The organism is Rothia mucilaginosa (genome assembly GCF_964211445.1).
Taxonomy (GTDB): domain Bacteria; phylum Actinomycetota; class Actinomycetes; order Actinomycetales; family Micrococcaceae; genus Rothia; species Rothia mucilaginosa_E.
Genome location: NZ_CAXOQT010000005.1, coordinates 1 through 57671, shown reverse-complemented (window position 1 = coordinate 57671; position 57671 = coordinate 1). Strand labels below are relative to the sequence as shown.

The following is a 57671-nucleotide window of genomic DNA, read 5'->3' as shown; positions in this document are numbered from 1 at the left end:
TGAAGTGCGTTAGGATTAGAGCGGCCAGTCAAGGGTGATTGTCCGCACTTATAGACCGCAGATTGATGTGTGGTTCCTCCGTTGAGGGGCGCATATCTTTTGGGGCGGCACACAGACGACTATTTCGAAGGACAGAACGTGGCTATTAACCAGAGCGCACCCAGTAGCGCCCAGAAGAAGGCAGAGGCTCTGCCGTATGACATCAGTGTTTTTGAGATGTTCAGCATTGGTGTGGGTCCTTCGAGTTCGCATACGGTGGGTCCGATGCGTGCTTCGAATCGTTTTGTGGCGGAGCTGATTGATGAGGGTCTGCTGGATCGCGTGACGGGTGTGCATATTGACCTGTATGGTTCGTTGGCGGCTACTGGTGCCGGTCACGGCACGATGAGCGCGGCGTTGAAGGGTCTGTGCGGTTTTGTTCCGGAGACTATCAATATCGCTGATTCTGAGGCGATGATTGAGCGTAATAGCGTGGATGGTACGTTGCCGTTGGCGGGTTATCCGTCCTCTGCTTACGGTGTGACGGCTCCCGGTGGTGAGGAGCAGAAGGTGTACGGCCCGGTGGTGAATTACCGTGAGCTGGATATGACTCTGCGCCCTCTGACGGTTCTTCCGCGTCATACGAACGGTATGAAGATTGCGGCGTTTGAGGGTGAGCAGCTGCTGTTGGAGCGCACCTACTATTCGATTGGTGGTGGCTTCATCGTTGAGGGTGATGAGGAGGCAACCGGTGGCGCGTCGCTGATGAACCCTCCGTATCCGTTTGGTTCGGCTACTGAGCTGTTGGAGATGGCGAACGAGTCTGGACTGTCGATTGCGCAGTTGAAGATGGCGAATGAGTGTTCGCTGCGTTCTGAGCAGGAGGTCCGTGACGGCATCCTGCATATCTACCGTGTGATGAAGGAGTGCATTGGCTCTTCTCTGGCGCGTGTGGGTTATTTGCCTGGTCCGCTGAAGGTGCGTTGCCGTGCGGGTGCGTGGCACCGCGATTTGATGGTGGAGGATCCTTCGAAGTCTCCTGAGTTCGCTATTGACTGGGTGAACCTGATTGCTTTGGCGGTCAATGAGGAGAATGCTTTTGGTGGTCGTGTGGTGACTGCTCCGACGAATGGTGCTGCGGGTATTATTCCGGCGGTGCTGCATTACGCGATGAATTACACGCAGGGTATTCGCCATTGCGGTCAGGCTGCTCGCGATCAGGCTGTTGTTGATTTCTTCTTGGCGTCTTCTGCTGTGGGTGTGCTGTATAAGAAGCGCGCGTCGATTTCTGGTGCTGAGGTGGGCTGCCAGGGTGAGGTGGGTAGCGCCTCCTCGATGGCTGCAGCCGGTTTGGCGCAGGTGATGGGTGGTACCCCCGAGCAGGTCGAGAACGCTGCTGAGATTGCGATGGAGCACAACTTGGGCCTGACCTGTGACCCGGTGGGTGGTCTGGTGCAGATTCCGTGTATTGAGCGTAATGCGATGGCCGCGTCGAATGCTGTGACGGCGGCTCGTATGGCGTTGCGTGGCGATGGTACGCACCGTGTGTCGTTGGATCAGGTGATTGAGACGATGCGTCAGACCGGTCTGGATATGTCTCACCGTTATAAGGAGACGTCCATGGGCGGTTTGGCTGTGAATGTGGTGGAATGCTAGGTGCACGCCGTGGCAGGTTTGCACTCCTGATGAGGGTGTGGTAGACAGAAGGGATTTCTTCCTGTATCGTTAGTATTTACGCTTTCCCTAACCTTTGTGCCTTCATATAGCGGTGGGCACGGGCTGAAGGTGACGTTTTTCCGTCCGACTCTATAGCTTCGAGCACCGTTCTATTCGGGGGCTGAGGTTGTCATGTCGCCGGTAATGTCGCCGGGAGGCTGATTGCTAACAGACATGTCTGTGGAAGGATCCCCATTTTGGTCGCTTCGAGCACCTCTAACCATGACGCCGCTAACGGCGCAGAGAACGTCTCGCGCCGAATTTCATTCGCGAAGATTAACGAACCGCTGAAGGTTCCCAACCTGCTTGCTATCCAGACCGATAGCTTCGACCGCCTCGTAGGTAACGAGCGTTGGCTGGAGCGTCTGGAAAAGGCGCAGGCTGCTGGTGACACTTCTGTTCCCGCTCAGTCCGGTCTGGCTGAGATTTTTGAAGAAATCTCCCCGATTCGTGACTTCCAGGAGACTATGCAGCTCTCCTTCTCTGAGCCTGAGTTTGCTGACCCCAAGTACTCTGTTGAGGAGTGCAAGGACCGCGACGCAACCTACTCGGCTCCGCTGTACATTAAGGCTGAATTCATGAACCTCGCTACCGGCGAGGTCAAGCAGCAGACCCTGTTCATGGGTGACTTCCCCCTGATGACCGAGGCCGGTACCTTCGTTATTAACGGTACTGAGCGTGTGGTCGTTTCCCAGCTGGTGCGTTCCCCGGGCGCTTACTTCGAGAAGGCTCCGGACCGTACCTCCGATAAGGACATCTACTCGGCCCGCGTGATTCCCTCCCGCGGTGCATGGTTTGAGCTTGAGATTGACAAGCGCGACCAGGTGGGCGTCCGTCTGGACCGCAAGCGTAAGCAGTCCGTGACCGTTCTGCTGAAGGCCCTGGGCTGGACCGAGTCCAAGATTCTGGCTGAGTTCGGTCAGTACGACTCCATCCGCGCAACCCTCGAGAAGGACTCCGTCAAGGATCGCGACGAGGCTCTGCTGGACATCTACCGCAAGCTGCGCCCGGGTGAGCCCCCGACGGTTGAGGCTGCCCAGGCTCTGCTGGACAATATGTACTTCACCCCGCGCCGCTACGACCTGGCAAAGGTCGGCCGTTACAAGCTGAACCGTAAGCTCGGCGTGGACGTTCCCCTGGATTCCCCCGAAGCCTCCGTGCTCAGCCAGGACGACATCGCTCAGATGATTCGTTACCTCTGCGCTCTGCACGCAGGCGAGACCAGCATCCCCGGCGTCCGTGACGGTGAGGAAATCTCCCTGAAGGTCGACATCGACGATATCGACCACTTCGGTAACCGTCGTATCCGCACCGTGGGCGAGCTGATTGAGAACCAGATCCGTACCGGTCTGTCCCGTATGGAGCGCGTGGTTCGCGAGCGCATGACCACCCAGGACGTGGACGCTATCACCCCGCAGTCCCTGGTGAACATCCGCCCCGTTGTGGCAGCTATCAAGGAGTTCTTCGGTACTTCTCAGCTGTCCCAGTTCATGGACCAGAACAACCCGCTGGCGGGTCTGACCCACAAGCGTCGTCTGTCCGCACTGGGCCCGGGCGGTCTATCCCGAGACCGCGCAGGCATGGAAGTTCGAGACGTCCACCCCTCGCACTACGGTCGTATGTGCCCCATTGAAACCCCTGAAGGCCCGAACATTGGTCTGATTGGTTCGCTGGCAACCTACGGTCGCATCAACTCCTTCGGTTTCATCGAGACCCCCTACCGCGTGGTGACTGATGGCCGCGTGACCGATGAGGTCCGCTACCTGACTGCAGACGACGAGAAGTCTGTCGTTATTGCACAGGCAAACGCGCCGCTGAACCCGGACCGCACCTTCGCTGAGAACGAGGTTCTCTGCCGTGCAGGCGATGGTTCTGGCGAAGCTGTTCTGGTTGCTCCCGGTGCCGTTCAGTACATGGACGTCTCCCCGCGCCAGATGGTGTCCGTGGCTACCGCCCTGATTCCTTACCTGGAGCACGACGACGCTAACCGAGCACTGATGGGTGCTAACATGCAGCGTCAGGCTGTGCCCCTGCTGGAGTCTGAGGCTCCCGTGGTTGGTACCGGTATGGAGAAGTACGCAGCACTGGACTCCGGTGACTCCGTGCTCGCGAAGAAGCCCGGTGTGGTTTCCTCCGTGGACGCTAAGACCGTTATCGTCCGTAACGACGACGGCTCTGTCTCCACCTACCCGATCATGAAGTTCTCCCGTTCGAACCCGGGTAACTGCTACAACCAGCGCGTTGTGGTGAAGGAAGGCCAGCGCGTCGAATACCGCGACGTTATCGCTGACGGCCCCTCCACCGACGGCGGCGAGCTGGCACTGGGTAAGAACCTGCTCGTGGCATACATGCCGTGGGAAGGTCTGAACTACGAGGATGCGATCATCCTCTCCCAGCGCATGGTTTCTGAGGACGTGCTGACCTCGATCCACATTGAGGAGCACGAGATTGACGCCCGCGACACCAAGCTGGGCCCCGAGGAGATTACCCGCGATATCCCGAACGTGTCCGAGGATGTTCTCTCGGCTCTGGACGAGCGCGGCATCATCCACATCGGTGCCGAGGTTGAGGCTGGCGACATCCTCGTCGGTAAGGTCACCCCCAAGGGTGAGACCGAGCTGACCCCCGAGGAGCGCCTGCTGCGCGCAATCTTCGGTGAGAAGTCCCGCGAGGTTCGCGACACCTCCCTGAAGGTTCCTCACGGCGAGTCCGGTACCGTCATCGGTATCCGCATCTTCGACCGCGAGAACAACGATGAGGACGATCTGCCCCCGGGCGTGAACCAGCTGGTCCGCGTGTACGTGGCTCAGAAGCGTAAGATTACCGACGGTGACAAGCTTGCAGGCCGCCACGGTAACAAGGGTGTTATTTCCAAGATCCTGCCGATCGAGGATATGCCCTTCCTGGAAGACGGTACCCCCGTGGACGTTATCCTGAACCCGCTGGGCGTGCCCGGTCGTATGAACATTGGTCAGGTTCTGGAAGTCCACACCGGTTGGCTGGCTAAGCAGGGTTGGAAGATTGAGGGCGAGCCCGAGTGGCTCAAGCACATGCCGAACTTCCCGAAGGAATCCGGCCCGACCCGCCTGGCAACCCCGGTGTTCGACGGTGCCCACGAGGACGAGCTGTTCGACCTCATGGATCACTCGAACCCGAACCGCGATGGCGACCGCCTGATTAACCGTTCCGGTAAGGCACGTCTGATTGACGGCCGTTCCGGTGAGCCGTTCCCGGACCCGATTTCGGTTGGTTACCAGTACATCCTGAAGCTGCACCACCTGGTGGATGACAAGATTCACGCTCGTTCCACCGGTCCGTACTCGATGATTACCCAGCAGCCCCTGGGTGGTAAGGCGCAGTTCGGTGGTCAGCGCTTCGGTGAGATGGAAGTGTGGGCGCTGGAAGCATACGGCGCCGCATACACCCTGCAGGAAATCCTGACCGTCAAGTCCGATGACGTGGCGGGCCGTGTGAAGGTTTACGAGGCTATCGTGAAGGGCGAGAACATCCCTGAGCCGGGTATCCCCGAATCCTTCAAGGTTCTTATCAAGGAAATGCAGTCTCTGTGCCTGAACGTCGAGGTGCTCTCCACTGACGGCAAGATTATCGAGATGAGCGACTCGGAGGAAGAAGGCTTCCGGGCAGCAGAAGATATGGGCGTGAGCCTGACCCACGACGAGCCTAGCTCCGTCGACGAGGCATAAGCACCGCCTCCTTCTAGGGTGGGGAGCCCCGCATGCGCTCGCGTGCGTTGTGGGGTTCCCGCCCGCTAACCCAAGTCTTCAGAAACTTACAGAAAGAGATTAGGACCGATATGTCCAACGAATCTTCGCTTGGTTTGATGCGAATTGGCCTCGCCACCGCCGACGACATCCGTCGTTGGTCCTTCGGTGAGGTTAAGAAGCCCGAGACCATCAACTACCGTACCCTGAAGCCCGAGAAGGACGGCCTCTTCGACGAGCGTATCTTCGGCCCCACCAAGGACTGGGAGTGCTACTGCGGTAAGTACAAGCGCGTGCGCTTCAAGGGCATCGTGTGTGAGCGCTGTGGTGTTGAGGTGACCCGCTCTAAGGTACGTCGTGAGCGTATGGGCCACATTGAGCTGGCTGCTCCTGTCACCCACATTTGGTACTTCAAGGGTGTTCCTTCCCGCCTGGGTTACCTGCTGGATCTGGCTCCGAAGGACCTGGAGAAGGTCATTTACTTCGCTGCCTACATGATCACTAAGGTTGACGAGGAGGCTCGTCACGAGGATCTGCCCATGCTGCAGGCTGCTCACGACCGTGAGAAGCAGGAGCTTGAGGCTGCTCTGAACGCTGATGTGAACGCTATCAGCCGTGAGGTTGAGGCTGAGCTGGCTCGTATTGAGGCAGAGGGCGGCAAGGCTGCTGAGAAGCGTAAGCTGCGCGATAACGCTGAGCGTCAGCTCGCGTCGGTGCGTAAGCGCTACGAGCGTGAGGCTGAGCACCTGGATCGCGTGTGGGACCGCTTCAAGAACCTGAAGGTCGCTGACCTTGAGGGTGACGAGGCGCTGTACCGTTCCATGATTGATAAGTACGGCCTGTACTTTGAGGGTGCGATGGGCGCAGAGGCTATTAAGAAGCGTCTGGAGTCCTTCGACCTGGAGGCAGAGGCTGAGGCTCTCAAGGAGATTATTCAGACCGGTAAGGGTCAGAAGAAGACCCGCGCTCTGAAGCGTCTGAAGGTTGTTAACGCCTTCCTGACCACTAACAACTCTCCGCTGGGTATGGTCCTGGATGTCGTTCCGGTTATTCCGCCGGAACTGCGCCCGATGGTTCAGCTGGATGGTGGCCGTTTTGCGACCTCCGACCTGAACGACCTGTACCGTCGTGTGATTAACCGTAACAACCGTTTGAAGCGTCTGCTGGAGCTGGGTGCTCCGGAGATTATCGTGAACAACGAGAAGCGTATGCTGCAGGAAGCTGTGGACTCGCTCTTCGATAACGGTCGTCGCGGTCGCCCGGTGACCGGCCCCGGTAACCGCCCCCTGAAGTCTCTGTCTGACATGCTGAAGGGTAAGCAGGGTCGTTTCCGCCAGAACCTGCTCGGTAAGCGTGTTGACTACTCGGGTCGTTCCGTGATTGTGGTTGGTCCCCAGCTGCAGATGCACCAGTGTGGTCTGCCCAAGCAGATGGCTCTGGAGCTGTTCAAGCCCTTCGTTATGAAGCGTCTGGTGGAGCTGAGCCACGCTCAGAACATTAAGAGCGCTAAGCGTATGGTTGAGCGTTTCCGCCCGCAGGTTTGGGACGTTCTGGAAGAGGTTATTGCTGAGCACCCGGTTTTGCTGAACCGTGCACCTACTCTGCACCGCCTCGGTATTCAGGCGTTTGAGCCGAAGCTGGTTGAGGGTAAGGCTATTCAGCTGCACCCGCTGGTTTGCTCCGCGTTCAACGCTGACTTCGATGGTGACCAGATGGCAGTTCACCTGCCGCTGTCTCCCGAGGCTCAGGCTGAGGCTCGTATCCTCATGCTGTCCTCGAACAACATCCTGAAGCCGTCGGATGGCCGCCCTGTGGCTGTTCCTTCGCAGGATATGATCATTGGTCTGTACCACCTGACTACTCCTCGCGATGGTCAGAAGAACGAGGGTCACGCATTCTCCTCGGTGTCTGAGGCTCTGATGGCGATGGATCGTCACGAGATTGAGCTGTACACCAAGGTGAAGATTCGCCTTGATGGTGACCAGTTTGTTGCTCCTGAGGGCTGGGAAGCTCCCGAGGGTTACAAGCCTGGCGACCCTGTCCTGCTGGACTGCACCGTTGGTCAGGTTCTGTTCAACCAGGCTCTGCCGAAGGATTACCCCTGGTTCTCCGGCGTGGCAGATAAGAAGGGCCTGGGTAGCCTGATTAACGATCTGGCTGAGCGTTACCCGATGGATGTTGTGGCTCGTGCTCTGGATAACCTGAAGAACTCCGGTTTCTACTGGGCTTCTCGTTCGGGCGTGACCGTGGCTGTTTCCGATATTGCTACTCCCGCTGAGAAGCCGGCAATTATGGAGCGCTACGAGAAGCAGGCTGCTGCAATTCAGGACGACTTCGAGATCGGTACCATCGATGACGAAGAGCGTCGTCAGGAGCTGATTAAGGTTTGGACTGAGGCTACCGACGTGGTTGCTGAGGCTATGCGTGAGAACCTGAGCTCTCACGGTGGTCTGAACACCATTTACCGTATGGTGACCTCCGGTGCACGTGGTAACTGGATGCAGGTCCGTCAGATTGCGGGTATCCGCGGTCTGGTGTCGAACCCGAAGGGTGAGATTATGCCTCGCCCGATTAAGTCCTCGTACCGTGAGGGCCTGTCGGTTCTGGAGTACTTCATCGCGACCCACGGTGCACGTAAGGGTCTGGCGGATACCGCACTGCGTACCGCTAACTCGGGTTACCTGACTCGTCGTCTGGTGGACGTTTCGCAGGACGTTATCGTTCGCGAGCACGACTGTGGCACTCGCCGCGGTCTGGTTCTGCCTCTGATTGATGAGGATGGCGGTCTGCACCAGGATGTCGAGACTTCGATTCACGGTCGTACCCTTGCGGTTGACGTGAAGGACGAGGCTGGCAACGTTCTGACTGCTGCTGGTTCCGATGTCTCTGATGAGCTCATTGAGAAGCTCTTCAAGGCAGGCGTGAAGGATGTTCGCGTCCGTTCGGTTCTGACCTGTGAGTCCGCTATTGGTGTGTGTGCACTGTGCTACGGCCGTTCGATGGCTTCGAATGTGCTGGTGGACATTGGTGAGGCTGTTGGTATTATTGCGGCTCAGTCGATTGGTGAGCCCGGTACCCAGCTGACCATGCGTACCTTCCACACCGGTGGTGTGGCTTCGGCTGACGATATTACTCAGGGTCTGCCCCGTATTCAGGAGCTGTTCGAGGCTCGTACCCCCAAGGGTGTTGCCCCGATTTCTGAGGTGTCCGGTCGCGTGACCATTGAGGATACCGAGAAGTCCTACAAGATTGTGGTGACCCCGGACGATGGTTCCGAGCCCCAGTCCTACACTGTTCTGCGTCGTGCAGCTTCTAAGCTGCAGAACGGCGATCACGTTCAGGTTGGCGATCAGCTGGCTACCGGTTCTGTTGATCCGAAGGAGGTTCTGCGTATTCGTGGTCCTCGTGAGGCTCAGAAGCACCTGGTGAGCGAGGTTCAGGGCGTGTACAAGTCGCAGGGTGTGGAAATCCACGACAAGCATGTTGAGGTTATTGTTCGCCAGATGCTGCGTCGCGTGACCGTGATTGAGTCCGGTGATACCGATCTGCTGCCTGGTGAGCTGGTGGATAACATTGCTTTCCAGACTGCTAACCGCAAGGCACTGGCTGAGGGTAAGAAGCCCGCAGCTGGCCGTCCGGAAATGATGGGTATTACCAAGGCTTCGCTGGCTACCGAGTCCTGGCTGTCGGCGGCCTCCTTCCAGGAGACCACCCGCGTCCTGACTCAGGCTGCTATGGAGGCGAAGACTGACCCGCTGCTCGGCCTGAAGGAGAACGTGATCATCGGTAAGCTGGTTCCCGCCGGTACCGGTCTGGCACGTTACAACGATATTGAGGTTGAGCCCAGCGCTCAGGCTACCGCGGAGCGTATGCAGGCTCTGGACACTTTCGGCGGTTACCCGAGCGCATTCCAGATGGATAACGAGGTGTACACTTACGGCAACGGCGGCTTTATGGCTGTTTCGCTGGATGAGTACGGTCGTGGTCTGGACTAAGGCTTCTGCCCTGAGGGGCAGGTTGGGGGTTTAGACTCCTGACCTGGTCCCTGATAAAGAACGCGGATACTCGAGTTGTCTCGGGTATCCGCGTTCTTTGTTTAATGATTAGGGAGGCGGCTTTTCTTTTAAGCAGTGCTTTAGTGTTCTTTATCCTTCAGGGGAAGGTTGTAATATTTTCTGCCTAGTGGGCGAATTTATTTATCAAAAAATCATTGGAGTGCATTATTTTTCAAAGCGAGAAAATTTCTTGACTGGGTAAGAAATAAGATGATGCACAATTCTTGCGAGAATCCTTGTATTTCGCCGCAGGAGTGCAATATACAGAATGTTTGCTCGTTTTTCTTGCCAGTATAAAAAGAGTGAATATTCTATATTTGAACAATGCTAATTCAACTTGGAAAGCCCTTTGACTAGGTTCTATTCTTGAAGGCATGCATATCACTCCATTCTCTTCCGGACGGGTGGCAACTCGAGGCACCCGACTGTCTTCCGGAGTAGCACAGTCTCACGAATCTGAACAGAATTCTTCCTTGTCTGCAGGGGAGCAAAAGCGCTCCTCTGTTTTTTCGCGCTTTAAGGCGCCCGTGCATTCTCTCACTCGAATTGGTGCAGCATGCCTTATTGCGGCATCCGCAATTCTTCCCGCCGGCCAGATTGCGACGGCAGCTCCTGCCTCTCAGAGCTCCAGCGCTACCCCCTACCTGGTAGGTGCGGGTGCGGCGGATATTACCGGCGAGCCCGGTGAAGTCGGCTTCATGGGCTACGGCGACTCTTCCCAGAAGGGTAGTGGTGTGCATACTCGTCAGTACGCACGTGCTTTCATTGCTGTGGACCGCGCCTCGGGTAAGCGCAACCTCATCGTTGTGCTTGATACGCTGACCAGTTGGCAGTCGTTGCGTGATGAACTGGTGAAGCGCATCCGTGCAGAGTTTGGCTCCGCGTACGACGAGTCGAACATTATGATTACCGCGACTCACACCCACGCAACTCCGGGTGGTATTACGCACCAGAGTCTGTACAACATTACGACTCTGGGCTTCCATCAGGACACCTTCAATGCCCAGGTGAACGGTTCGCTGAAGGCAATCCGCCAGGCAACCAAGGATCTGGCTCCTGGTAACCTGACGATTTCTTCTTCGAAGCTGACCGGTGTTGGTGCTAACCGTTCCCGTGAGGCGTTTAATCTGGATTCTCCTCAGTTGCGTTCTAAGTTGCCCGGCGGTACCGATCCGACCAATATGACTCTGCGTTTGGAACGTAACGGCAAGACTCGTGCGGTGCTGAACTGGTTCGCGATTCACCCGACGTCTTTGACCTCGAAGAATACTCTGATTTCGAGCGATAACAAGGGGTATGCGGAATACCTGCTGGAGACTCAGGACCACGGTGTTGATCGCAATGTTCCCGGTAGTGGCGATGGTTTCGTGGCGGCGTTTGCAAATGCTAATGCTGGTGACGTTTCCCCGAATACTTGGTTGAAGCCCGGCCAGGGCCCGACCAATGACCAGTTCAAGAACGTGAAGATTCAAGGTGAGAAGCAGGCTAACGCCGTGCGTTCTCAGCTCAAGAGCTCGGGTACTCCGGTGGGTAAGGGTCTGGATTCGCGCATTTCGTACTTCAACTTCTCGGGTATGAACGTGGATGCCAAGTACACCGGTAGTGGCCATAATGAGCGCACCTGCCAGGGCTTCCTGGGTACTCCGTTCGGCGCCGGATCCACTGAGGACGGCGGCGGCGGTTGGGCTGTCTATAAGGAAGGCTCGGGTCGCCCCTCTATTCTGGGTACTTTGGTGTTCACACCGAGTGCGGCGCAGACGCGTTGCCAGCAGCCGAAGGGTATTCTCTTCTCTGCAAAAAATGGAACGATCATTCAGGAAAAGTATCCGGTGCAGATTATGCGCTTCGGTGACTACTACCTGCTGGGTATGCCCGGCGAGTTCACCGGTGCGGTAGGTGTGCAGTACCGCCAGGATGCTGCCAAGCTCTTCGGCGTTCCTGAATCGCACATCATTCTGCAGGGCTACACCAATGCCTACGATCACTACGTGACGACCCCCGAGGAATACGACTCGCAGCAGTACGAAGGCGGCGCGACCCTCTTTGGCCGTTACACCTCCAGTGCCTTCCGCCAGACTATTAACGTTGTTGGAACTTCCCTGAAGAACGGCACCCCTCTGGGTATCGGTGATCGTCCGAATGATCGTCGCCCGGTAGCCAGCCTGCAGGGTAAGGTCGTCTACGACACTCCGATGTTTGGTACGCGCTACGGTCAGGTGACCCAGCAGCCCCAGGATGCTATTGCCGGCCGTCAGGAGGTATCAGCACGTTTTGTGGGTGCGCACCCGAATAACAACATGCATCACGATGGTAGCTACTTCGTGATTGAGCGTCGTGTGGGTAATACCTGGAAGTACTACACCGCGGATAACAATCCGGACACCTTCTTTGAGTGGAAGCGCATTGGCGTGTCTGCTTCTCAGGTGACGGTGCGTTGGAGCGTTCCGGCAAATACTCCTAAGGGTCAGTACCGCATTCGCTATTACGGCAATGCCAAGAAGAATGCGAAGACTATCACCCCCTTTGAGGGTCAGACTCGAGTCTTCCAGGTGGTGTAGCCTGGTAGCTGCTCGGGTGAACTCCCAACTGAATACTCTTTTGCGGGAGGCGGGTGCGGTTTTGCGCTCGCCTCCCGCAAGTATTGAAGCCGTCAAGAATCGTGTGCGTGATTCTTGGCGGCTTTCTGTTTTAGGTTGCCTCAAAGAGGTCACGGGGAAGGGATAAATCTCAACAATGTAATTTAAGTGAGGTAAATCATTGGATTTAACCCCTTGGGTGGGGCATTAAAGCGAAGAATCCCAGATCTGGCGCTAGATTAAGTGGGATTTAACCTGTATAGTCTTATCCGAAGTACTTGAGCTCGGTGCACAAGGATCCACCCCCGGTGGGTTTACGCGGGATATTTCCCGAGGGCACGGGCATGATGAATCAATGGCAGTATGGATACCGTCCTTTGGCGTTGCTTTTTGCTGACGCCTAAATGCCATTTTTAAGTGTGCCCAAAAACTTTTTCACCTCTGACGGTGAGGAATTTTAGCCCTGAGAACTCGCCGAGATGTCGAGGAACCTATAGAAACCAACCGGATATGCATCCGAGCGTTTCTGATAACCGAGAGCACCCATCCAACGTGATGGGGGCCAGTAAGTTTATACGGGCTTCTCTAACGAGAAACCTGATCAAGCAACGGAGAAAACGTGCCTACTATTCAGCAGCTGGTCCGCAAGGGCCGGACTCCCAAGGTCGTTAAGACCAAGGCGCCCGCACTGAAGGGCAACCCCATGAAGCGTGGCGTGTGCACCCGTGTGTACACCACCACCCCGAAGAAGCCGAACTCGGCACTGCGTAAGGTCGCTCGTGTCAAGCTCAACGGCGGCGTCGAGGTTACCGCATACATCCCCGGTGAGGGTCACAACCTGCAGGAGCACTCGATCGTGCTCGTTCGCGGTGGTCGTGTGAAGGACCTCCCCGGTGTTCGCTACAAGATCGTTCGTGGCGCTCTGGATACCCAGGGTGTTAAGGGTCGCGGCCAGGCTCGCTCCCGCTACGGCGCTAAGAAGGAGAAGAAGTAATGCCTCGTAAGGGTCCCGCTCCCAAGCGTCCCCTCGTAAACGATCCTGTTTACGGTTCTGCTCTGGTCACTCAGCTGATTAACAAGGTTCTGCTGGACGGCAAGAAGTCCGTCGCAGAGCGCATCGTCTACGGCGCCCTCGAGGGTGTCGAGAAGAAGACCGGTTCTGACCCGGTCGCAACCCTGAAGAAGGCAATGGACAACATCAAGCCTTCTCTCGAGGTTCGCTCCCGCCGCGTTGGCGGTGCAACCTACCAGGTTCCGGTTGAGGTTCGCCCCGGCCGTTCCACCGCTCTGGCTCTTCGCTGGCTCGTTGGCTTCTCGAAGCAGCGCCGCGAGAAGACCATGACTGAGCGTCTGATGAACGAGATCCTGGATGCGTCCAACGGTCTCGGTGCCGCTGTGAAGCGTCGCGAGGACACTCACAAGATGGCCGAGTCCAACAAGGCCTTCGCACACTACCGCTGGTAATTCTCCGTTTAGAGCCTGCCGAGTCGATTCGAGTCGGCAGGCTTTCGGAGTATCTCATTTAGGGAGAATAACGTGGCACTTGACGTGTTCACCGACCTTAACAAGGTCCGCAACATCGGTATTATGGCGCACATCGACGCCGGTAAGACCACCACCACTGAGCGCATTCTGTTCTACACCGGTATTAACCACAAGATTGGTGAGACCCACGACGGCGCTTCCACCATGGACTGGATGGCTCAGGAGCAGGAGCGAGGTATTACCATTACCTCCGCAGCAACCACCTGCTTCTGGAAGGACAACCAGATCAACATCATCGACACCCCCGGTCACGTCGACTTCACCGTTGAGGTTGAGCGCTCCCTGCGCGTCCTCGACGGCGCAGTTGCTGTGTTCGACGGCAAGGAAGGTGTTGAGCCCCAGTCTGAGACCGTTTGGCGTCAGGCTGACAAGTACGACGTCCCCCGTATCTGCTTCGTCAACAAGATGGACAAGATGGGTGCGGACTTCTACTTCACCGTTCAGACCATCATCGACCGCCTGGGCGCTCGCCCGCTGGTTGTTCAGCTCCCCATCGGTGCTGAGAGCGACTTCATCGGTGTCGTTGACCTGCTCGAAATGAAGGCATACGTATGGCCCGGCGACGCCAAGGGTGACGTGTCCATGGGTGCCTCCTACGAGGTTCAGGACATCCCCGCTGACCTGGTCGAGAAGGCTGAGCAGTACCGCGCTGAGCTGGTTGAGGCTGTTGCTGAGTCCAGCGAAGAACTCATGGAGAAGTACCTCGAAGAGGGCGAGCTGACCATCCCCGAGATCAAGGCTGGTATCCGTCAGCTCGTGATTGCAGGCGAGGCATTCCCCGTTCTCTGTGGTTCTGCATTTAAGAACCGTGGTGTTCAGCCCATGCTGGATGCTGTGATTGAGTACCTGCCCTCCCCGCTGGACGTTCCGGACGTTGTCGGTTCCAACCCCTCCAACGAGGAAGAGAAGCTGACCCGTAAGGCATCCGCTGAGGAGCCCTTCGCAGCACTGGCGTTCAAGGTTGCAGCTCACCCGTTCTACGGTCAGCTGACCTACACCCGTGTGTACTCCGGTACCGCAGCTCAGGGCCAGCAGGTTCTGAACTCCACCAAGGGTAAGAAGGAGCGCATCGGTAAGCTCTTCCAGATGCACTCCAACAAGGAGAACCCGGTTGAGGAGATCACTGCAGGTCACATTTACGCTGCGATTGGTCTGAAGGACACCACCACTGGTGACACCCTGTGTGACCCCGCACACCCGATCGTTCTCGAGTCGATGACCTTCCCCGACCCCGTGATCTTCGTGGCTATCGAGCCCAAGACCAAGGGCGACCAGGAGAAGATGTCCACCGCTATCCAGAAGCTTTCCGCTGAGGACCCCACCTTCACCGTTTCGCTGAACGAAGAAACCGGTCAGACCGAAATTGGTGGTATGGGTGAGCTGCACCTGGACATCATCGTTGACCGTATGAAGCGTGAGTTCAAGGTTGAGGCTAACGTTGGTAAGCCTCAGGTTGCTTACCGCGAGACCATCAAGAAGGCAGTCGAGAAGGTCGACTACACCCACAAGAAGCAGACCGGTGGTTCCGGTCAGTTCGCAAAGGTGCAGGTCTCCTTCGAGCCCCTGCCCCTGGACGGCGAAGAGCTGTACCTGTTCGAGGACAAGGTCACCGGTGGCCGCGTTCCTCGCGAGTACATCCCCTCGGTCGACGCTGGTATCCAGGACGCTATGAAGTTCGGTGTCCTCGCTGGCTACCCGATGGTGGGCGTGAAGGCAACCCTGATCGACGGTGCTTACCACGACGTCGACTCCTCCGAAATGGCGTTCAAGATCGCTGGTTCGATGGTCTTCAAGGAAGGCGCTAAGCGCGCTAACCCGGTCCTGCTCGAGCCGCTGATGGACGTTGAGGTTCGTACCCCCGAGGAGTACATGGGCGACGTTATCGGCGACCTGAACTCCCGCCGTGGCCAGGTTCGTTCCATGGAGGACGCATCCGGCGTTAAGATCATCAAGGCTATCGTGCCCCTGACCGAAATGTTCGGTTACATTGGCGACCTGCGTGGTAAGACCCAGGGTCGTGCAGTGTTCTCGATGGCATTCGACAGCTACGGCGAGGTTCCCAAGAACGTCGCTGACGAGATCATTCAGAAGAGCCGCGGCGAGTAATTTCCGCGTCTCACCCGTGGGCCACGGGCTAAAAACCTGTGGCCCACGCCAAAATTTTCAATTAAATCCATTATTGAGAGCATGAACAGTTTCATCTCTGCGGCGTAATCCGCTATTGTAGACGCTAGACCGTTTTATAACGGGATGCGCCGGAGCGAAGATCCGCGTGCATGTTTTCAATCGTTCTAGGAGGAACACTCTTGGCTAAGGCTAAGTTCGAGCGCTCCAAGCCTCACGTTAACGTCGGTACCATTGGTCACGTTGACCACGGTAAGACCACCCTGACCGCAGCAATCTCCAAGGTTCTGGCTGACAAGTACCCGGACCTGAACGAGAAGCGCGACTTCGGTATGATCGACTCCGCTCCCGAGGAGCGCCAGCGCGGTATTACCATTAACATTGCTCACATCGAGTACCAGACCGAGAAGCGCCACTACGCACACGTTGACGCTCCCGGCCACGCTGACTACGTCAAGAACATGATTACCGGTGCGGCTCAGATGGACGGCGCAATCCTCGTGGTTGCAGCTACCGACGGCCCCATGGCACAGACCCGCGAGCACGTTCTGCTCGCTCGCCAGGTTGGCGTCCCCACCCTGCTGGTTGCACTGAACAAGGCAGACATGGTTGACGACGAAGAGCTCCTCGACCTCGTCGAGATGGAGGTCCGTGACCTCCTCTCCTCGCAGGAGTTCGACGGCGACAACGCTCCCGTTGTTCGCGTTTCCGCACTGAAGGCTCTCGAAGGCGACCCCGAGTGGGTTGCTAAGGTCGAGGAGCTCATGGACGCAGTCGACACCTACATTCCGGACCCCGTGCGTGAGAAGGACAAGCCCTTCCTCATGCCCATCGAGGACGTCTTCACCATCACCGGTCGTGGCACCGTTGTTACCGGTCGTGCAGAGCGCGGTACCCTGAAGATCAACTCCGAGGTCGAGATCGTCGGTATCCGCCCGATCCAGAAGACCACCGTTACCGGTATCGAGATGTTCCACAAGCAGCTCGACGAAGCATGGGCAGGCGAGAACTGTGGTCTGCTGCTGCGTGGTCTGAAGCGTGACGATGTTGAGCGTGGTCAGGTTGTCGTGGAGCCGGGCTCCATCACCCCCCACACCGAGTTCGAGGCAAACGTCTACATCCTCTCCAAGGATGAGGGTGGCCGTCACAACCCCTTCTACTCCAACTACCGTCCTCAGTTCTACTTCCGTACCACTGACGTGACCGGCGTTATCACCCTCCCCGAGGGCACCGAGATGGTTATGCCCGGTGACAACACCGAGATGACCGTTACCCTGATCCAGCCCATCGCAATGGAAGAGGGCCTCGGCTTCGCTATCCGTGAGGGTGGCCGCACCGTTGGTTCGGGTCGCGTTACCAAGATCATCAAGTAATTGCCGTAAATTTACGACAATTCGCTAGAGATCTGCCGGAGAGGATGCTCTCCATCAGGTAGCGATACTCAAGGACCCCCGCATCTGCGGGGGTCCTTTTGTTATGCTCTTTTTCCTGGCTCGCCCTAGCTGCTCCTGTCTGATAGGAGCTTCGGAGAAGGGAGAGGCGTTGCTACGGGAGGAGAGCGGGGCCCTAAAAGCCCGTGGACGTCTAATACAAGCTATCAAGCACCTGGCCAAGGGGAGTCTCAGGCGATTGAAGCGAAAGCGTAGCCTACAGGAGAAACGAACGGGGACGCCGGACGTAGCAATAGCCCCTAAGATCCATACAGCAAGGCGTACCAGCCTCCACGCTGCCCTGTAAACAGACAGCAGAGACATGTAAGAAGAGAACGGTACAAACTATATTTAGGCTGTCTCACCGGATCCTCAGAAGCTGTGTACGTTAGGGAAGCGCGCGATAGGTTGTTGAAGGCCCGCTGAAAGGCGCTAGGAGCATCGTTCGCGGCAGGCGATAGTATCTCTAGGCGGTAAGTTGAGCCTCTCGACAAACGCTACATGGGGTAAAGAAAAACGGTTCCCAGCCCGAAGGCTGGGAACCGCAATTCGAATGACTGCCCCTCGGAAGGGACATAGGTAATCCTACTACAGAATGCTGCAGGAACAGAACCTACATGAGCCTATGGCTAGATGTTTTCCTCGTTGCGAGGCAGGTATCCCTGCTGAGGAGCCGGAGGCTGCTGCGCCTGGATATTGCCCTGAGGGTATATACCCGGCTGGTTCTGAGGCTGCGAGAAATCCTCGAGCTGCTCAGAACCCTGGTGCGGAGCTACTGCATCCTGCTTATTCTGCCGCACCAGTAGACGCCAGATAACGCCGGCAATAAGCAAAATCGAGATGATCAGCAGGGTCAGCGGGTTCAAACCGTTGAGCAAAATTGCCAGGTCGAGGGTGACCAGAGCAGTTGCGATATAGGTCCAGACTCGGTCGAGCAACAGAGCGCTCAGAAGAGTCAGAGCGATGCCGAGTACCAGTACCACGATATCCGGACCGTCAGCGGGAACTGCCCACGTTACCAGGGTGAGGAATACCTGCAGGCCCAAAGCCCAGTACAGAGGAGAATCCGATACCTGCTCATCTACAGGCCTCTTTGCGATGAAGTTCTTGAGAACCTTGGCTGCCACAACAGCCAGCAGAATCAGAAGAGCAACTTCAAGAACGACGCTCAGAGGATTGGACTTCGAGTAATCAATGACCAGGCGGGCGATGAAGAGACTGAACGCCGTGGTGCAGATGGTCGGCAGGTTCTTAGCCTTGGTAACAGACACGAAGGACAGAGCGCCTAGAGCCCAGAGAAGCGCGTTGAGCTCCACCTGCTTGGGCTCAAAAACCAGCCCAACGAAAGTGTAGAACCCCAGCGTCGCCAGAGCGGGAATCATCAGCAGCGTATTGACAGGTGCGTAGATACTCTGGCTCAGGGGACGACGAGACAGGAAACGCGCGTAGGGGGCACCCAAGGGGCCGTGCATCGGCAAATCAACCATCGTATTACCGACCGGGACAGCGATGCGCGGACGAACATTAGCGTTCACACCGAAGACCTCAACCGGGAGCGTGACCTTCAGAACGAACAGGATGATAACGGCAAACAGAGCGTAATAGCCCAGAAGAGTCATTTCCATTGTGCTGGTTCGTGTGTTGAAGAGATTCCACAGAGAACCGATGCAGAAAGTTGTGATGCTGATGGAGGCACCAACCTGCATGCGGGGGACCCTGAAGATGAGGGCAAGCGTCCACACGGCGATGAAGATGGCAGGAGTTGCTACTGCGAACAGCAGATCATCGAAGTCGCCAATGAAACGGCCTGCGCTCAGGACAGAACCGAGCGTGAAGAAAATCGCCGCCGCGTATGCTTCGTAGTTTCGCTTGGAGTACGCGTAGAGTAGTACGCTGCACAGAGCCTGAACCGCCAGCAGGGCAAGTACGAGGAAGTCTACAATGGATTCCTTCATATTGCCGCTGATTGCGAGCAGAATGACCGACCAGCAGATGGGGAATCGCGCAACGGTGAGTAGCTCCGAACGAATCGAAGAGCCAACCGGCATAAAGAAACCAAGCGCACCATAAACGACGGTCAGGAGCGCCGGCAGCGCTACAGCAATGTACTCCTTATGCAAGTCGTACAGCAGGTAGCGTCGCGAGCCAATCGTCGCGATAAGCAGAGTCGCGTAGAACGCGATACGGACAAACATGACAAGCGTGGAGCGGAAGGATCCAACATCCGAAAGTCGTAGCGCGCGGGCCAGAATAAGAGCGCTCAGGACGCCCAAGAAGAGGACGGCACCCGAGAAAAGCGGGAAACCAACCCAGAATCGGCCATGTGCTCCGCCATCAGCATGGTTAGCTACGTACCCAACGAAGAGAGCAAAAACGCCCAAGAAGAGGTAGACCGACATCTCTACAAGACGGTAGCTTGCGTTTTGCGCTGCAACGCCCTGAGAGAGGACAAAAGTCAGTAGCGCAATAGCGGCGCAGACCAATGCAAACATCAAAAGCGACTCAGAAGTCTGCATCTCAGGAATGAGAGCGAGGAAGAGCTGAATCATACCAATGGCATAACCGATGTTGCTCAGTACTGCTCCAGCAGTACGTGCCTCGGGAGCCTTAGCAGTGACCAGATAGATGACTACAGCCGCGGCAAAGAAGAGGTAGAACGTTCCCTGGTTGCCAGGGGAAGCATACATGCCAATGACCGGGATGAGCGCTACAAAACTCATGAGCACCAGAGGCTGAATTGCCTTGCGGTACAGCAAGAAGCTCACGATGCAGAGGACACCGATAACCCAGGGGGCGGGGAAGATACCTTGATTGCCTTCTGCGTAGGGAAGGAAGGCGCTCCAGCGCGTTGCGTACATAACGCTATCAGCGCCATGAGCAGTGTAGAAGGCATCAAGGAGAGCAAAGAAGGAGAAGAATACGCCGACGCATGCATCGATGGCAGGCAACCACTCCATCTTGCGAGCGGGTTGGTGAATAGATTCCTTCGCCCAGGGGATAGCCGGGGTGCTTTGCACCTGCTCGAGCTGTTCATCAGCAGCAGGAGCAGAACCAGCAATAGTCTTCTGCAGACGAGGAATAAATACGTACGCAGAAATCAGGTTAACAACCAGGACCGAGACGAAGAAGAAGCTGGGGAACCACGGGCCGTGATCCGAGTCCATGATGAAGGAGAGAATGGACGCAATCGGGTAGATGCGTGCCTGGGCGTAGTAATCCGCCGTGCCGTTCAGCCAGGTGAACAGAATGGCGTGCACAGACATAACCGCAAAGGCAATACCCGCATCCGTGTAGCTCAGATCGTTGGTGAAGAAGAAAATAGCGACGGCAGTAGCCGGGACAAAAATACGCGAGGAATCAACAAGACCTTCGCGGATACCCTTCGGAGCAGCATTCGGCGCAAAATGCAGAATCAAACCCAGAACAGTGGCAACGGCAGTCAGAGAAACGAAATACCAAACGAAAGGCAGGGCCGCCACCTTCGTAGCTGCCAACGAGTCCGAAACGATGAACGAAATCAGCAGGTACGCCATCACACGGTTACGCATGAGGGCGCAGGCTCCAACAATGGCTGCCGTGCCCACCAGAGACGTGAGAAGCCAGATGTAGCGTCCTTCAGTCCAAATCTTAAGGACATAGATAGCAACGCCGGTCAGAGGAATAAACGCAAGACCCGTTGCTGCAAAAGAATAGGAGGCAATACGCAGGCGTTCCACAAAACGGTAGGTGAGCAGACCTGCTCCGTAGAAGACAATTGCTCCAAGCGCCATTGCGAGGACACGGAAGATAGCTGTTTCATCCTGAGAAGAAGTCACCGAAGTGACAAAAAGGCCCGCAGCACCAATGAGCAGGAGCGAACCAATGTACAGAACAATATTGAGGAAGATATCCTCATTGACCCGGCGTCGCTGCGCAGGAGGCTGAGGATACGGACCCGACAGGGACGGGGGAACGTACAAGCCGAGACCTTGCGGCTGAACATGCTGAGGGCTCTGAGACGAAGAGTGAGAGCTAGAGGATGCCTGATGAGGTTGTGTCGGCTGAGACATGGTTTCTCCTTAGGCTGTAGTGATACTTCTACGATACGAGAGTCTTTAGACCTAAAAGCTTTATTAAGAGCAATAAAGTGCATGGAACTTACTGAAAGTAGATTGAAAGCTCCCTGAGAGTTACATCGCGGGAGTATCCTCAGGTTGACAGAAATAGTTAAGTGTTCTTAAGCACTTAACTTGTGTTCGTATTGCATCGGGGCTCTATCTCTGAGAGAATTGACGACGTTGTCAAAGCGTCTACCTGCACTAAAGGTAGGCCCACGTATGACCCGGTCCGAAGGATGACGGGACGAGTTTGTCTAGACAATAGGCGACACGCCCGAGTTCGGGGGTCGGTACTCAGACGGGGTGAGGAACCCGGCAAAGCCGGATTCAGTCCGTTCTGAGTGGCGCACGTGATGAATATATCGCGTTCCTTAAGCGCTATAACAAAGGGGCAAAAGCTCCGATACAGGGAATACATCAAGAAAGAGAGTCCGACAGATGGCGGGACAGAAAATCCGCATCCGTCTGAAGTCCTATGACCACGAGGTCATCGATTCTTCGGCACGGAAAATCGTCGAAACGGTCAAGGGCGCAGGCGCAACTGTAGTTGGCCCCGTGCCGCTGCCGACCGAGAAGAACGTCTACTGTGTTATTCGTTCTCCCCACAAGTACAAGGACAGCCGCGAGCACTTCGAGATGCGTACGCACAAGCGTCTGATCGACGTTGTTGATCCGACCCCCAAGGCTGTTGATGCCCTCATGCGTCTTGACCTGCCGGCAGACGTAAACATCGAGATCAAGCTGTAGAGGATCGCATCTAATGACTAACAAATTCGAGCGCCAGGTGAAGGGCCTGCTGGGCACCAAGCTCGGCATGACCCAGGTCTGGGACGAGGACGGCAAGTTCGTGCCCGTCACCGTCGTCAAGGCTGATTCTAACGTTGTTACCCAGATCCGTAACCAGGAAACTGATGGCTACGAAGCTATTCAGATTGGTTTCGGTGCAATCGACTCTCGCAAGGTTACCAAGCCCCTGGCTGGTCACTTCGAGAAGGCCGGTGTTACCCCCCGTCGCCACATCGTCGAGCTGCGTACCGCAGATGCTTCTGAGTATTCCCTCGGTCAGGAACTGACCGTTGAGCTCTTCGAAGCAGGCCAGAAGGTCGACGTCGTTGGTAAGACCAAGGGTAAGGGCTTCGCAGGTGTTATGAAGCGTCACGGCTTCAAGGGTGTTGGCGCATCTCACGGTCAGCACAAGAACCACCGTAAGCCCGGTTCCATCGGTGGCGCATCCTACCCCGCACGCGTGTTCAAGGGTATGCGCATGGCTGGCCGTATGGGCGCAGCACGTCACACTACCTTGAACCTGACTATCCAGGGTGTGGACGCAGAGAACAATGTCCTGCTGATCAAGGGCGCAATCCCCGGTCCCAAGGGCGGCGTTGTTCTGGTTCGTACCGCTGTGAAGGGAGCCTAATACATCATGGCTGTTAAGACCCTTAAGGTAGACCTGCCCGCAGAGATTTTCGACGCGCAGGCATCCGTGCCCCTGTTGCACCAGGTTGTCGTTGCACAGCTCGCTGCTGCACGCCAGGGCACCCACAAGACCAAGAACCGCGGCGAGGTTTCCGGTGCAGGCCGTAAGCCCTTCAAGCAGAAGGGTACCGGTAACGCACGTCAGGGCTCCATCCGTGCACCGCACATGACCGGCGGTGGCGTTGTTCACGGTCCGACCCCGCGTAACTACGCACAGCGCACCCCCAAGAAGATGATCGCCGCTGCACTGCGCGGTGCTCTCTCCGATCGCGCTCGTCACGACCGCGTCCACGTTGTCGAGAACTTCATCTCCGGTGAAACCCCCTCGACCAAGGCTGCAAAGGCTGCATTCGCAGCTATCACCGAGCGCAAGAACATCCTTCTTGTGATTGCTCGTGCAGAGGACGTTGTGGCTCTGTCCGCACGTAACCTGGAGAACGTCCACGTTCTGTACGCAGACCAGCTCAACACCTACGATGTGCTGGTTTCGGACGACGTGGTCTTCACCAAGGCAGCATTCGACGCATTCGTTGCTGCAGCTCAGAAGAAGGAGGGCGCTAAGTAATGAGCGTTTCCACCAAGTCTGTATACGACGTGATCATCGCTCCCGTCGTTTCCGAGAAGAGCTACGGTCAGCTCGACGAAGGTAAGTACACCTTCGAGGTCGCTACCGATTCCAACAAGCTGGAAATCAAGCAGGCCATCGAGAAGATCTTTGACGTCAAGGTTGCTTCCGTCAACACCATCAACCGTCAGGGCAAGCGCAAGCGCACCCGTTTCGGTTGGGGCGCTCGCAAGAACACCAAGCGTGCGATTGTGACCCTCAAGGAAGGCACCATCGACATCTTCGGCGGTCCGCAGGCATAAGCCCCGCGGAGACCACTTTAACGAAGGAAGAAATATCTAAATGGGTATTCGTAAGTACAAGCCGACGACCCCGGGTCGCCGCGGTTCGAGCGTTGCTGATTTCTCCGAGATCACCCGCTCCACCCCGGAAAAGTCCCTGCTTCGTCCGCTTCACAAGACCGGCGGCCGTAACAACACCGGTCGCATCACCACCCGTCACAAGGGTGGCGGCCACAAGCGCCAGTACCGTCTGATCGACTTCCGTCGTCACGACAAGGACGGCGTGAACGCACGCGTTGCACACATCGAGTACGATCCCAACCGTACCGCTCGCATCGCACTGCTGCACTACTTCGATGGTTCCAAGCGCTACATCATCGCTCCGAACAAGCTCGCTCAGGGCGACATCGTCGAGTCCGGTCCCGCAGCTGACATCAAGCCCGGTAACAACCTGCCCCTGCGCAACATCCCCGTTGGTACCGTGATTCACTGTGTCGAGCTCCGTCCCGGTGGCGGCGCAAAGCTGGCTCGCTCCGCAGGTGCTTCTGTACAGCTGGTTGCTAAGGAAGGCAAGTACGGTCAGCTCCGTCTGCCCTCCGGCGAAATCCGCAACGTGGATGTTCGCTGCCGCGCAACCGTTGGTGAGGTCGGCAACGCCGAGCAGTCCAACATCAACTGGGGTAAGGCTGGCCGTAACCGCTGGAAGGGCATCCGCCCGACCGTCCGTGGTGTGGTCATGAACCCGGTTGACCACCCGCACGGTGGTGGTGAAGGTAAGACCTCCGGTGGTCGTCACCCGGTTAACCCCAACGGTAAGCCCGAGGGTCGTACCCGTCGTCCCAACAAGGAAAGCGACAAGCTCATCGTTCGTCGCCGTCGTACTGGCAAGAAGCGCTAAGGAGCCTGAAACATGCCTCGTAGTTTGAAGAAGGGCCCTTTCGTTGATCAGCACCTCTACCTGAAGGTTGCAGCTCAGAACGAGAAGGGCACCAAGAACGTAATCAAGACTTGGTCGCGTCGCTCGATGATTATCCCCGACATGCTCGGTCACACCATCGCAGTGTACGACGGTCGCAAGCACGTGCCGGTGTTCATCACCGAGTCGATGGTTGGTCACAAGCTCGGCGAGTTTGCTCCGACCCGCACTTTCCGCAGCCATGTGAAGGACGACCGTAAGGGCAAGCGTCGCTAATCGGTTCACACCGATAAGCTAACGTTTCCCTTTCGGCAATAGACGAAAGAGAGATAGGCAATGGAAGCCAAGGCATCAGCGCGTTTCGTTCGCGTTACGCCTATGAAGGCCCGCCGTGTCGTCAACCTGATCCGTGGTAAGCAGGCGGAAGAGGCTCTGGCGATTCTGAAGTTCGCCCCCCAGGCAGCTTCGGAACCGGTATACAAGATCGTTGCTTCGGCAGTAGCTAACGCTCGTCAGAAGGCAACCCAGCAGGGTCTGCCCTTCCGCGAGGAAGAGCTGTTCATCAGCGAAGCATTCGTGAACGAAGGCCCGACCATGAAGCGCATTCAGCCCCGCGCTCAGGGTCGTGCATACCGAATCAACAAGCGCACCAGCCACATCACCGTGGTAGTTGCTACCCCGGAGAAGGAGGAGGACCGCTAAATGGGTCAGAAAATTCACCCGAACGGTTTCCGACTGGGCATCACCACTGACCACGTCTCCAAGTGGTTCGCTGATTCCAACAAGCCCGGCGAGCGTTACGCTGACTTCGTCCGCGAGGACGTAAAGATTCGCGAGCTGCTGGCAAAGAACCTGGATCGCGCAGGCGTTGCAAAGGTCGAGATTGAGCGTACCCGTGACCGCGTGCGTGTGGACATCCACACCGCTCGTCCCGGTATCGTGATTGGCCGCCGTGGCGCAGAAGCAGACCGCATCCGCGGCGAGCTCGAGAAGCTCACCGGCAAGCAGATTCAGCTGAACATCCTCGAGGTTGCTAACCCCGACCTCTCCGCTCAGCTGGTTGCACAGAGCATCGCAGAGCAGCTCGCATCGCGTGTTGCATTCCGCCGTGCCATGAAGAAGGCAATCCAGTCCGCACAGCGTGCAGGCGCAAAGGGTATTCGTATCCAGTGCTCCGGCCGTCTGGGTGGCGCTGAAATGTCCCGTTCCGAGTTCTACCGCGAAGGCCGTGTGCCCCTGCACACCCTGCGTGCGAACATCGACTACGGCTTCTTCGAGGCTAAGACCACCTTCGGTCGCATCGGCGTGAAGGTCTGGATCTACAAGGGCGACCTGACCGACAAGGAGCTGGCAGCTCAGCAGGCAGCAAACAACCGCCGTGGCAACCGCCGCGATGGTGACCGCCGCCGCCAGGGCAACCGTGGTCCTCGTCGCGAGCGCCGCAACGAGAACGCTTCGGCAAAGGTCGAGGCCAAGACTGCAGAGAACGGTGAGGCATAAATGCTTATTCCCCGTCGAGTAAAGTACCGCAAGCAGCACCACCCCAAGCGTAATGGTCTCGCAAAGGGCGGCACCGAGGTTAGCTTCGGTGAGTGGGGCATTCAGGCCCTGTCGCCCGCATACGTGACCAACCGCCAGATTGAGGCTGCACGTATCGCAATGACCCGTCACATCAAGCGTGGCGGTAAGGTCTGGATTAACATTTATCCCGACCGTCCGCTGACCAAGAAGCCCGCTGAAACCCGTATGGGTTCCGGTAAGGGTTCGCCCGAGTGGTGGGTCGCAAATGTCAAGCCGGGTCGAGTCATGTTTGAACTCTCCGGTGTGTCCGAAGAAGTGGCTCGCGAGGCAATGCGCCTGGCAATCCACAAGCTCCCGATGAAGGCACGTGTTGTGCGTCGCCGCGAAGGTGGTGAATAAGCGAGATGGCAGTAGGATCCAAGGACCTGAGCATCGATAAGCTCGCAGAGCTCTCCAACGAAGAGCTGGCTGCAAAGCTGAGCGAAGCGAAGAAGGAACTCTTCAACATCCGCTTCCAGGAAGTCACCGGTCAGGCTAACGCAGGTCGTCGCCGCACTATCAAGCGCGACATCGCACGTATCTACACCGTGCTGCGTGAGCGCGAGCTCGGTATTCGTCCCGCAACTGAAGGTGAGTCCAAGTGAGTGAAGTAAAGAACGAAGAGCGCGGCTACCGCAAGACCCGCCGCGGCTACGTTGTCTCCGACAAGATGGACAAGACCGTTGTCGTCGAGGTCGAGGACCACGTGAAGCACGCACTGTACGGCAAGGTCGTTCGCCGTAGCTCCAAGATCAAGGCACACGACGAGCAGAACACTGCTGGTATCGGTGACCTCGTTCTGATTGCAGAGACCCGTCCGCTGTCCGCTTCCAAGCGCTGGCGTATCGTGGAGATCCTGGAGAAGGCTAAGTAAGCCCTCTAAGGACTCTCTGCTAGAGCAGTAAAAGAGCCCCTATCCTACCTAGGTAGGATAGGGGCTCTTTGTTTTAACCTCTGTAGGGGAGACAGAAGCGGGCTATTCTGTGAAGCCTAGAACCGACAGCGGAGGTAATAAAAGACTGGATAAATATTTGTCATAAAACTTTTGAAGACGTCACATAGAAAAGTGGTCACTTTTGCCGGACAACGCTATCAAAGAGCCACGTAGCTTGAGCTGGAGGAAGAAATCCCCTTGTGGAGCGTGTCTACGGGGCTTTTGGAGGATAGCGACGATGACTAAAAGAATCGTGAGAAGCGTGGACGCTGATAAAAGCTGCTTGAAAATAACCTAGTGAGGCACTTATTATCAACTTTATAGTTGCTTAGTCTAGCCTTGCCTAATCATTAGGGGCTTAGCTATGCATCTTCCGGAGGTTGCACGACCTTTGGAGAAGTACCACTACACATCATCGAGGATCAGCATGACTTCTTCACCCAAGCCCTCACGTAAGCTGCTCGCCGTTGCTGGCGCACTTTCCGTTGTCGCAGGTTCTTTCGCTGCGGTTCCCGCTACTTTTGCGGCAAACGTCTCCGCTTCTGTCCCCGGAGGAAACTCCCAGACCTCTGCTGAGGAATGCCGCCACATCGCAGTGAGCGCTACCCAGTACCAGGGCCTGCCCGGCCAGTACCAGCTGGCATACTCTGCGGCAACCTCCTCCCTCTACACCTCCTTCTCCTCCGGCCGCCCGCCGGTACTGACCGGTGGTGTCGGCACCTGGAACGTTGCATCTAACCCGAGCCTTGCCACTGTCTACCAGTTCCCGACCACCGACTTCACCGCACGTGGCGCTACCGCACCGACCGGTAAGCAGATCGAATCTCCCTACGGTATCGCCTACGACGAGGCAACCGGATACGTATGGGTTACCCAGACCCGCGTTAACAAGGTATCTGTCTTCGATCCCGCGACCAACAAGATTATCTGGAGCAGCGCAGAAGGCGACGTTGACCACCCGCGTGAGGTACGTATCGATCCTTCCAGCGGCAAGGTATTTGTATCTGGCTCCGGCGGCATTAGCGTCTTCGACACCACTCGTCACGCTCTGGTCAAGAAGATCGAGTTCACCGATGCCAAGGGCGAATCGGACATCGCAATGAACATGCACGTAGACTCCGCCGATGGTAAGCTCTACGTGCCCTCCCTGAGTGCCGGCACCGTGAAGGTAATCGACACCAAGAGCTACGAGGTCGAGAAGACCATTCAGCTGCACAAGGACAATGCTGAAGCCGACCTGAACGCCTCTGACGTCACTATCGACAAGTCTCTGAAGGAAATCTACGTTAGCTCCCAGGGTGACCGTAAGGGTACTAACTCTGGTATCACCGTCTACGACCTGGAAACCGGCGCCTACAAGAAGACTATTCCTTTCGGTACCCAGGCTCTTGCCATCACCTCTGACGAAGCCCGCGACCTGCTGTACGTGACCGATTACGGTACCGGTAATGTCGGCGTTGTTGACGCACGAACCGGAACCGTTGTTTCTCAGGTGTCCACCGGCGCAACTAGCGGCGCGAATGACGTTCTGGTGACCGCAGACGGCAGCGCATACGCTGTAGCACGTAGCGTCGAAGGCGCTTCCGCTATCGAAACCGACTACACCATCGATAAGACCACCGGTGAATACCGCACCTCTAGCACCGAGCCTAAGGGCAAGGACAACGCAGATTCCCCGATTACCCCCGGCGTCATGGTGAAGATTAACACCACCGTTGAAACTGCCGCAAAGCCGGCAGCGCAGACTGCTTCTGAAGAGCTGGTGAAGACCTACGCCGACGGCGCTAAGCTCTACGCAGTGAAGGACTGGACCACAGGTGAAACCCTGAAGCTGCGCGGTGAAGGTTTCAAGACTCAGGACGGTTCGAAGGGCTCCGTGCTCGCCGTTAAGCTGAACAAGGGTCGTATCTCCGCGAAGGAAGAGCCGAAGTTCAACGGCGTTGAGGGCAACAGCGCAGGTGTTTGGGCGTACATCCAGGCAGATGAAAACGGTAACTTCACCGCTGAACTGCCGTACCCGACCACCGAGAACTCCAGCCTGACGGAAAATCTGAAGAGCGGCGATAAGGTATCGGTCTTCCTGCTCTCCGGCTCCGTCGTTGAAGGTGACACTCCTCGCGGTGGCGAAGCGCTCTCCGCAACTGTTGCAGAGAAGAAGGCAGACACCGCTGAGACCTGCGCACCGGCAGAAACCACCCAGGTCGCTGCTACTCCTTCTGGCGTGACTACCACTTACCCCGCCGGAACTAAGCTGAGCCTGCCTGATAGCGACGAGCCCACTCCGGCTCCGAGCGAGTCTGCAAAGCCCGAACCCAGCACCCCGGCACCCTCCGAAAGCGCAGAATCCAACGAAGTTGTACACAAGTACAAGGACGGCGCTAAGGTCTACTTCCCCAAGACTTGGGACGGCCAGAAGCTGACCTTCCGTGGTGAAGGCTTCAAGACTAAGGACGGCAAGGGCTCCGTCATCGCCGTCAAGCTGAACAAGGGTGCTATCTCTGCTAAGGAAGAGCCTAAGCTGGAGGGCGCAGAAGCTAACAGCTCGGGAGTGTGGGCATACATTAAGGCCGATGAGAACGGTAACTTCACCGCGACTATCGACCGTCCGACCGTCGCAAACTCTAACCTGAAGGAAGAGCTGCAGAACGGCGATAAGGTAGCTATTTACCTGCTCTCCGGATCCCTGGCTGAGAACGATAACGCACGTGGTGGCGTGGCCGTTGAATACACCTTTACGACCAGCAACCAGCAGCAGAATAACGATGCCAAGACCTCTCCTTCTAACCCCTCTGTCCCGGAGCCTTCCGCACCGGCAGACTCTAAGGACCAGGTAAAGAAGCAGGACGAGAACCCTGCGAAGGATCAGAACAAGGCTCCTGCAGATTCTCTGAAGTCCGAGGCGCAGAAGAAGGACAACAACGTACCCAACAGCGCACCGAAGACCTCCGGCTCTTCGTCGCAGAACGTCACCTCTTCCAACAACGGCTCCAGCGCCTCGAGCTCCTCGAAGTCTTCGCTGGCTAACACCGGTGCTTCGGGCGTTGTCGTCGCTGCAGGAATCGGCGTTCTTGCCCTGGTCGTTGGTGCAACCGTGCTGGTAGCACGTCGCCGCAAGGCATAGCCCATAGGCTGTGGCAACCCACGATACCACTGCTCGGTAGAGGCGAAGGGGCGGACCGGGATCTGCTAGATATTCAAGAACCCGATTGACTCTCTGAAACTGCCGATACGCGCTGAAAGGGGCGGTATCCATCGAACCGATGGGTACCGCCCCTTTCAGTGTTTATATGCCTGTGTCTAGGGAGGGGCAAGGACAAGACCAGGTAAGTGATGACGGAGGAGAAGCACTCTTCTACTGCGCTCGCCAGTCCCTATTTGACGAGTTAACAGTCTAAGAAAACGGAATATTGATTTTAGCGGCTCAGATACAAAGAAAACCCGCACCGAAGTGCGGGTTTAGTGTCAAAGCGAGGTTCGGTCCCTAGACAAACGGATTAGCGAGGAAAAAGGGACCCAAGAAATCTGTCCGATAAGGACCGAACCTCTTGTTTGACGCATGCGTCTCTTCTATTATGGTACATCTCGCTGATTTTCGCACCTTGAAGCGCGTTTTTTACCAAAAAACTTGATTTTTGAAAAAACAATCCTTAATTTCTAAATTTTTAAGCAGATTTTTTTAGACTGCTGTATTGAGAAGGGTCAGAAGTGACGAAATGTTACGAAATCTATGGCTCTAGCCGGCTCATAATAGGTCTACTGATTCTGTAAGGTGCCAGTATCTCTAGATAGATATCTTTCATGCTAACTATATGTAGAATGTTATAGCTTTTGTCGGGTAAATTTGCCCCGTTCAGAGCATGGGGGAGAGTGGCACATGGTGCCAATATAGGACGTCTCGATAACGAACGGTACAGCGTATGGACTGTGCTAGAAAAGCCTCAAAGTGGTGGGCAAAGCGTAAGATATACAGCAAAAGCCTCGGATGCTAAGCCCGCAAAATATAGGCGAGCTAGCCTCCAAACTACACAACTCTGGAGATGCTCATGGTTCCCTCTGTCGCAGGAGAAGGACAGAAAAATACGCTCGATAATAAGCATTTTTCCGTGGCTCGTTCTGCGGGACTCGCTGGTCAGTATCAAGTGGCATACAACTCTGAAGAGAACGTTCTTTTTGTAAGCGGAAGCTATAACCATACAAAGACCCACGGCACTCTCTGCGCCACAATTGCTCGCATAAACGCAGATACCCTGCAAATTGAGAAGACAGCTGTTCTGCCCGCTATCCCGGAAAATAACCCCGAACTAGCAAGCCTCTTCCAGATTCAAGCTGCCTACGGCCTAGCCGCAGACAACGAACGGGGGCTTCTCTGGACCGGAGGAACGCGTACAGACTCGGTCACCGCATACTCCCAAAAAGATCTATCGCTCGTATGGGATTCTCTCGCTCTAGGAGTAGAGATGCTGACTCCGCGCGAGCTATACGTCGCACCCAACGGTGCCGTGCTCGTTACCGGCATGGGTGGCTACCAAGTGATTTCTGCGCCCAACGCAGAAGGGGAGCGTAAGGTTAGCGCCCTTCAAGGGGAAAGTCCCGCCATGCTGCTAGGGCCCGTAGCGGATGAAACCCGTAGCCTCCTGTACATCCCGAATATTATGCGAGATGAAATCTGGGTTGTGGATATGAATACCTGGGAGCTCGTGCGCAGGCTACCCGTAATTGGAGGGGAAGATACCAATACTCCAGTCGGTGTACACGGCGTGGAGATTGATTCGACGCGCGGTGAACTATATGTCTCTGCGCAAGGGCGCGAGGGTAAGAATGGCGGTCTGTATGTTCTGAGCTTTGAGGGTGAGCACCTCGCTTATCTTCCGTTCGGCAAAATGCCCACCGATATCTTGCTCGATGCAGAACGTCACCTGCTCTATGTTGCTGATTTCGGTGGCAAGGGGGAGACGGCAGTTGCTGGTGGCGGAACTATTACTGTCATCAATACGCTCAATCGAGCCATTATTGACACCGTGCAGGTGGCTCCCACCCGCATTAATCACCAGGTCCTGTTGAAGGACGGGAGTGTCATTGTTATCGATAAAGCAGGAGACTACCCTGCAGTTGAGGTTCCCTATGTGCTGGAGGCGAACTCTGGCAAATACTACGAGGCGGCAGAAGAAGCTCGGCCGGGAGAACCGCCTCGCCCTATCGTTCGTGACGGTATCGCGAAAGTATATATGCCCTAGTTGCTGTGTGAAGAGCGGCTGAGTCGCCAACGTCGTGTCTGCTGTGCTCTAGCGTCGTATGCACGTTTGCGTAAGGAGCGGAACCGCCGTGATCTCTCGCCAGCCCTGCGGCAAGTTTGTCGTGGAGGCATATTAAAACGTAGTAAAATATAGATATCTACCATCCTTGTTTGACACATTGTTTGGTAGATTTCTCGAGGCCCCTTCAGTTTCTTATGCGTCAGGAACTACACGAAGGGGCCTCCTGCTTTAAGTATCAAATAAGAGACCTTCTCGTTCGATGGTGATGTGGGATATGAGGTTTTTTATCTCCAATGCATAGCTACCTCGGGGGATAGGGTAGCGGAGACCGAAATCATAGTTAATAAGCCCTTGCGCTAGATACCTGCTTCCTGTACAGTGTTAAGACTGTGTGGCTGTATCCAAATAGCCGCGCAACCACGGGCTTCTCGTGCCAGTGCATAATGCCGCTACTTACGGGTGGATACGCCCGCTTCACGCGGGTCCAAATGCTTCTGGCATGGGTTTGCCCCAGGCGTTTCCGCTAACCCCTTCCCTAGAGCTGGGGCCCGGGGCGTCAACCAATCCCGTAAAAATGTTCCGCAAGGCTGGCTCGCGCCTAAAGCGAGTCGGAACCGGCGAGACGACAGGAGAAATATGATTCAGCAGGAGTCGCGACTGAAGGTCGCCGACAACACTGGTGCGAAGGAAATCCTGACCATCCGTGTTCTCGGTGGTTCCTCGCGTCGCTACGCAGGCATCGGCGACATCATTGTCGCAACCGTCAAGGATGCAATCCCCGGCGGTACCGTAAAGAAGGGTGACGTTGTCAAGGCAGTCGTCGTCCGCACCAAGAAGGAAACCCGTCGTCCCGACGGCTCCTACATCAAGTTCGACGAGAACTCCGCAGTGATCCTGAAGAACACTGATGGTGATCCCCGTGGTACCCGTATCTTCGGCCCCGTGGGTCGTGAGCTTCGCGACAAGAAGTTCATGAAGATCGTTTCGCTGGCTCCGGAGGTGCTCTAATTCATGGCTAAGATCAAGTCCGGCGACCTGGTTCAGGTTATTTCCGGTGCAGATAAGGGCAAGCAGGGCAAGGTTCTGAAGGTTCTCCCCAAGGAAAACCGCGTGATTGTTGAGGGCGTCAAGGTCGTCACCAAGCACACCAAGGCTAACCCCCTGACCGGCGCAGCAGGCGGCATTCAGAAGGTTGAGGCACCGATCCACGTTTCTAACGTTGCGATTGTTGACCCCGAGACCAAGAAGCCGACCCGTGTTGGTTTCCGCCTCGAGACTGTAGAGCGTGACGGCAAGGAGCGCACCGTTCGCGTGCGCGTTGCTAAGCGTTCGGGTAAGGACATCTAATGACCGAAACCAAGATCACCCCCCGCTTCAAGACCAAGTACGCTGAGGTCGTCGTTCCCGCTCTGCAGGAAGAGTTCAAGTACGAGAACGTCATGCAGACCCCGAAGATCGTTAAGGTCGTCGTAAACATGGGTGTTGGCGAGGCAGCTCGCGACGCAAAGCTCATGGATGGCGCAATCCGCGATCTCACCGCAATCACCGGTCAGAAGCCGATTGTTACCCGCGCTAAGAAGTCCATCGCACAGTTCAAGCTGCGCGAAGGTATGCCCATTGGTGCACACGTCACCCTGCGTGGCGACCGCATGTGGGAATTCCTGGACCGCCTCGTCACCCTGGCACTGCCCCGAATCCGCGACTTCCGCGGCCTCTCGGACCGCCAGTTCGACGGTAACGGTAACTACACCTTCGGTCTGACCGAGCAGTCCATGTTCCACGAAATCGATCAGGACTCGATCGACCGCGTGCGTGGTATGGATATCACCGTGGTGACCTCCGCGAAGACCGACGACGAAGGCCGTGCAATCCTGAAGGCACTGGGCTTCCCGTTCAAGACCAACTAACGACTACGTTGCAGGTCCAGACCCCGTTACCGCGGGGTAGGGAAACCACAACGAGGAAGGGCAAAAGCCCACAATGACTATGACTGATCCGGTCGCAGATATGCTGACCCGTTTGCGTAACGCAAACTCCGCATACCACGACACCGTATCCATGCCCTACTCCAAGCTGAAGTCTCGCATTGCTGAGATCCTGAAGGCTGAGGGCTACATCGCCGACGTGAAGGTTGAGGATGCAAAGGTCGGCAAGACCCTGACCCTCGTCCTCAAGTACGGTCCGTCCCGCGAGCGTTCCATCGCTGGCGTGCGTCGTATTTCCAAGCCGGGCCTGCGTACCTACGCAAAGTCCACCAACCTGCCCCAGGTTCTGGGTGGCCTCGGCATCGCAATCCTGTCCACCTCTTCGGGTCTGCTCACTGACAAGCAGGCTGCGAAGAAGGGCGTGGGCGGCGAAGTCATCGCTTACATCTGGTAGTCGGTTAGAAGAGAAAGGAAGAGAATAATGTCACGTATTGGACGTCTCCCCATCTCGGTTCCCGCCGGCGTTGAGGTTAAGGTCGATGGCAACCTGGTCACCGTTAAGGGCCCCAAGGGCGAGCTCTCCCACAAGGTAGCTTCCCCCATCACCGTGGCTCTGAACGAAAACGAGATCGTTGTATCTCGCCCGAACGACGAGCGCCTGTCTCGCTCGCTGCACGGTCTGACTCGTACCCTGATTCAGAACCTGATTATCGGCGTTACCTCCGGCTACGAGAAGAAGCTGGAAATCGTTGGTACCGGTTACCGTGTGACCCCGAAGGGTAACGACCTGGAGTTCGCTCTGGGCTACTCCCACCCGATCAACATCACCGCTCCCGAGGGTATTACCTTCGCAGTGGAGGGTGCTAACAAGCTGACCGTGTCGGGTATCGACAAGCAGCTCGTTGGTCAGGTTGCAGCAAACATTCGTGGTCTGCGTAAGCCCGATCCCTACAAGGGCAAGGGTGTTCGCTACGCAGGTGAGCACATCCGCCGCAAGGTCGGAAAGGCTGGTAAGTAAACATGGCTATCAAGTCGAAGGCAGCGCAGCGTGCACGTCGTCACGCTCGCATCCGCAAGTACGTTTCGGGTACCGCTGCGCGTCCGCGCCTGTGCGTCACCCGTTCGACCCGTCACATGTTCGTTCAGGTTATCGACGATGTCAAGGGCGTAACCCTGGCATCCGCTTCCACCATGGAAGCAGAGCTGCGTGCAGCTGACCTGGACAAGACCGCTAAGGCAAAGCGCGTTGGTGAGCTCGTTGCAGAGCGTGCCAAGGCAGCTGGTGTTGAGGCAGTCGTGTTCGACCGCGGTGGTAACAAGTACCACGGCCGTGTTGCAGCCGTTGCTGACGGTGCACGCGAGGGAGGTCTTGCACTCTAATGAGCGAGCAGAACGTAAAGGAAACTCAGGTGAGCGAAGCAGTAGTAGCTGAAACCGCTGAGACCTCCAACCAGCGCGAGGAGCGCCGCAACAACCGCGGCGAGCGTCGTGGCCGTGGTGAGCGCCGTAACAACCGCGCTCGCGAGGAGGAGAAGGACAAGTACATCGAGCGCGTTGTGACCATCAACCGCGTTTCCAAGGTCGTCAAGGGTGGTCGTCGCTTCAGCTTCACCGCACTGGTCGTCGTTGGTGACGGTAACGGCCTGGTCGGCGTTGGCTACGGTAAGGCTAAGGAAGTTCCCGCAGCAATCTCCAAGGGTGTCGAGGAAGCAAAGAAGAACTTCTTCCGCGTTCCCCGCATCGAAGGCCGCACCATCCCGCACCGCGTGCAGGGTGAGGCAGCTGCAGGCGTTGTGATGCTCCGTCCGGCAACCGCTGGTACCGGTGTTATCGCAGGTGGCCCCGTGCGTGCAGTACTCGAGTGCGCAGGCATTCACGACGTGCTGTCCAAGTCGCTCGGTTCCTCGAACCAGATCAACATCGTTCACGCAACTGTTGCAGCACTCAAGGAGCTCGAGGAGCCCCTGGCAGTGGCAGCCCGCCGTGGCCTGCCCACCGATGAGGTTATCCCCAGCTACCTGCGCAACACCAAGTCTGAAAAGGCAGGTGCGTAGTAATGGCCAAGCGTATTCAGCCCAGCGACGCAAAGCTGGAAATCACCCAGGTCAAGTCCTATGTTGGTCAGAAGCAGAACATGCGCGACACCCTGCGTTCCCTGGGCCTCAAGCGCCCCGGCAACAAGGTAGTCCGCACTGCTGACCCCGTCACCGTTGGCATGGTTAACACCGTTGCTCACCTGGTGAAGGTTGAGGAGGTCAAGTAAAGATGGCAGAAGCTATCAAGATTCACGATCTGCGCCCGGCACCGGGTGCCCACAAGGCAAAGACCCGCGTTGGCCGCGGTGAAGGCTCCAAGGGTAAGACCGCAGGTCGCGGTACCAAGGGTACCAAGGCACGTTACCAGGTTCGTGCAGGCTTCGAAGGCGGCCAGCTGCCGCTGCACATGCGCCTGCCGAAGCTGCGCGGCTTCAAGAACCCCTTCCGCACCGAGTACCAGGTTGTTAACCTGGACCGCATCCAGGAACTGTTCCCCAACGGTGGCGACGTTACCGTCGAGGCACTGGTTGCTAAGGGTGCCGTTCGTAAGAACGAGCTCGTGAAGGTTCTGGGCAACGGCGAAATCTCCGTCAAGGTGAACGTTGTTGTCGACAAGGCATCGGCTTCCGCTATCGAGAAGATCGAGGCCGCTGGCGGTTCTGTAACCGTTAAGTAGTCTTCAAGACGAGAAAGCCCCCGTTCGTACGCTGTACGGCGGGGGCTTTTTGCTGCCTGAAAAGATTCACAACAGGGTCATATTCCTGTATTCGTATATTTGAACGCTTGGTGTACGCCACATTTGGTGTTCAAAAATCACGCTAAGAGAATATAAAAGCTACATAATCTGCTAGGGAGTTATCGTTACTCGCTCCAAACACGATAGACTGGAAGATGTGTTTACTGCGCCCTAAAACTCTTTGAGAGGGTTGGGCGCCCCATAGACTTACAGGAGGACATGTGCTGAGCGCATTCGGGCGAGTCGTCAAGACCGCCGATTTGCGGCGTAAGCTGCTGTTTACCCTGGCAATGATTGTGCTGTACCGCGTGGGCACTTTCATCCCCGCGCCAGGCGTTTCCTACGGAAATGTACAGCAGTGTCTGAACGCCAATGTTACGAGCGGTGGCGTCTACGATATCGTCAACCTCTTCAGTGGTGGCGCACTGTTGCAGCTTTCGATCTTTGCCCTCGGCGTGATGCCGTACATTACCGCGTCCATTATCATCCAGCTGTTGCGCGTGGTTATCCCGCGCTTCCAGGAACTGCACGATGAAGGCGCGCAGGGTCAGGCAAAGCTCACCCAGTACACCCGTTACCTGACCATCGCCCTTGCCCTGCTGAACGCAACCACCATCGTCTCGATGGCACGCTCCGGCGTTCTGCTGGGTAACTGCCCCGGCATCATCCCCCAGGACGACGTACTGCACATCCTGCTGATTATCGTCACCCTGTGTGCGGGTACCACCGTCATCATGTGGATGGGCGAGCAGATTACCGAGCGTGGCGTCGGCAACGGCATGTCCCTGCTGATCTTCACCTCCATCGCTTCCTCCTTCCCGAGCGCTCTGGGCTCCATCCAGCGCACCCACGGTTGGGGTATCTTCGCGGCTGTCTGCGGTATTGGCCTGCTGGTCATGCTTGCCGTGGTTTACGTGGAACAGTCCGTTCGCCGTATTCCCGTGCAGTACGCAAAGCGCATGATTGGTCGACGCACCATTGGCGGCACCAGCACCTACATCCCGCTGAAGGTCAACATGGCCGGCGTGATCCCGCTGATCTTCGCCTCCTCTCTGCTGACCCTGCCCGGTCTGATTGCCCAGTTCAACACCCCCACCAACGGCTCCACCCCGCCGGACTGGGTTAACTGGATCAACGCATACCTGGTGCGTGGCGACCACCCGCTGTACATTGCTCTCTACTTCTTCATGATTATTGGCTTCGCCTACTTCTACGTGGCGGTCACCTTCGACCCGGTGGAAGTAGCGGACAATATGAAGAAGTACGGTGGCTTCATCCCCGGTATTCGTGCCGGCAAGCCCACCGAGCGTTACCTCAGCTACGTACTCAACCGAATTACGTTGCCTGGCGCACTTTACCTGGGTGTAATTTCCATGATTCCCCTGGTAGCGCTTATCCTATTCAACGCAAACCAGAATTTCCCGTTCGGCGGCGCATCGCTGCTGATCGTGGTGGGTGTTGGTCTTGATACTCTCAAGCAGATCAACGCTCAGCTCCAACAACGAAACTACGAAGGACTGCTCCGATGAACCGTCTGCTCATCGTCGGCCCTCCCGGTGCAGGTAAGGGCACCCAGGCCGTCAAGATCGCTGAAGCGCTGAAGATTCCCGCGATTTCCACTGGTGATATCTTCCGCAAGAACATCAAGGAAGAGACCGAGCTGGGCAAGGAAGCGAAGTCGTACATCGACTCCGGCAACCTGGTTCCAGACTCCGTCACCAACAACATGGTGCGCGCACGCCTGGAGGAGGGCGACGTCGTCAACGGCTTCCTGCTCGACGGCTACCCCCGTAACACCTCCCAGGTGCACGAGCTGGATTCCATCCTCGAAGCCAAGGGCGAGAAGATTGACCGCGTTCTCCTGCTGGTTGCAGACAACGACGAACTCGTCGAGCGTCTGCTCAACCGCGCAGCAGAGCAGGGTCGCACCGATGACAACGAAGAGGTCATCCGTCACCGCCTGAAGGTCTACGAGGAAGAGACTGCACCGCTGATCGCAATCTACCGCGAACGCGGCATCGTCAAGGAAGTTAACGGCCTCGGCGAGATTGCTGAAGTCACCGAGCGCATCCTCGACGCTCTGAAGTAATCTTCTGCCGTACCCCCGCAATTTGAGGTGCATGATGCATCACAAAGACTTGCGGGGGTACAGTGCTGTCTGTAGAGTTCTAAGCTTGGGCGTACCGCCCCACATACCTAAGGAGTCAGAATGGCACGAGTCGAAATCAAAACCAATGCACAGCTTCAGCAGATGGCTCGTGCAGGCGTCATTACCAGCCGTGCACTCGATGCTGCAGTGGCGGCAGCGCGCCCCGGCGTAACCACCGCAGAGGTGAACGCCGCCTTTGAACGCACCATGCTGGAGTTGGGTGGCACCTCCAATTTCTACGGCTACTACGACTACCCTGCGACCGTATGCACCTCCGTCAACCACGAGGTTGTTCACGGCATCCCCGGCGACTACGTGCTCAAGGAGGGCGATATTCTCTCCATCGACGGTGGCGCATACGTCATCGACCCCGCTACCAACCGCCAGTGGCACGGTGACTCGGCACGTACTGTGCTGGTTGGTGACAACGTAAGCGAAGCCCGCGCAGAGCTCTCCGCCGTCACCCGCGAAGCGATGTGGCACGGCATTGCCGCTCTGGCAACCGCAAAGAAGGTCGGCGAAATTGGTCTTGCCATCGAAGCGTACGTGACCGAAGAATACGGCGATAAGTACGGCATCATTGAAGACTACGTGGGCCACGGTATCGGTTCCCAGATGCACATGGCGCCGGACGTACTGAACTACGCAGTACGTGACATGGGCCCGAAGATCAAGCCCGGCATGGCTTTCGCTATCGAACCGATGCTCGTCACCGGTTCTATCGAGACCAAGGTACTCTCTGATGACTGGACCGTTGTGACCGTTGACGGCTCCGATGCGTGCCAGTGGGAGCACTCCGTTGCTGTGCACAGCGAAGGCATCTGGGTTCTGACCGCAGAAGACGGCGGCGCAAGCGAACTTGCTCGCTTCGGCGTAACCCCGGTTCCGATTCCCGCCTAAGTCCCACCACTGGGGGAGGGGAACCCACCTTTAGCTGCCCCACCTCCACCCGAAGAAACCGGCGAATCCGGTCCGGTGCGTGATAGCGCATCCGAAAGCATCCACATCATAAGGAAGAAGCTCCATGAGCGAAACTCTCAACAGCGGCGAGGCATCCGCGCCCGCTGCGACCAAGGTGCCGGTTGAAATCTCGAACGTTCGCCCCGCCCCCGGCCAGATTGCCCTGAAAGCACCGCGCCGTGCGAAGCCGCCCAAACACATCGCTGACTTCGACATGGCTGGTCGCCGCGAATTTCTGAAGGAACTGGGCTACCAGTCGTTCCGTGCGTCGCAGCTGTCAAAGCACTATTTTGAGCGTCTGGTCACTGATCCCGCCGAGATGACTGACCTGCCGGCTAAGGACCGCGAGCAGATGGTTGCACAGGCGATGCCTCAGCTGCTGACCCCGGTCCGTACCCTCGAAGCTGACGGTGGTGATACCCTGAAGGTTGTGCACCGCCTCTTTGACGGTGCGCTCATTGAGTCCGTCATCATGCGCTATGACAACCGCGTGACCATGTGCATTTCTTCGCAGGCTGGCTGCGGTATGAACTGCCCCTTCTGTGCAACCGGTCAGCAGGGTTTGACCCGTAATCTCTCTACTGCAGAAATTGTGGAGCAGGTCGTAGCTGGTGCCCGCTACCTGAAGCAGATGAAGGGCCTGGAAGAAGCAGAAGGTGGCTCTGAGGATACTCGTCCGCTGCGTGTTTCCAACATTGTCTTCATGGGTATGGGCGAGGCGCTCGCTAACTACAAGGCAACCATGGGTGCTGTGCACCGTCTGATTGATCCTTCCCCCGAGGGCCTGGGTATTTCTGCTCGTGGCCTGACCATGTCAACCGTGGGCCTGGTGCCGGGTATTCGCAAGTTTGAGATGGAGAAGCTGCCCATTACTTTGGCTCTGTCTCTGCACGCTCCGGATGATGAACTGCGTGATGAACTGATTCCGATTAACCAGCGTTGGAAGGTTGATGAGACCCTGGACGCTGCGTACGACTACTACCGTACGACCGGCCGTCGCGTCTCCATCGAGTATGCGCTGATTCGCGATATTAACGATCAGGGCTGGCGTGCGGATCTGCTCGGTAAGAAGCTGGCGCAGCGCGGCCGCGGCTGGGTGCACGTGAACCCGATTCCGCTGAACCCGACCCCGGGTTCGAAGTGGACGGCATCCCGTAAGGGCGTTGAACAGAACTTTGTGGAGCGTCTGCGTGCTCACGGTATTCCGACGACTATTCGTGATACTCGCGGTTCCGATATTGATGGAGCATGCGGTCAGCTTGCCGCTAAGGAAGACTAAGCGGCTGAGCTTTGGTCGATAAACGGTGCCCCTTTCCTGCGGAAGGAAGTCCTTAAGACTTCCTGGAGCGTGGGGGAGGGGCTTCTTCCTTTTAAACCTTAAGTGCCTGATGTCATAAAAATCACGGTTGTTTTTCCACGGTCTTTGCCGTAGAGTTAACAGTTGGTTGTTTGTGCCAGTGTTAAGTGCGCCTTAAAACGCCCTAGCGCCTCACCGAGGTGAGCTCACAAACAGAAGATACATTTGCCCGCCGCACCTGCGACGGGCACCGACGTTAGCGGAGGATATGGCTAAGAAAGACGGCGTCATCGAGATTGAAGGCTCTGTGGTTGAAGCTCTGCCCAACGCGATGTTCCGTGTTGAGCTGGATAACGGCCACAAGGTTCTCGCGCACATCTCGGGCAAGATGCGTCAGCACTACATTCGCATCCTGCCTGAGGACCGAGTAGTAGTGGAACTGAGCCCCTACGACCTTTCCCGAGGTCGTATCGTCTACCGTTACAAGTAAACCCGAGATAAACGTCGCCCCTGGCGGCGTTTAAATCGTGTTCAAAGGGATAACGCAGTTCCCCAACGTAAGTGAGGGAACCTCTTATCTCGCCAGTAATCAAGTTGCAATCAAAAGGAATGCGATGAAGGTCAAGCCGAGCGTTAAGCCGATCTGCGATAAGTGCAAGGTGATCCGCCGTCACGGTGTGGTCATGGTGATCTGCGAAAACCCGCGCCACAAGCAGCGCCAGGGCTAATCCCTAGCAGCTGACTTCATAGCCGCCCTATAAGAGGGCGGAATTGTCATAGGCACCGCTCCGAAGCAACGCCAACGAGGCGCCTTCGGATACCTCCGGACTCAGAGGCCGGGGACCGGGTCAGAACAACCCGGGCAGTGATGCTATAGACCTCTGGAAAACAACAAGGAGAAGCCAGTATGGCACGTCTCGCTGGAGTTGATATTCCCCGCGAAAAGCGCGTGGAAGTTGCTCTCACTTACATCTACGGCGTGGGCAAGACCCGTGCACACGAAACCCTCGCTGCTACCGGCGTCAACCCTGACACCCGCGTCAAGGACCTGACCGACCAGGAGCTCGTGGCACTTCGTGACTTCATCGAAGGCAACTACAAGGTTGAAGGTGATCTTCGCCGCGAGGTTGCAGCTGACATCCGCCGTAAGGTTGAAATCGGTTCCTACCAGGGCCTGCGCCACCGCCGCGGCCTGCCGGTTCACGGTCAGCGCACCAAGACTAACGCACGTACCCGCAAGGGCCCGAAGCGTACCGTCGCAGGTAAGAAGAAGTAAGCAACGTTGCTCTGTTGGATATCTCTATCCGACCAACGTATTAGAAAACCTTTGTAGGAGAATCAAAAATGCCTCCCAAGACTCGCGCTGCGGCAGCTCGTAAGACCAACCGCCGCAAGGTTAGCAAGAACATCGTTGCTGGTCAGGCTCACATCAAGTCGACCTTCAACAACACCATCGTCTCCATCACCGATCCCACCGGTGCAGTGATCTCCTGGTCCTCCGCTGGCGACATGGGCTTCAAGGGCTCCCGTAAGTCCACCCCCTACGCCGCACAGCTGGCTGCTGAGGCTGCTGCAAACCGCGCCAAGGAGCACGGCGTCCGCAAGGTTGACGTGTTCGTCAAGGGCCCCGGTTCCGGTCGCGAAACCGCAATCCGCTCCCTGCAGGCTGCAGGCCTCGAGGTCGGTTCGATTCAGGACGTTACCCCCGTTGCACACAACGGTTGCCGTCCCCCGAAGCGCCGCCGCGTCTAATTAGGTCCCTGACCTAATCCCTCGACGGGTACGCTCCACGGAGCTGTACCCGGAGAGTACAGACACCCGTCTGCTTCCTAAGATATGTTTTCCCCAACCTGTGGGCTCATATAGCGGAGCTCACCGAAAGGAAACAAAGTGCTTATTGCACAGCGCCCCACTCTGACTGAAGAGGTCGTAGCGCCCAACCGCTCGCGCTTCACCATCGAGCCTCTGGAGCCCGGTTTCGGCTACACCATGGGTAACTCCCTCCGCCGTACTCTGCTGTCCTCCATCCCCGGCGCCGCTGTTACCAGCGTCCGCATTGATGGCGTACTGCACGAGTTCAGCACCGTTCCCGGCGTGACCGAGGACGTCACTGAGATCATCTTGAACATCAAGAAGCTCTCCATCTCTTCTGAGAACGACGAGCCCGTCGTGGCCTACCTGCGCAAGCAGGGCGAAGGTGAACTGACCGCAGGCGACATCGAGGTTCCCGCTGGCGTGGAGATCCACAACCCGGAACTGCACCTGGCAACCCTGAACGCCTCGGCAAACTTCAACGCTGAGCTGGTTATCGAGCGCGGTCGCGGCTACGTGACTGCAGCTCAGAACAAGGTCGGCGATGGCGAGATTGGCCGTATCCCGGTTGACTCCATCTACTCCCCGGTTCTGAAGGTTACCTTCAGCGTGAACGCGACCCGTGTTGAGCAGCGCACCGACTTCGACAGCCTGACCCTGGACGTCGAAACCAAGGAAGCCATCGCACCGCGTGACGCCGTTGCTTCTGCAGGCAGCACCCTGGTCGAGCTCTTCGGCCTGGCACGTGAGCTGAACATTGCAGCTGAGGGTATTGAAGTTGGCCCGTCGCCCGCCGACGAGTCCATGGCCGCTGATCTGGCACTGCCGATCGAGGACCTGAACATGTCCGTCCGCTCCTACAACTGCCTCAAGCGCGAGGGCATCCACACCGTGGGTGAGCTCGTGACCCGCAGTGAAGCTGACCTGATGGACATCCGTAACTTCGGTGCTAAGTCCATTGACGAGGTCAAGGCAAAGCTCATCGAGCTCGGCCTGGCTTTGAAGGACTCCCCTCCCGGTTTCGAGCCTGCTGCACGCCCGCTTGATGACGAAGACGGTTCCGGCGAATAATTTCGACCGAATAGTTCACCCGGTTCCACCGGGATCAGTCAAACTTGATTCCCTAAGAGGCTCCGCTGCTGGGGCGTTAGGGAACGCAACTATGGAGATTTAACTATGCCTACTCCCACTAAGGGTCCCCGCCTCGGCGGTTCCCCGACCCACGAGCGCCACATGCTCAACAACCTGTCGGCGCAGCTGTTCCAGCACAAGCGCATCACCACCACCCTGACCAAGGCAAAGCGCCTGCGTCCGGTGGCAGAGCGCTTCATCACCTTCGGTAAGAAGGGCGACCTGGCTGCTCGCCGTCGCGTGCTGCGTTCCATCACCGACAAGTCCGTTGTGCACGAGCTCTTCACCGTTATTGCTCCGGCAATGGCAGAGCGCCCCGGTGGTTACACCCGCATCATCAAGATCGGTAACCGTAAGGGTGACAACGCTCCCATGGCAGTCATCGAGCTCGTCATGGAGCCCGTTGCAACCAAGGGTGCAGTTGCTGAGGCAACCAAGGTTGCTGAGAAGGCAGCTGAGGCTCCCAAGGCTGAAGCAGCTGAGGGCCTGCCCGCAGGTTCCCACGCACCCCTGGAGTCCGGCGAGGCTCCCGAGGGCTTCGAGGTTAAGGGTAACGCCGATTCCATGAAGTACCACGTGCCCGGTTCCCGCTGGTACTCCAGCACCAAGGCTGAAATCTGGTTCGACTCCGCTGAGTCGGCAGAGGCTGCAGGTTACGCCCCCGCAGGTGGCGCAGCAGCACAGAAGGTTTCCGAGTAATACGGATCCCAGCTGATTTAGGCTAAGCCTAAAATATGTCAATCCGCCGTCCACTGCTGTGGGCGGCGGATTGGTGTATCTGCATACTTAACAAGGAGACGGTTCTTTGCGCATTCGCTATACAAGAGCCGATCCGTATTCTTCAACCGTCCTTTACCGCTGAAAGGCACACCAATGCATAACGCTACTGCTTTAGAGAATCACGAAGCGCAGCCCTTCATTGCTACGCACCGTGTACGCATTGATTGCGCCTACGACGGTTCTCTATTCAGCGGGTGGGCTGCCCAACCGAACCTTGTTACGGTGCAGGGAGTCATTGAGAATGCCCTTGAACTGATTTTGCGTGCACCTCACCGCGTGGTGGTCGCGGGCCGAACCGATGCCGGTGTGCATGCGGAAGCCCAGACCCTGCATTGCGATCTGAGTGATGAGGACTGGACTCGCCTGCAGGGGCGAACGGGGGAAGATGACCCGACGGCTGCCCTGGGGCGCCGCCTCACCGGGGCTCTGCAGCGCTGCCTTTACGATGCGGAAGAACAACTCAACCTGCCGAAGAAGGTTCGCGGTATTTTGCAGGGCGCTATTCAGATTCATCGCGTGAGCGAAGTGCCGTTCGATTTTGATGCGCGCTTCTCAGCTACCGGCCGCCGCTATGTTTACCGCATTGCAGATGGTGCAGCGGACGGTCTTAACCCCCTGCATCGTACCTACACCTGGGCGGTACCCGAGCACCTGGATTGTGCTGATCTGAACGAATCGGCACAGCAGCTACTCGGCCTGCGCGATTTCCTCTCCTTCTGTAAGCCGCGTGAAGGTGCGACCACGATTCGTGAACTGCGAGAGCTGAGCTTTACCCGCACTGAAAGCGGGCTGATTGAGGTGCGCGTGGTGGCTGACGCCTTCTGCCATCATATGGTGCGTTCACTCGTCGGCGCCCTGGTTCTCTACGGTACGGGCAAACGCGACACTGCCTGGTTGCGTGAACGGATTGAGAACCCGGGACGCGAGGCTTCGCTGACTCTGGCGCCTCCGCATGCGCTCGCTCTGGCTGAGATTTACTACCCTGTTCCTGAGCTCTACGGTGTGCAGGCGGAGCGTGCTCGAGCAAAGCGCGAGGACCACGAAGCACAGAGCGCTTAACGCCCTGTGCATATTGAGCCTCGTCACCTTGCTCATGCTCCACGAAGCACCGCGGGGGAGTGCAACGACCGCGGGTGAATTACACGGATGGAATTTAAAATGTGTTTAATGCAAAAAAGCCCTATTTTTAAGGCTTCAGCGGTGGATTAAGCACTCGACGTCCTGTATAGTCTTGATATGTTGTGCGTGTTCTACCCGAGCGCGCTCTAAATCGCTGTCTAGTTGCAGGACGTTAAGGCGGTCTAGAGTACGGGCAGAACGGGCGGCAGCTCGGTCCTCACCCGGGTGTTCGTCATGCACGTAAGTAAAAGGCGCGATACCCAACTAAGCGCCGTATGTACATTTCGAGACAAAGGCCAATATTTTGCGCACTTATACTCCTAAGCCCGGCGAAGTCGAGCGCCAGTGGCACGTCATTGACGCCACCGACGTTGTTCTCGGCCGCCTCGCAAGCCAGACCGCTATCCTGCTGCGCGGTAAGCACAAGCCGACTTTTGCTCCCCACGTTGACACCGGTGACTTCGTTATCATCGTGAACGCTGAGAAGGTCGCCCTGACCGGTGCAAAGCTCGAGCAGAAGCGTGCATACCGCCACTCGGGTTACCCCGGCGGTCTGAAGTCCGTGAACTACGCAGAGCTGCTTGAGACCAACCCCGTTCGCGCGGTTGAGAAGGCTGTTAAGGGCATGCTGCCCAAGAACAAGCTCGCTGCACAGCAGCTCAAGAAGCTGAAGGTCTACGCTGGCCCCGAGCACCCGCACGCGGCACAGCAGCCCAAGACCTACGAATTCAACCAGGTCGCCCAGTAATTCGGGCCTACGAGAAACAATAGGAGAAATCGTGGCTCAGAACGAAGAGCTGATCGTAGTCGAGGAAGAGCTGACCAGCTACACCTCGGAGTCTGCTGCTCCCGCAGCGGCTAAGGCAGCACGTCCGGCACTGACCGTTGCAGGCGCAGCAGTTGGTCGCCGTAAGGAAGCAGTGGCACGCGTTCGCGTTGTGCCCGGTTCCGGCAACTGGACCATCAACGGCCGTAGCCTGGAAGACTACTTCCCCAACAAGCTGCACCAGCAGGACGTCAACCAGCCCTTCAAGCTCCTCGAGCTTGAGGGTGCATACGACGTCATCGCACGCATCAACGGTGGTGGCCCCTCCGGTCAGGCAGGTGCTCTGCGCCTGGGTATCGCTCGTGCACTGAACGAGATCGACCGCGAGAACAACCGCCCTGCACTGAAGAAGGCTGGCTACCTGACCCGTGACGCACGCGTCATCGAGCGTAAGAAGGCTGGTCTTAAGAAGGCACGCAAGGCTTCGCAGTTCTCCAAGCGTTAATCGCTGGTTTTCACGAAGCGTTACGCCCCGTCTCTCCCTAGAGAGCGGGGCGTTTTGCGTATCTACTCACCGTGAACGTTAAAAGGTTATAGGGTACATGTAACTGTTACGTTTGTTCATCGAAGAGCACACCGGTAGAGTTAAAGAGTCAAAGCAGACAGGAAGAAAAGAGTACTCATGGCAGAGCAGAATCCCTCCACCCAGCCCGAAGAGAAGGCTGTGGAGGCTCCTCAGACTGAAGCCCACCAGCACACCGCTGAAGGCGCACACGCACACACCGGTTCTGAGAAGAAACAAGCCATTAAGGAAGCCCTGAAGCCTCAGGCACGCCGCACCTCCGTCGTTGAAGACTACTCGGCAGAGCTGGACGAAATGGCTTCCCTCACCCGTGCCCTCGGCAAGGACAAGAAGGACGACGAGATTTCTCAGGCTTGGAAGAAGGGTTACCCCTACGACACCAAGCTCAGCCGCAAGGCATACGAGAAGGAGAAGCGTGCCCTGCAGATTGAGCTGCTGAAGCTGCAGCTCTGGGCTAAGTCCACCGGTCAGAAGATCCTCATCATCTTCGAAGGCCGTGACGCAGCAGGTAAGGGTGGCTCCATCAAGCGCTTCACCGAGCACCTGAACCCCCGTGGCGCCCGCGTTGTCGCACTGGAGAAGCCGACCGATATCGAGCAGACCCAGTGGTACTTCCAGCGCTACATCAAGCACCTGCCCTCCGGCGGCGAAATCGTCCTGATGGACCGCTCCTGGTACAACCGTGCCGGTGTTGAGCGCGTCATGGGCTACTGCACCCAGGCACAGTACTTCGAGTTCATGCGCGAAGTTCCGGACCTGGAGCGCATGCTGGTGAACTCCGGTATCCACATCATCAAGTTCTGGTTCTCCGTCACCCGCGAAGAGCAGCTCGCACGCTTCACCTCCCGCCGTACCGACCCGGTCCGCCAGTGGAAGCTTTCCCCCACCGACCTGGCTTCCCTGGACAAGTGGGACGACTACACCGCGGCGAAGGAAGCAATGTTCTTCTACACCCACACCGGTGACGCTCCCTGGACCGTTATCAAGTCTAACGACAAGAAGCGCGCCCGCCTGGAAGCAATGCGTTACGTGCTCTCCCAGTTCGACTACACCGCCAAGGACGAGGCTGTTGTCGGCGAGCTCGATTCGCTGATTGTTCGCTCCGCATCTGACGTCTTCGAGGACGAGTCCGGCGACTCTCCCGACGGTTTCCCCGTCGTCAAGTAAGCGATGCAAATAGGGCATGAGCCTTAGCCCGCTCTAGGGCAATAAACCGCCATATAGCGTGCACTGCGAAGGTGCCTGTCTCTCTTTTCCCAACCCAGGAACGGAGAGCAGGCACCTTTGCGCGTCTATAGAAACCTTAGCTATGAAGCAGATATGTAGCCGCTGAAAATCACTTTCTGATTATGAAGAATTTACGGTGTATACGCCTAAGCGGAGTTACGCACAACGTAAAATAAAAGGGTGACTGAACGACTTTTTGGAACCGACGGCGTACGCGGTCTGGCAAACGATGTAATTACTCCCGCCTTGGCTATGGAGCTCGCGCAGGCGGCTTCTATTGTTCTGGGCTTTGACACGGTAGAAGAGGGTGTACGCCCCCGTGCCGTGATTGCAAATGACTCCCGATCCTCTGCAGACTTTATTGTCTCTGCGATGAAGGCTGGCTTCGCTAGCGCAGGTGTTGACGTGTTGGATGCCGGTATCGTCCCCACCCCCGCAGCAGCTTACCTGGTGGCACACACCGGTGCTGACTTCGGCGTGATGATTTCTGCATCGCACAACCCCGCAGCGGACAACGGTATTAAGTTCCTGGCCCGTGGCGGCCAGAAGCTGGAAGACTCCGTTGAGGATGCCATTGAGCGTGTTTACCGTGAGAAGTCCTTCCGCTACCCGACCGGTGGCGCTGTGGGTACCGTCAAGCCCCTGGAGAACGGCACCGAGGCTTACGTGAATCACCTGGTCTCCACCCTGCCCGAAGGCAAGCCCCTTGCTGGCAAGAAGATTGTTCTGGACTGCGCAAACGGTGCGGCCTACGCGGCGTCCCCGGCGACCTTCGAAGCCCTGGGCGCAGAGGTCATCGCACTGGCTGTAGAGCCCAACGGCACCAACATCAACGACGGTGTGGGCTCCACCCACCCCGAGAAGCTGCAGGCAGCAGTCGTTGAGCACGGCGCGGACCTCGGCATCGCCCACGACGGCGACTCCGACCGTTGCCAGGCAGTTGACGAAAAGGGCAACCTGGTAGACGGCGACCAGATCATGGCTATCCTTGCTGTTGCCGCTAAGCGCGACGGCAAGCTCGCAAAGGACACCCTCGTCGCAACCGTGATGAGCAGCCTGGGTCTAGAGCTGTACCTGCGCGAGCACGGCATTACCCTCGGCCGCACCGCTGTGGGTGACCGCTACGTCCTCGAGTCCATGCGCGAGCACGGCTACAATCTCGGCGGCGAGCAGTCCGGCCACGTTATCATGAGCGACTACGCAACCACCGGTGACGGCGTTCTGACCGGCATCCAGCTGGCTGCAGAGGTTGCACGAAGCGGCCAGACCCTCTCGAATCTGGCATCCCGTATGCAGCCCACCCCGCAGCGTCTGATCAATGTCAAGGGTGTTGACCGTGCGGCTGTGAAGACCAATGAGGCGCTCGCTACCGCTGTGAGCGAGGCTGAGGGCGTACTGGGTGAGAGCGGCCGCGTGCTACTGCGTGCATCCGGCACCGAGCCTCTGGTGCGTGTGATGGTTGAAGCTGCAACTCAGGAGCAGGCTGATGAGGTTGCTCAGCAGCTGGCTGACGTTGTGGCTAAGGAACTGGCACTCTAAACGTATTCTTCCTTAGCGGAGGATCGAGAAAGGGCTGGGAAGGTAACATCTTCCCAGCCCTTCTTCGTTATCTTGAATGGGCGCAGGGGAAAGAGGATGCGGAAAACCCCCGCATCCACAGGGGATACGGGGGTTTGAAACTTAGTGGTAGAGAGCAGAGAAATTACTTCTTTGCCAGAGCGTCGCGGATCTCCTTGAGGAGTGCAATCTCGGTCTCTTCCTTTTCAACAGCCTCGTCTTCAGCCTTCTTCTTAGCCAGTGCGATTTCAGTCAGCTTCTGAGTGGGGACAACAACTGCGAAGTACACAGCAACTGCAATCAGGATGAAGTTGACAACAGCGGTCAGGAACACGCCAACCTTGATCTGGCCGAAGACCAGGAACTCATCGAAGTTGGGGGACTTAACCAGCATCGAGATAGCGGGCATCAGGACGGACTGGACAAGTGCGTTCACCACAGCGGTGAAGGCGGTACCCATGATCAGACCAACTGCGAGGTCGATGACGTTACCGCGAATCAGAAAATCTTTAAAACCCTTAAGCATAAGATATAGAATAGCGCCTTTTAGGTGTTCAAAATGCCATATTCTGAGAAAATTTTCGCTGTAAAGCATGTGTTTTTATTCACAGTGGTTCTGTGGCACCCAATACTTAAGGTCTAGGTCACATAAAGGTGAGTAAAAATCTCTGAAACCTGCGAAAAACCGCGGATTTACAGGACTTGTACGCGAAAAAATATGCATCTACTGTGCCTATTTAATTCCGACATGGAAGCCAGAAATACGACACGCATCACCACTCGACGCACCGGACAAAGCCAAAAACTTAGCTCAGAGCCTAGTTCGCACTTGCATAATCGGGTGCCGCACCCGTACCGATAAACTCCTCAAAAGTCTTCGCGCCCGAAGACACATACTCCTGAGCAATCTGCACACCCACATAGCGGTAATGCCACGGCTCAAAACGATAACCGGTCACCGATTGACGACCATCAGGGAAGCGCAAAATATATCCGTAACGCGGAGCGTTCTTCGCCAACCACTGACCAGCCAGCGTATCGCGATAACACTCCTCCAAACGGCAACCCTCAGGAGAAGCAAAATCAATCGCCAAGCCCGTCTGATGCTCCGAATAGCCGGGACGAGCCGATAACTGGTCCGCCACCTGTTGACCGTTCACCGAAACCCAATACTGATAGGTCTGCTGCTGCACCGCATACGAACGATACGCGCTAGAAACAAGCAGAGTCACGCCATCAGTAGCAGCCGCATCAATCATCGTATCCGCTGCCTTAGCCGCCTCAGCGCGCAATTGATGACCGTAGAACTCCACCAGGTCATTCGGCTCCCAATCCTGCTGCGCAAAGGGACGCATCTTATTCACGAGGCAACGCAAAGAATCCGGCTGAGACTCAACACTCGGCTGAGCAAGCGCCAACGGGGAAGAAGACACGCTCGCAGAAGTCGAAGCGCTGGCAGAAGCACCGGTTGCAGAAGCAACAGGGGAGGGCGCGGCAGAAGAGGCTGCCGCAGTGGAAGAGACACTAGAAGAAGCCGCCGAAGCCGTCGCAGACTCAGAGGCAGAAGCGCTCGCTGCAGAAGATGACGAGGCGGCACCCTGACCCTGCGAGCCACCCTGCGAACCACAAGCCGCCAATAGTGCGGTACCGCCAACCCCCAAAGCGGCACCCAAGAGGGTGCGGCGGTTTACCGCAGAACCATTAAGAGACTCCTGAGCGGTAGACGTACGGTGCAGAGACAACACAATAACTCCTCATCATGGCGTAGATGCAAACAAAAAGCGCCGGAAGCCTAAACCCACCCAGCGAGGGAGTGGAGCCTCCGGCGCCTTCTACTAGAATGCACCACAATACCGGCTAAAAGCCGCACACGAACACTAAAAACCTAAAGAACCTCTAGTTCTTACGCAGAAGAACCTGCTCCACGGTATGCTCGGCACCCTTCTGCAGAATTAAATGCGCACGAGCACGAGTCGGCAAAACATTCTGCACCAGATTAGGCTCATTCACGCTCTTCCAAATGCCGGTCGCTACCTCAACCGCCTGCTCATCGCTCAGCTCCGCATAACGCTTGAAATACGACTCCGGATTCGCAAAAGCCGAAGAACGCAGCGTCAAGAAACGATTCACATACCAGCGCTCAATATCCTCAGTGCGGGCATCCACATAAATAGAGAAATCAAAGAAATCACTCAGCGTCAGATCGGAAGTCTCCGGACCCTCAGCCTGAGAAGGCGCCAAAACATTCAAGCCCTCAAGAATCAGAACATCCGGTGCGGTGACCTCAATATGCTCATCCGGCATGATGTCGTAATACAGATGCGAATACTTCGGCGCCACCACACGCTCGGCACCGGACTTCACCTGCGACACAAAGTTCAACAGGGCACGGCGATCATAAGACTCCGGGAAACCCTTACGGTGCATAATGCCGCGACGCTGAAGCTCCGCATTCGGGTACAAGAAACCATCCGTAGTCACCAACTGAACCTTCGGAGTCGAAGGCCAGCGGCTCAAAAGAGCCTGCAAAATACGAGCCGTCGTCGACTTGCCCACAGCAACAGAACCCGCCACACCAATAATGAACGGGACGCGACGCTGAGACACATGCAGAAAATCATTCGTCATATGGTTCAGCGAGGATGCGGCAGTTACATACAGATTAAGAAGGCGAGAAACCGGCAGATAAATACGCTGCACCTCTTCAAGGTCGACAGTTTCACCCAGGCCTCGAAGAGACTCAATTTCCTCAGCACTGAGGGGGACAGAAATCTCATCGGCTAGGTGCGACCAACGGGAACGGTCAAGATGCATGAAGCGGTCATCGCCAGAAAAATACGGTGCGGTGCTCATTTATCTAAGTGTACGAACTTTCAGCCCGCGGGGAAAATATCTACTCTCATGGTTTGTGCGAAGAAATAAATTGATGGAAAGAAAAGGGTAAAACCTGAAAAGCTAGGAAAGCCACATTAAACGTGACGCATAACGGCATTTCACCGTGCACATATTCGGATACTTGTGGGATAAACTTATAGCATGTGTGGAATCGTAGGATATGTAGGTCTGGACACTGCTCCGGACGGTAACAAGTTTGACCACAACGCATACGATGTGGTCCTCGAAGGTCTGCGCCGTCAGGAATACCGCGGCTATGACTCTGCTGGCGTGGCACTCGTGTGCCCCGACGGCATCGTATTCCGTAAGAAGGCTGGTAAGCTCCTGAACCTTGAGAACGAGGTCAAGGAACACCCCCTGCCTGACTCCCAGATTGGTATCGGTCACACCCGTTGGGCAACCCACGGTGGACCCACTGACAACAACGCTCACCCCCACGTTGTCGACAACGGCCGCCTCGCCGTCGTACACAACGGTATTATCGAAAACTTCGCAGAACTGCGTGCCGAACTGCTCGCCGAAGGCGTAGAGTTCGCATCTCAGACCGACACCGAGGTAGCTGCAGCAACCATCGCAAGCATCTACAACAAGCTCGGCACCGGTGACCTCACCGAGGCAGTACGCGTAGCATCCAACCGCCTCGAAGGTGCATTCACCATCCTGGCTATCCACGCCGACCACCCGGACCGCGTTGTGGCAACCCGCCGCAACTCCCCGCTGGTTATCGGCCTGGGCGAGAACGAGAACTTCCTCGGCTCTGACGTCTCCGCGTTCATTGACTACACCAAGGAAGCCGTCGAAATGGGTCAGGACCAGATCGTGACCATCACCGGCACTGACTACTCCATCATCGACTTCGAAGGTAACCCCGCAGAGGGCAAGCCGTTCCACATCGAATGGGACGCAGCAGCAGCCGAAAAGGGCGGCTACAACTCCTTCATGGAGAAGGAAATCCACGAGCAGCCCGCAGCCGTTGAGCAGACCCTCATGGGCCGCCTTGACGAGAACGGCAACCTCACCCTCGACGAGCTGAACATCGACGACTCGGTGCTGCGCTCGATTGACAAGATCATCGTTGTTGCATGTGGTACCGCAGCATACGCAGGCCAGGTGGCACGCTACGCCATCGAGCACTGGTGCCGCATCCCCACCGAGGTCGAGCTCGCACACGAGTTCCGCTACCGCGACCCCATCGTGAACGAGAAGACCCTCATCGTGGCACTCTCGCAGTCCGGCGAAACCATGGACACCCTGATGGCAGTGCGCCACGCACGCGAACAGGGCGCAAAGGTTATCTCCATCTGCAACACCCACGGCTCGACCCTGCCCCGTGAATCCGACGCTGCCCTGTACACCCACGCGGGCCCCGAAATCGCAGTGGCATCCACCAAGGCATTCCTGGCACAGATCACCGCAGCATACCTGCTCGGCCTGTACCTGGCACAGCTGCGCGGCAACAAGTACAAGGACGAAATCGCTTCGATCCTCGCCGAGCTGCAGAACATGCCCGCAAAGATTCAGAAGGTCATCGACAACGACACCCAGGTCAAGGAACTGGGCGTCGAAATGAAGGATGCCTCCTCCGTGATCTTCCTCGGCCGCCATGTGGGCTTCCCCGTCGCAATGGAAGGCGCACTCAAGCTCAAGGAAATCACCTACATCCACGCTGAAGGCTTCGCAGCAGGCGAGCTCAAGCACGGCCCCATCGCACTGATCGATGAAGGCCAGCCGGTCATCGTAGTGGTTCCCTCCGCAAACGGTCGCGACTCCCTGCACGGCAAGGTCGTCTCCAACATCCAGGAAGTGCGCGCTCGCGGCGCCTTCACCATCGTCATCGCCGAGGAAGGCGACGAGGCCGTCAAGCCCTACGCAGACCGCCTCATCACCGTCCCGGCATGCCCCTCGCTGTTGCAGCCCCTGCTGGCAACTGTGCCCTTGCAGATCTTCGCATGCGCACTGGCAGAAGCTAAGGGCCTGGACGTTGACCAGCCGCGTAACCTCGCAAAGTCCGTGACCGTGGAGTAATCCTTAGGAGTAATCCTCGGAAATCGCCTCAGCGATAACGAAAGGGCGGTGGTTGAGTTCTTAGAGAACTCGACCACCGCCCTTGTCGTTTAACCACTCGGTTATTCATGGATGGTCCAACAAAAATAGGACACTGTGAAACAGGCATCAACCGGGCGTCATATTTGACGGTAAACCGCCCAAAAGAAACGAATCTCGCTAGACTTAAAACAAGAGAAACCGCAAACAGGACGCGGCACCACCCCTAGCGCAGAAGGTGAAGCTCATGATCATGGGAATCGGCGTAGATACCGTCAACATCGAACGATTCGAACGAATCGTCACCGAAACACCAGCCTTCGTTCGCCGCGTCTTTACCCCCAACGAACGCACCCGGAACGTGCGCTCCCAAGCCGTACGATTTGCTGCCAAAGAAGCCGTCGCAAAAGTACTCGGAGCACCCGCCGGACTCAACTGGCAAGACTGCGAAGTCGCCACCGCCGAAAGCGGTCAGCCCTACCTCATCATTCAGGGCACCATCGCCCGCCGAGCCAAAGAACTTGGCATCAACCGCATTCACCTCTCGCTGACCCACGACGAACCCATGGCTATCGCCATCGCAACCGCCGAATACCTCAGCGACGCAGAACTGGCGCACCTGCAAAAGTTCAACCCCGAAAGCTACCGACTCAGCGTCATCGCCGGAGATGACACCGACGACTAACGCAGAGCCACACCAACACCACACCAGGTGACCCCTAAGGCCCGCACGGTGCCACCCAAGGAGACAGCAATGAAGCTCATCTACACTGCTTCCCAGGTACGCGAAGCAGAAAAGCCCTACATCGAAGCCGCCGACTACGACGGCTACCTCATGCAACGCGCCGCAGACGCCGTCGCAGCCGAAGCGCAGGACCTGCTCCGCGGCAAGGAGAAAGCAAAAATCCTGCTGCTCATCGGCCCGGGCAACAATGGCGCAGACACCATCTACGCCGGCGCCCGTCTCAGCGCCAAAGGCCACCGCGTTGATGCCGTCGTCTTCGACCCCAGCGAAAAGAACCTCGAACTCATCGCCCGCGAAGGCGGTGAAGGCACCCGCGTGCTCGACCCCGAACACACCCTCGAACACCTTACCGGCTACGACCTGACCATTGACGGCATCCTCGGTACCGGCTCCAGCGGTGCCGTACGCGGTAGCGCCGGCGAATACCTGGGCGTACTCCGTGCAGCGCAGCTCGACGGTAAGCTCGGCGCAGTCCTTGCCGTAGACACCCCCTCCGGAGTCGACAACAACCGCGGAACCGTGCACGAACCCTCCCTGCGCGCCGATCGCACCGTCACCTTCATCGGCCACAAGCTACCGGCAGGCACCTGCCACAGCGTCCACTCCGGAGACATCAAACTCTACGACCTGGGCGTTCCCGAAGCCCTCAACTCCCACAAGCCTGCCCTGCGCGTCCTCGAGCGCGAAGACTACCGCGAGCTTATCGAAGTACCCGACGAACACTCCCACAAGTACACCCGCGGCGTACTCGGCATGCTCACCGGAAGCCTCGAATACCCCGGCGCAGCCCTCATGAGCGTGCGTGCCGCTCTCAACACCGGCGTGGGTATGGTTCGCTTCAACGCCAACTCCCACGAGCTGCGCCAGCTCATGATCGCCCACAACCCCGAAACCGTCTACTTCAGCGGCGCACCCGCCCTGCAGAGGGTCACCGTCTGGGCAGGCGGCTCAGGATCCAGCCACGACTCGCTGGATAAGAACCGCTACCTGCTCCACTCGCCCGAACCCGCCATCCTCGACGCGGGCGCCTGCGACCTGGCGGCAGAATACATGGCAACCGGCAAGCACCTCGGCTCCCATAAGATTCTCACCCCGCACGCGGCAGAACTCGAACGCTTCCTGCGCATCGTGCACGAGCTCGCCCCCGAAACCTGGACAAAGCACCTGGGCGACGCCATCGTACCCAGCCGCAAGGACATCGACGCAGAGCCCTTCCGATGGGCCCGCGCCGCCTCCGAACTCTCCGGCGCCACCGTCATGCTCAAGGGCGGCTACACGCTCATCGCGGCGCCCAACGGCGCCACCTACAGCGTTGCTGGCGGAAGCCCCTGGCTCGCCACCGCAGGCAGCGGAGACACCCTCACCGGCATCTACGGAGCACTGCTCGCCCAGACCGTAGCAGCCTTCGATGCTCGCGGAGAAGCGCTGGAAGGCTGCACCTTCGCCTCCATCGGTGCGCTCGCCGTCTACCTGCACGGCGAAGCCGCACGCGCCAGCGCCACCGGAAGCGTCAAGGACGCCCGGCCCGGCCCGGCACCCGCAACCCGCGTCGCGGAGATGCTCCCCGAAGTTATCGCCCGACTCATCGCAGAATAGGGGAGCGGGAACAAAGCTAGCACACTGAAGCTCTGACACTCGTCTCAAGACGAAGGGAAGAGCCCCCCCAGATACCCTGGGTA

Annotated in this window: 52 protein-coding genes; 48 read left to right on the top strand and 4 right to left on the bottom strand. The window is 57.2% G+C overall.

All coding sequences use genetic code 11. From position 1 onward, the window contains the following. Positions 1-138: 138 nt before the first annotated feature. From AB8E48_RS02095 to tuf, 8 genes are all read left to right on the top strand, one after another. Positions 139-1635, top strand: a complete 1497-nt coding sequence (locus AB8E48_RS02095; protein WP_368885600.1) for an L-serine ammonia-lyase — start codon at positions 139-141, stop codon at positions 1633-1635. Between the two features lie 257 nt (positions 1636-1892). Continuing rightward, positions 1893-5399, top strand: coding sequence for a DNA-directed RNA polymerase subunit beta (gene rpoB, locus AB8E48_RS02090; RefSeq protein WP_368885599.1), 3507 nt, complete (start codon positions 1893-1895; stop codon positions 5397-5399). Positions 5400-5509: 110 nt separating this feature from the next. After that, positions 5510-9412 carry a DNA-directed RNA polymerase subunit beta' gene (locus tag AB8E48_RS02085; RefSeq protein WP_368885598.1) on the top strand — a complete coding sequence of 1301 codons (3903 nt, stop codon included), beginning with the start codon at positions 5510-5512 and terminating at the stop codon, positions 9410-9412. A gap of 587 nt (positions 9413-9999) precedes the next feature. Further along, on the top strand, positions 10000-12030 hold the full coding sequence (locus AB8E48_RS02080; RefSeq protein WP_368885597.1) for a neutral/alkaline non-lysosomal ceramidase N-terminal domain-containing protein: 2031 nt from the start codon (positions 10000-10002) through the stop codon (positions 12028-12030). A gap of 637 nt (positions 12031-12667) precedes the next feature. Beyond that, complete coding sequence (rpsL, locus tag AB8E48_RS02075; protein WP_005504939.1) at positions 12668-13042, top strand: 30S ribosomal protein S12; 375 nt, start codon at positions 12668-12670, stop codon at positions 13040-13042. Then, a complete protein-coding gene (rpsG, locus tag AB8E48_RS02070) occupies positions 13042-13512 on the top strand; it encodes a 30S ribosomal protein S7 (protein ID WP_005504941.1) in 471 nt (156 codons plus the stop codon). The genes rpsL and rpsG overlap by 1 nt, the downstream gene beginning before the upstream one ends. Before the next feature lie 72 nt (positions 13513-13584). Then, positions 13585-15699 carry an elongation factor G gene (gene fusA / locus AB8E48_RS02065; protein WP_368885596.1) on the top strand — a complete coding sequence of 705 codons (2115 nt, stop codon included), beginning with the start codon at positions 13585-13587 and terminating at the stop codon, positions 15697-15699. A 200-nt stretch (positions 15700-15899) separates the two neighbouring features. Further along, entirely contained in the window at positions 15900-17090 is a 1191-nt protein-coding gene (gene tuf, locus AB8E48_RS02060) for an elongation factor Tu (protein ID WP_005508397.1), read from the top strand. A gap of 686 nt (positions 17091-17776) precedes the next feature. Here the strand turns inward: tuf and AB8E48_RS02055 are convergent. Next, positions 17777-21106 (bottom strand): Fe2+/Zn2+ uptake regulation protein, encoded by a 3330-nt coding sequence (locus AB8E48_RS02055; RefSeq protein WP_368885595.1) that lies wholly within the window; start codon positions 21104-21106, stop codon positions 17777-17779. Between the two features lie 576 nt (positions 21107-21682). Between AB8E48_RS02055 and rpsJ the strand changes: the two genes are divergently transcribed. The 37 genes from rpsJ (at position 21683) to glmM (ending at position 50291) form a co-directional block, all read left to right on the top strand. Then, positions 21683-21991: a 30S ribosomal protein S10 gene (gene rpsJ / locus AB8E48_RS02050; RefSeq protein WP_004005287.1), complete on the top strand. Its 309-nt coding sequence runs from the start codon at positions 21683-21685 to the stop codon at positions 21989-21991. Between the two features lie 13 nt (positions 21992-22004). Beyond that, the gene (gene rplC, locus AB8E48_RS02045) at positions 22005-22661 is read left to right on the top strand and encodes a 50S ribosomal protein L3 (protein WP_294628513.1); all 657 of its coding nucleotides are present in this window, start codon (positions 22005-22007) and stop codon (positions 22659-22661) included. A gap of 6 nt (positions 22662-22667) precedes the next feature. Further along, entirely contained in the window at positions 22668-23285 is a 618-nt protein-coding gene (gene rplD / locus AB8E48_RS02040) for a 50S ribosomal protein L4 (RefSeq protein ID WP_005504957.1), read from the top strand. Further along, positions 23285-23587 carry a 50S ribosomal protein L23 gene (rplW, locus tag AB8E48_RS02035; RefSeq protein ID WP_005504959.1) on the top strand — a complete coding sequence of 101 codons (303 nt, stop codon included), beginning with the start codon at positions 23285-23287 and terminating at the stop codon, positions 23585-23587. The genes rplD and rplW overlap by 1 nt, the downstream gene beginning before the upstream one ends. 40 nt (positions 23588-23627) lie before the next feature. Further along, positions 23628-24464, top strand: a complete 837-nt coding sequence (gene rplB / locus AB8E48_RS02030; RefSeq protein WP_005504961.1) for a 50S ribosomal protein L2 — start codon at positions 23628-23630, stop codon at positions 24462-24464. A gap of 12 nt (positions 24465-24476) precedes the next feature. Then, positions 24477-24758 (top strand): 30S ribosomal protein S19, encoded by a 282-nt coding sequence (rpsS, locus tag AB8E48_RS02025; RefSeq protein ID WP_004005282.1) that lies wholly within the window; start codon positions 24477-24479, stop codon positions 24756-24758. A gap of 60 nt (positions 24759-24818) precedes the next feature. Then, on the top strand, positions 24819-25184 hold the full coding sequence (gene rplV, locus AB8E48_RS02020) for a 50S ribosomal protein L22 (protein ID WP_005504964.1): 366 nt from the start codon (positions 24819-24821) through the stop codon (positions 25182-25184). Further along, positions 25185-25982, top strand: a complete 798-nt coding sequence (gene rpsC, locus AB8E48_RS02015; RefSeq protein WP_049331911.1) for a 30S ribosomal protein S3 — start codon at positions 25185-25187, stop codon at positions 25980-25982. After that, positions 25983-26402, top strand: coding sequence for a 50S ribosomal protein L16 (gene rplP / locus AB8E48_RS02010; RefSeq protein ID WP_044150210.1), 420 nt, complete (start codon positions 25983-25985; stop codon positions 26400-26402). It begins immediately after the preceding gene. 5 nt (positions 26403-26407) lie between these two features. Further along, positions 26408-26647 carry a 50S ribosomal protein L29 gene (gene rpmC, locus AB8E48_RS02005; protein WP_005504969.1) on the top strand — a complete coding sequence of 80 codons (240 nt, stop codon included), beginning with the start codon at positions 26408-26410 and terminating at the stop codon, positions 26645-26647. Beyond that, entirely contained in the window at positions 26644-26916 is a 273-nt protein-coding gene (gene rpsQ / locus AB8E48_RS02000) for a 30S ribosomal protein S17 (protein WP_060824425.1), read from the top strand. The genes rpmC and rpsQ overlap by 4 nt, the downstream gene beginning before the upstream one ends. Before the next feature lie 487 nt (positions 26917-27403). Continuing rightward, a complete protein-coding gene (locus AB8E48_RS01995; protein WP_368885594.1) occupies positions 27404-30097 on the top strand; it encodes an LPXTG cell wall anchor domain-containing protein in 2694 nt (897 codons plus the stop codon). A 922-nt stretch (positions 30098-31019) separates the two neighbouring features. Next, entirely contained in the window at positions 31020-32210 is a 1191-nt protein-coding gene (locus AB8E48_RS01990) for a YncE family protein (protein WP_368885593.1), read from the top strand. A gap of 657 nt (positions 32211-32867) precedes the next feature. Beyond that, positions 32868-33239 carry a 50S ribosomal protein L14 gene (gene rplN, locus AB8E48_RS01985; protein ID WP_005504986.1) on the top strand — a complete coding sequence of 124 codons (372 nt, stop codon included), beginning with the start codon at positions 32868-32870 and terminating at the stop codon, positions 33237-33239. Positions 33240-33242: 3 nt separating this feature from the next. Further along, on the top strand, positions 33243-33578 hold the full coding sequence (rplX, locus tag AB8E48_RS01980) for a 50S ribosomal protein L24 (RefSeq protein ID WP_005504988.1): 336 nt from the start codon (positions 33243-33245) through the stop codon (positions 33576-33578). Beyond that, positions 33578-34138: a 50S ribosomal protein L5 gene (rplE, locus tag AB8E48_RS01975; RefSeq protein ID WP_070819400.1), complete on the top strand. Its 561-nt coding sequence runs from the start codon at positions 33578-33580 to the stop codon at positions 34136-34138. The genes rplX and rplE overlap by 1 nt, the downstream gene beginning before the upstream one ends. 73 nt (positions 34139-34211) lie before the next feature. Beyond that, the gene (rpsH, locus tag AB8E48_RS01970; protein ID WP_049331925.1) at positions 34212-34610 is read left to right on the top strand and encodes a 30S ribosomal protein S8; all 399 of its coding nucleotides are present in this window, start codon (positions 34212-34214) and stop codon (positions 34608-34610) included. A gap of 27 nt (positions 34611-34637) precedes the next feature. Beyond that, positions 34638-35174: a 50S ribosomal protein L6 gene (rplF, locus tag AB8E48_RS01965; protein ID WP_005505004.1), complete on the top strand. Its 537-nt coding sequence runs from the start codon at positions 34638-34640 to the stop codon at positions 35172-35174. 2 nt (positions 35175-35176) lie between these two features. Next, positions 35177-35536 carry a 50S ribosomal protein L18 gene (gene rplR, locus AB8E48_RS01960; protein WP_005505006.1) on the top strand — a complete coding sequence of 120 codons (360 nt, stop codon included), beginning with the start codon at positions 35177-35179 and terminating at the stop codon, positions 35534-35536. Between the two features lie 29 nt (positions 35537-35565). After that, the gene (rpsE, locus tag AB8E48_RS01955) at positions 35566-36210 is read left to right on the top strand and encodes a 30S ribosomal protein S5 (protein ID WP_171840195.1); all 645 of its coding nucleotides are present in this window, start codon (positions 35566-35568) and stop codon (positions 36208-36210) included. Positions 36211-36212: 2 nt separating this feature from the next. Further along, positions 36213-36419, top strand: a complete 207-nt coding sequence (rpmD, locus tag AB8E48_RS01950) for a 50S ribosomal protein L30 (RefSeq protein ID WP_004005265.1) — start codon at positions 36213-36215, stop codon at positions 36417-36419. 2 nt (positions 36420-36421) lie between these two features. Continuing rightward, the gene (gene rplO, locus AB8E48_RS01945; protein WP_005505008.1) at positions 36422-36868 is read left to right on the top strand and encodes a 50S ribosomal protein L15; all 447 of its coding nucleotides are present in this window, start codon (positions 36422-36424) and stop codon (positions 36866-36868) included. Positions 36869-37149: 281 nt separating this feature from the next. After that, entirely contained in the window at positions 37150-38457 is a 1308-nt protein-coding gene (secY, locus tag AB8E48_RS01940; protein ID WP_070633781.1) for a preprotein translocase subunit SecY, read from the top strand. Continuing rightward, entirely contained in the window at positions 38454-39017 is a 564-nt protein-coding gene (locus AB8E48_RS01935; protein WP_049327567.1) for an adenylate kinase, read from the top strand. Before secY ends, AB8E48_RS01935 begins: the two co-directional genes overlap by 4 nt. Before the next feature lie 120 nt (positions 39018-39137). Continuing rightward, positions 39138-39977 carry a type I methionyl aminopeptidase gene (gene map / locus AB8E48_RS01930; RefSeq protein ID WP_314389469.1) on the top strand — a complete coding sequence of 280 codons (840 nt, stop codon included), beginning with the start codon at positions 39138-39140 and terminating at the stop codon, positions 39975-39977. Positions 39978-40101: 124 nt separating this feature from the next. Beyond that, on the top strand, positions 40102-41316 hold the full coding sequence (rlmN, locus tag AB8E48_RS01925) for a 23S rRNA (adenine(2503)-C(2))-methyltransferase RlmN (protein WP_060824432.1): 1215 nt from the start codon (positions 40102-40104) through the stop codon (positions 41314-41316). 286 nt (positions 41317-41602) lie between these two features. Next, on the top strand, positions 41603-41824 hold the full coding sequence (gene infA / locus AB8E48_RS01920; protein WP_005505018.1) for a translation initiation factor IF-1: 222 nt from the start codon (positions 41603-41605) through the stop codon (positions 41822-41824). A 124-nt stretch (positions 41825-41948) separates the two neighbouring features. Beyond that, positions 41949-42062, top strand: coding sequence for a 50S ribosomal protein L36 (rpmJ, locus tag AB8E48_RS01915; RefSeq protein ID WP_004005257.1), 114 nt, complete (start codon positions 41949-41951; stop codon positions 42060-42062). A gap of 179 nt (positions 42063-42241) precedes the next feature. Then, the gene (gene rpsM / locus AB8E48_RS01910) at positions 42242-42610 is read left to right on the top strand and encodes a 30S ribosomal protein S13 (RefSeq protein ID WP_005505026.1); all 369 of its coding nucleotides are present in this window, start codon (positions 42242-42244) and stop codon (positions 42608-42610) included. A 68-nt stretch (positions 42611-42678) separates the two neighbouring features. Further along, positions 42679-43086, top strand: a complete 408-nt coding sequence (gene rpsK, locus AB8E48_RS01905; protein WP_005505028.1) for a 30S ribosomal protein S11 — start codon at positions 42679-42681, stop codon at positions 43084-43086. Positions 43087-43224: 138 nt separating this feature from the next. Beyond that, positions 43225-44217: a DNA-directed RNA polymerase subunit alpha gene (locus tag AB8E48_RS01900; protein ID WP_005505031.1), complete on the top strand. Its 993-nt coding sequence runs from the start codon at positions 43225-43227 to the stop codon at positions 44215-44217. Between the two features lie 105 nt (positions 44218-44322). Next, positions 44323-44976, top strand: a complete 654-nt coding sequence (rplQ, locus tag AB8E48_RS01895) for a 50S ribosomal protein L17 (RefSeq protein WP_005505032.1) — start codon at positions 44323-44325, stop codon at positions 44974-44976. Between the two features lie 174 nt (positions 44977-45150). Next, positions 45151-46116 carry a tRNA pseudouridine(38-40) synthase TruA gene (gene truA / locus AB8E48_RS01890; RefSeq protein WP_314925270.1) on the top strand — a complete coding sequence of 322 codons (966 nt, stop codon included), beginning with the start codon at positions 45151-45153 and terminating at the stop codon, positions 46114-46116. 364 nt (positions 46117-46480) lie between these two features. Next, a complete protein-coding gene (rplM, locus tag AB8E48_RS01885) occupies positions 46481-46924 on the top strand; it encodes a 50S ribosomal protein L13 (RefSeq protein ID WP_005505035.1) in 444 nt (147 codons plus the stop codon). A 31-nt stretch (positions 46925-46955) separates the two neighbouring features. Then, a complete protein-coding gene (gene rpsI / locus AB8E48_RS01880) occupies positions 46956-47447 on the top strand; it encodes a 30S ribosomal protein S9 (protein ID WP_070541455.1) in 492 nt (163 codons plus the stop codon). A gap of 177 nt (positions 47448-47624) precedes the next feature. Further along, on the top strand, positions 47625-48692 hold the full coding sequence (gene ppk2 / locus AB8E48_RS01875; RefSeq protein WP_314925268.1) for a polyphosphate kinase 2: 1068 nt from the start codon (positions 47625-47627) through the stop codon (positions 48690-48692). 240 nt (positions 48693-48932) lie between these two features. Then, positions 48933-50291, top strand: coding sequence for a phosphoglucosamine mutase (gene glmM, locus AB8E48_RS01870; protein WP_315295883.1), 1359 nt, complete (start codon positions 48933-48935; stop codon positions 50289-50291). Between the two features lie 163 nt (positions 50292-50454). On the opposite strand, the gene mscL is transcribed toward glmM, so the two are convergent. The 3 genes from mscL to coaA form a co-directional block, all read right to left on the bottom strand. Further along, positions 50455-50835, bottom strand: coding sequence for a large conductance mechanosensitive channel protein MscL (gene mscL / locus AB8E48_RS01865; protein WP_296544713.1), 381 nt, complete (start codon positions 50833-50835; stop codon positions 50455-50457). Between the two features lie 292 nt (positions 50836-51127). Beyond that, on the bottom strand, positions 51128-52054 hold the full coding sequence (locus AB8E48_RS01860) for a M15 family metallopeptidase (protein WP_296544711.1): 927 nt from the start codon (positions 52052-52054) through the stop codon (positions 51128-51130). 151 nt (positions 52055-52205) lie between these two features. After that, positions 52206-53162, bottom strand: a complete 957-nt coding sequence (coaA, locus tag AB8E48_RS01855; protein ID WP_005505041.1) for a type I pantothenate kinase — start codon at positions 53160-53162, stop codon at positions 52206-52208. Positions 53163-53345: 183 nt separating this feature from the next. On the opposite strand from coaA, the gene glmS reads away from it, so the two are divergent. The 3 genes from glmS (at position 53346) to AB8E48_RS01840 (ending at position 57588) form a co-directional block, all read left to right on the top strand. Further along, the gene (glmS, locus tag AB8E48_RS01850; protein WP_049338090.1) at positions 53346-55229 is read left to right on the top strand and encodes a glutamine--fructose-6-phosphate transaminase (isomerizing); all 1884 of its coding nucleotides are present in this window, start codon (positions 53346-53348) and stop codon (positions 55227-55229) included. Positions 55230-55494: 265 nt separating this feature from the next. Further along, positions 55495-55932, top strand: coding sequence for a holo-ACP synthase (locus tag AB8E48_RS01845; RefSeq protein WP_005505045.1), 438 nt, complete (start codon positions 55495-55497; stop codon positions 55930-55932). A gap of 69 nt (positions 55933-56001) precedes the next feature. Continuing rightward, positions 56002-57588 carry a bifunctional ADP-dependent NAD(P)H-hydrate dehydratase/NAD(P)H-hydrate epimerase gene (locus AB8E48_RS01840; RefSeq protein WP_297605735.1) on the top strand — a complete coding sequence of 529 codons (1587 nt, stop codon included), beginning with the start codon at positions 56002-56004 and terminating at the stop codon, positions 57586-57588. Positions 57589-57671 lie beyond the last annotated feature (83 nt).

What these genes read in the sequence shown, in the direction of transcription:
- AB8E48_RS02085 (WP_368885598.1), top strand. Translation starts at nt 5,510, where the DNA reads ATGTCCAACGAATCTTCGCTTGGTTTGATGCGAATTGGCCTCGCCACC.
- rpsG (WP_005504941.1), top strand. Translation starts at nt 13,042, where the DNA reads ATGCCTCGTAAGGGTCCCGCTCCCAAGCGTCCCCTCGTAAACGATCCT.
- rpsJ (WP_004005287.1), top strand. Translation starts at nt 21,683, where the DNA reads ATGGCGGGACAGAAAATCCGCATCCGTCTGAAGTCCTATGACCACGAG.
- rplC (WP_294628513.1), top strand. Translation starts at nt 22,005, where the DNA reads ATGACTAACAAATTCGAGCGCCAGGTGAAGGGCCTGCTGGGCACCAAG.
- rplD (WP_005504957.1), top strand. Translation starts at nt 22,668, where the DNA reads ATGGCTGTTAAGACCCTTAAGGTAGACCTGCCCGCAGAGATTTTCGAC.
- rplW (WP_005504959.1), top strand. Translation starts at nt 23,285, where the DNA reads ATGAGCGTTTCCACCAAGTCTGTATACGACGTGATCATCGCTCCCGTC.
- rplB (WP_005504961.1), top strand. Translation starts at nt 23,628, where the DNA reads ATGGGTATTCGTAAGTACAAGCCGACGACCCCGGGTCGCCGCGGTTCG.
- rpsS (WP_004005282.1), top strand. Translation starts at nt 24,477, where the DNA reads ATGCCTCGTAGTTTGAAGAAGGGCCCTTTCGTTGATCAGCACCTCTAC.
- rplV (WP_005504964.1), top strand. Translation starts at nt 24,819, where the DNA reads ATGGAAGCCAAGGCATCAGCGCGTTTCGTTCGCGTTACGCCTATGAAG.
- rpsC (WP_049331911.1), top strand. Translation starts at nt 25,185, where the DNA reads ATGGGTCAGAAAATTCACCCGAACGGTTTCCGACTGGGCATCACCACT.
- rplP (WP_044150210.1), top strand. Translation starts at nt 25,983, where the DNA reads ATGCTTATTCCCCGTCGAGTAAAGTACCGCAAGCAGCACCACCCCAAG.
- rpmC (WP_005504969.1), top strand. Translation starts at nt 26,408, where the DNA reads ATGGCAGTAGGATCCAAGGACCTGAGCATCGATAAGCTCGCAGAGCTC.
- AB8E48_RS01995 (WP_368885594.1), top strand. Translation starts at nt 27,404, where the DNA reads ATGACTTCTTCACCCAAGCCCTCACGTAAGCTGCTCGCCGTTGCTGGC.
- AB8E48_RS01990 (WP_368885593.1), top strand. Translation starts at nt 31,020, where the DNA reads ATGGTTCCCTCTGTCGCAGGAGAAGGACAGAAAAATACGCTCGATAAT.
- rplN (WP_005504986.1), top strand. Translation starts at nt 32,868, where the DNA reads ATGATTCAGCAGGAGTCGCGACTGAAGGTCGCCGACAACACTGGTGCG.
- rplX (WP_005504988.1), top strand. Translation starts at nt 33,243, where the DNA reads ATGGCTAAGATCAAGTCCGGCGACCTGGTTCAGGTTATTTCCGGTGCA.
- rplE (WP_070819400.1), top strand. Translation starts at nt 33,578, where the DNA reads ATGACCGAAACCAAGATCACCCCCCGCTTCAAGACCAAGTACGCTGAG.
- rpsH (WP_049331925.1), top strand. Translation starts at nt 34,212, where the DNA reads ATGACTATGACTGATCCGGTCGCAGATATGCTGACCCGTTTGCGTAAC.
- rplF (WP_005505004.1), top strand. Translation starts at nt 34,638, where the DNA reads ATGTCACGTATTGGACGTCTCCCCATCTCGGTTCCCGCCGGCGTTGAG.
- rplR (WP_005505006.1), top strand. Translation starts at nt 35,177, where the DNA reads ATGGCTATCAAGTCGAAGGCAGCGCAGCGTGCACGTCGTCACGCTCGC.
- rpmD (WP_004005265.1), top strand. Translation starts at nt 36,213, where the DNA reads ATGGCCAAGCGTATTCAGCCCAGCGACGCAAAGCTGGAAATCACCCAG.
- rplO (WP_005505008.1), top strand. Translation starts at nt 36,422, where the DNA reads ATGGCAGAAGCTATCAAGATTCACGATCTGCGCCCGGCACCGGGTGCC.
- AB8E48_RS01935 (WP_049327567.1), top strand. Translation starts at nt 38,454, where the DNA reads ATGAACCGTCTGCTCATCGTCGGCCCTCCCGGTGCAGGTAAGGGCACC.
- map (WP_314389469.1), top strand. Translation starts at nt 39,138, where the DNA reads ATGGCACGAGTCGAAATCAAAACCAATGCACAGCTTCAGCAGATGGCT.
- rlmN (WP_060824432.1), top strand. Translation starts at nt 40,102, where the DNA reads ATGAGCGAAACTCTCAACAGCGGCGAGGCATCCGCGCCCGCTGCGACC.
- infA (WP_005505018.1), top strand. Translation starts at nt 41,603, where the DNA reads ATGGCTAAGAAAGACGGCGTCATCGAGATTGAAGGCTCTGTGGTTGAA.
- rpmJ (WP_004005257.1), top strand. Translation starts at nt 41,949, where the DNA reads ATGAAGGTCAAGCCGAGCGTTAAGCCGATCTGCGATAAGTGCAAGGTG.
- rpsM (WP_005505026.1), top strand. Translation starts at nt 42,242, where the DNA reads ATGGCACGTCTCGCTGGAGTTGATATTCCCCGCGAAAAGCGCGTGGAA.
- rpsK (WP_005505028.1), top strand. Translation starts at nt 42,679, where the DNA reads ATGCCTCCCAAGACTCGCGCTGCGGCAGCTCGTAAGACCAACCGCCGC.
- rplQ (WP_005505032.1), top strand. Translation starts at nt 44,323, where the DNA reads ATGCCTACTCCCACTAAGGGTCCCCGCCTCGGCGGTTCCCCGACCCAC.
- truA (WP_314925270.1), top strand. Translation starts at nt 45,151, where the DNA reads ATGCATAACGCTACTGCTTTAGAGAATCACGAAGCGCAGCCCTTCATT.
- ppk2 (WP_314925268.1), top strand. Translation starts at nt 47,625, where the DNA reads ATGGCAGAGCAGAATCCCTCCACCCAGCCCGAAGAGAAGGCTGTGGAG.
- mscL (WP_296544713.1), bottom strand. Translation starts at nt 50,835, where the DNA reads ATGCTTAAGGGTTTTAAAGATTTTCTGATTCGCGGTAACGTCATCGAC.
- coaA (WP_005505041.1), bottom strand. Translation starts at nt 53,162, where the DNA reads ATGAGCACCGCACCGTATTTTTCTGGCGATGACCGCTTCATGCATCTT.
- glmS (WP_049338090.1), top strand. Translation starts at nt 53,346, where the DNA reads ATGTGTGGAATCGTAGGATATGTAGGTCTGGACACTGCTCCGGACGGT.
- AB8E48_RS01845 (WP_005505045.1), top strand. Translation starts at nt 55,495, where the DNA reads ATGATCATGGGAATCGGCGTAGATACCGTCAACATCGAACGATTCGAA.
- AB8E48_RS01840 (WP_297605735.1), top strand. Translation starts at nt 56,002, where the DNA reads ATGAAGCTCATCTACACTGCTTCCCAGGTACGCGAAGCAGAAAAGCCC.